Origin of the sequence: Gordonia sp. McavH-238-E (genome assembly GCF_022348225.1) — a bacterium.
Taxonomy (GTDB): Bacteria; Actinomycetota; Actinomycetes; order Mycobacteriales; family Mycobacteriaceae; genus Gordonia; species Gordonia terrae.
Genome location: NZ_JAKRFE010000008.1, coordinates 113,704 through 170,841 on the forward strand (window position 1 = coordinate 113,704; position 57,138 = coordinate 170,841).

Here is a 57,138-nt window from a genome sequence, read left to right on the forward strand (position 1 = left end):
CGACGTCGATGTCGCGCAACTCCAGGACACCGAGAGCGGTGCCGAGATCATGCACATGGCCGAGTGCGGTTTTTGTGAACATGGTGCGCAGGAGCAGTGGATCACCGAGGGGCGCACCGAGATCGGGGGTGCCTTCCCGGTGAACACCGATGGCGGTTGTATCGCCAACGGTGAACCGATCGGCGCGTCGGGATTGCGTCAGATCCACGAGATCGTCACTCAGCTCCGCGGCGACGGCGGCGACCGTCAGGTACCCGGAGCGCCGAAGGTGGGTTTCACCCACGTCTACGGGGCACCGGGCATCAGTGCCTGCACTGTGCTCACCGTCTGAACCACAGCACTCGCGATCGGATCGAGATGACCACCACCCTCCCCGACCTGGCCACCTTCACCGCCGAGGCCCGGACGTGGCTGCGCACCGTCGCCTCGCCGACCACCGACACCGGGTGGGGCGAGGGCAGCGACTCCGTCGCGGTGTTCGAGAACTGGACCACAGCGGAGGAACGAGCGCACACCGACGCGGTCGCGGCCTACGAGAAGGCGAAGTTCGACGCCGGATGGGGCGCGCTGACCTGGCCCGAGACATTCGGCGGCCAGAACCTGCCGGTCGCCCACGAGCTCGCCTTCCGCGCCGTCGAGGAGGAGTTCGATGTCCCGCGTCGTACCGAGATGTTCTCGGTCACCCAACAACTCGTCGCCCCCACGATCGCGCAGTGGGGAACCACCGACCAGCAGGACCGTTTCGTCCGGGCGATGCTCCGCACGGATCTGATAGCGTGCCAGCTCTTCTCCGAGACCGAGGCCGGTTCGGACCTGGCGGCGGTCCGCACCCGGGCGGTCGCACGCGACGGCACCTGGGTTCTGAACGGACACAAGGTCTGGACCTCCGGAGCACGCGTCGCCGATTACGGGGTGGCCGTCTGCCGCACCGATCCGGCCGCCCCCAAGCACAAGGGACTGACCGTCTTTCTCGTTCCGATGGACGCACCCGGGGTCACCGTCCGGCCCATCAGGCAGATGACCGGCGGTACGTCGTTCAACGAGGTCTACCTGGAGGACGTGCGACTCACCGACGAGCACCGACTGGGGCCGATCGGTTCGGGTTGGCCGGTTGCCCTGACCGTCCTGGCCGCCGAGCGACTCGACGGTGCCGGTCTCGGTCTCGCCAACGCCGATCGGGCCGTCGAACTGGCCCGGCAGCTCGGCCGGCCTCTGACCGACTTCGAAGCAGACCGGGTCGCCGACCTCGTCACCCGGGGATTCGTCCAGCGCATCGCCGGCATGCGCGTCGCGCAGACAATGGTGAGTGGGGCCGAACCGGGTCCCGAGGCGTCGATGGGCAAGCTACTCGCGACCGACACCATGGCACGTACCTCCGAGGTGGTCCGGTTACTACTCGGACCCGAACTGGTCGCCGATCACGGCGGATGGGGTCGATATGCATGGACCGAGCACGTACTCGGCGCGCCCGGTTATCGCATCGCCGGCGGTACCGACGAGATCCAGCACAACATCATCGCCGAGCGCGTGCTCGGACTCCCGAAGGAACCGCGACTGTGACCCTCTACTCGACTCCCTCTCTGGAACAGCGCGTCTCGACCCGACTGCGTACGGCACACGGACTGGCCGTGACGTCGTTCGCCACCCTGCCCGGCGGTCACTCCGGCCTCACCTACCGGGTGGAAACCGACGGCGGCAATTTCGTCGTCAAGGCGGTACCCGAGGGACAGCGGTCGGTGGGCCGCCACGACATGATGCGGCAGGCCGCCATCCTGGCCGCGCTCGCCGACACCGACGTACCGGTGCCGAAGGTCCTGCAGATCGACCGCGACGAGCCGGCCTGGTTCGCCATGGAACTCGTGGCCGGCGAGTCATTGGAACCGGTTCTCGACGACCCGCCAGTGCTCCCGGATCTCGCTGCCGCCCGGATGTTGCGGGCTGCGGAGATCCTGCCCCGACTGCACGCCGTGGATCACCGACGCATCCCCGATACCGGTGATGTCCTCTCTCCCGCAGACGAACTCGAGCGCTGGGCTCGCACGCTGCGCGCGGTGCCGGCCGAACTGGTCGACGGCGGCGAGGAACTGCTCGCACTGCTGACTCGGTGCATCCCGAAGGCGATCGATCCGGTTCTGGTCCACGGCGACTACCGCCTGGGCAACATCATCTCGGCCGGCCCCGAACCGGTCGCCCTCATCGACTGGGAGATCTGGAGCATCGGAGATCCCCGCGTCGAACTCGGGTGGTTCCTCGTCTTCGCCGACGGGACCAACTTCCCGGGTGTGGGACGCGAGGTCGCCGGCCTCCCCTCCGCCGGTGACCTCGTGGCCGCCTACACCCGGGACACCGGAATCGAGCTGCCCGAGTTGACCTGGTTCGACGCCCTGGGCCGTCTCAAGATGGCGGCGATCATGGGCCACAACCTCCGTCGACATCGGGAGGGACGCCATCACGATCCGGACCAGGAGAAGCTGCCGGACACCATCTCTCGACTCATCGAGACCGGCACCGAACTGATGGCCCGACAGCGTTGATCCCCAGCCGATGACACCGATCTCCTGACCGGATTCGTCCGGCATCACCGACCACCCAGCCTGGAGGCTTCACCGTGGACTTCTCCTACTCCGAACGGACCCGCGAGCTCGCCGCACAGCTCGAGGAGTTCATGACCGACCACGTCTATCCTGCCGAGCGGGTGTACGACGAGCAGATCGCCGAGAACGACAACCCGCACGAACAGCCACAGATCATGCGCGATCTGCAGAAGCTCGCCCGCGATCGCGGCCTGTGGAACCTCTTCATGACCCACGATGGACTGGGCGCCGGACTGACCAACCTCGAGTACGCACCGCTCGCCGAGATCGTCGGCCGGTCCATCATCGGCAACGAGACGATCAACTGCTCCGCCCCCGACACCGGCAACATGGAGATCCTGGCCATGTACGGCACCGAGGCGCAGAAGCAGCAATGGCTGAAGCCGTTGTTGGATTGCGAGATCCGGTCCGCCTTTGCGATGACCGAACCGGCCGTCGCATCGTCGGACGCGACGAACATCACGTCCACGATCGCGCGCGACGGTGACGACTACGTCCTCAACGGCCGGAAGTGGTACACCTCAGGCGTTCTCGACCCCGACTGCAAGCTCATCATCTTCATGGGCAAGTCCGATCCCACGGGTCCCACTTACCGTCAGCAGAGCATGATCCTGGTCCCGTTCGACACCCCGGGTATCGAGGTGCTCCGCGATCTGCCGATGTTCGGCTTCACCGACCGCCTCGGCCATGGCGAGGTGCAGTTCACCGACGTGCGGGTGCCTGCCGAGAACATGCTCGGCGCGGAGGGCGACGGGTTCGCCATCGCCCAGGGGCGCCTCGGCCCGGGCCGCATGCACTACGCGATGCGAGCGGTCGGCATGGCCGAGCGGGCGCTCGACATGATGTGCAAACGTTCGCTGGAGCGCCACGCGTTCGGCGGGCCGCTCGCCCACCGCGGGGTCGTCCGGGAATGGATCGCGCGCAGCAGGATCGAGATCGATCAGATCCGGCTCCAGGTCCTGTACTCATCGTGGCTGATGGACACCCAGGGCAACGCCGCCGCCCGATCCGAGGTCGCCGCGATCAAGGTCTCCGCCATGGAGGTCGCGCACCGCGTCGTCGACCGCGCCGTGCAGACCTTCGGCGCCGCCGGGGTCAGCAACGACACCGTCCTCGCCCGCCTGCATGCGATCACGCGTGCCCTGCAGATCGCCGACGGCCCCAACGAGGTCCATCTCCGCACCATCGCCCGACTGGAGGTCAAGAAGCACTCATGAGTACCGATCTCACCGGGAAGGTCGCCCTCGTCACCGGCGCGAGTCGCGGGCTCGGGCTCGCGATCGCCCGCGGCCTGAAGGAGGCGGGTGCGACCGTGATCGTGTCCAGCCGCAAGCCCGACGCCTGCGCCGAAGCCGTCGCCGCTCTCGAGGACGTCCCCGGGCACGCGCACCCCCTAGCCCTGCACGTGGGCCGCTGGGACGAGCTCGAGCCCGCAGTCGACGGCATCATCGAACGTCACGGCAGCCTGGACATCCTCGTCAACAACGCCGGGATCGCCCCGCTCGCCGACAACCTGGTGTCGGTTTCGGAATCGCTGTGGGACAAGACCATCGAGGTGAACGTGAAGGGGCCGTTCCGACTGATGGCCGTCGCGGGCGATCGGATGCGCGCCGCGGGAGGCGGTTCGATCATCAACATCTCGAGTATCGGTGCCGTCCGGCCCAGTCCCGCGGAGGCGATGTACGCCGCGGCGAAGAACGGACTGAACGCCCTGACCCAGGCCTTCGCCCAGGAGTACGCGCCGACCGTCCGCGTGAACTGCGTCATGCCGGGCAGTTTCGCGACGGACATGGCCGAGAACTGGGACGACGAGTTCATCGGTCTCGTCACCGACCGCCTGCCCGCCGGCCGGCTGGGACGGCCGGAGGAGATCGCGGGGCTCGTCACGCATCTCGCGAGCGACGCCGCCGGTTACACCACCGGCGCACTGATCCCGGTCGACGGCGGCCGCACCGCGGTCTACTGAGGAGGCCACAGTGACCACCACGACCACCACGACCACCACTGAACACGCTCTGTCGGACCTGTTCGGACTCGCCGGGCGCACCGCGATCGTCACCGGCGCGTCCTCCGGACTGGGCCTGGGCTTCGCCTCGGCGCTGGCGTCCGCCGGCGCAACAGTTTTCGCGGCCGCGCGTCGCCTCGACCGGCTCGAACAACTCGCGGAGAAGTACCCGTCGATCGTGCCCGTCCGGTGTGACGTCACCGATGATGCGAGTCGCCGCAACCTCGTCGACGAGGCCTTCCTCGCCACCGGACGGGTCGACGTGCTGGTGAACAATGCCGGGATGGCCGGTCCGCCCGACGCCGAACAGGAGACGCCGGAGGGGTTCTCGGCGATTCTCGACCTGAATCTGCTGGCCGGTTTCCACCTGTCGACCTATCTTGTCGGTCGGCTCGGCGATGAGGCCACGGCATCGATCATCAACATCGCGTCGGTCATCGGCCTGGTCTCGACCGCCCCGATCGGCGGTGCCTCCTACGCCGCGTCGAAGGCCGGGACCCTGGGCATGACACGCGAGCTGGCGGGGCAGTGGGGCCGGCGCGGCATCCGTGTCAACTCCGTCGTGCCCGGCTGGTTCGACACCGAGATGACCGACGGACTGTTCACCAACGACAAGTCGGCCGGGTGGGTCCGGCGCAACACGATGCTGGGACGCGGTGGTCGCGACGGTGAGGTCGACGGCGCGGTCCTGTTCCTGGCGTCCGACGCCGCCTCGTATGTCACCGGCCAGACCCTCGTGGTCGACGGCGGCTGGACGGCCCGATGACGGCAACCCGGATCGGCTCGGGCCCGAGGAGTCGAAGAGTTACGTTGGAGATGTTCGGAGGTGAGGTGAGATGAAGACACTGGCAACAGAACTGATCGATCGTGCCGCCACGGCGCCGGACCAGGTCGCGGTCATCGACCGGTTCGGGGAGCACCGGCTCGGCGACGTGGTCGACACCGCCCAGGCGATCGCCGATGCGCTCGCCACGCACGACGCGGCCGCACCCACCGTGATCGTCCAGGCCGACAACACCTGGCACACGCTGGCCTGCGCGGTCGGTGTCGGTCTTCGTGGCGGTCTCGTCGCCGTGTTCAGTCCACATGCCACGGCGTCGGAGTTCGACCTCGCGGTGGAGGACATCGCCCCCGACGTCGTCATCGCCGACGACGATGTGCTGGCGCACTGGGGTGCCGACGACGGACGTTTCGGTTCCCGACTCGCCGCTGGGTCGCATCGCACGGTACTGGCTCGACCGGACTTCGGTCCCATCGCTCGCTGGTCGGGCGGCACCGCCATCGCGATGACTTCCGGTTCCACCGGACGGCCGAAATGCGTAGTGCAGTCCGAGGAGGCGATTCGGTACGCGGCCCAGAGCACCATCGACGCAGTCGGTCTCCGTGCCGGCGACGCGATCGGTGCCTTCGTGCCGCTCTCCTCGGTCGCGGCCTTCTGCTTCGGTATGTACCTTCCCGCGTTCCTGGGCGGCACGATGGTCTGTATCGATCGGTGGACACCGGCGGGTGCGCTGACCGCCATGCGCGACCACGAGGTCGCCTGGACCATGCTCGTTCCCACGATGGCACTCCAGTTGTCCATCGCCGATGGTTCCGACACTCCCCTCACGGCGCTGCGGGCCATGACCGTCGGGGGCGGACCCATGAACGTCCGCGCACTGTCCGAGGCCGAGGAGACACTGGGCACGACGTTCCTCCGCGTGTTCGGGATGTCGGAGTGCCTCGGGCACACCACACCACTCCCCTCCGACCCTCGCGAACGCCGGCTCGGCAAGGACGGCAAGCCATTTCCCGGTACCGTGGTCCGCGCCGTCGACGCATCCGGCGCCACCCTGCCCGCCGGGGAGATCGGCGATGCACAGGTTCGCGGACCGTCGTTGTTCGTCGGCTACGCCCGGGACGGGAAGCCGCACCCGCCGGAGCTGACCGCGGACGGATTCCTGCCGACGGGCGACCTCGTGGAGGTCTCCGATGACGGTTTCATCCAGGTCATGGGACGCCAGAAGCAGATCATCATCCGCGGTGGGCGCAACATCGACATCAACGAGGTCGAGAGCGCCATCGCCGGCATCCCGGGTGTCGTACAGGTCTGCGTCGTACCCGTACCCGATGACATGCTCGGTGAACGCGCCGCGGCCCTCGTCGTGGCAGGCGGAGCCGAGATGACCCTGGCGGCGGTCACCGACGAGCTCGACCGATCCGGTTTCCCCAAGTTCAAATGGCCCGAGTACGTGTTCGCCGTCGAGGACCTTCCCCAGAATCGAGTCGGCAAACTCTCGCGGCCCGACGCCATCGCGCTGGCCACCCGGCTCGCCGGCCAGGCCGTGTGAAAATCTTCAAGAGGAGCAACAATGTTCAACCTCATGGTGCTGGCATCGCGCCCCAGCGACTGGACCCACGACCAGTTCATCGAGTGGTGGCGCGGCGAGCACGCCGACGTCACCTACCCGTTGCCGGGTCTGCTCCGATGGCAGCACACGGAGATCGTGGAGGGTATCGACGAGAAGTCGTCGGGATGGGACGGATTGTCGGTGCTGAGCTTCGAGTCGCGAGAAGCACTCGACGCCGCACTCGCGAGCCCTGAGTGGAAGGCGGCCGTCGCCCACGTCGGCAGCATGCGCGGGCGTCGGATGATCTGGTACGGCGACGAGATGACCATGGTGCCGCTGACCGAACCGACGTCGTGACCGTCGGGAGTTCCTCGACGACGTGGCTCGAGGCGGGATGCCACCCCGTTGTCGACGGCGTTCACCGGATCCCGCTGGCTCTACCGCAGGACGGCCTGCGAGCGGTCAACATCTATGTGCTCGAGACAGATTCGGGTATCGCGCTCATCGACGGCGGCTGGCACCGACCGGACACCCACCGCGAACTCACCGAAGCACTTGCTGTCATCGGACGCACCCCCGACGAGATCCACGACGTCTTCGTGACCCACATCCATCGCGACCACTACACCTTCGCGGTGGAGCTACGTCGACGACACGGATGTCGTGTCCACCTCGGGGCGGCCGAGGCCCCGGGCCTGGCCGAGATCGCCCGCGTCGACAGCAACGTCCCGACGTCGTCCCTGCGTGAGGTCCGGCGGGCCGGTGCTCTCGAGCTTGCCGACACCGTCCACGCGATGACGATTGCCGAACCGTTCTCCATCGCGGACTGGGAGCAGCCCGACAGTTGGCTCGAGCCAGGACTCCTCCCTCTTCCCGGCCGACGTGTCGAAGCGGTTCACACGCCCGGCCATACCAAGGGACACATCGTCTTCCACGATCACGATCACCGGCTGTCGTTCACCGGCGATCACATCCTGCCGACCATCACGCCCTCGATCGGTTTCGAGCTCGGCGACTGGGAGATGCCACTCGCGAAGTTCCTCCGGTCTCTCGAACTGCTCGTCGACGATCGCGATCACACCATCGCGCCCGCGCATGGCGCCGTGGGTGGCCAGATCGGCGCTCGCGCAGAGGTTCTCCTCGCACACCATGAGCACCGGTTCACCCAGATCGTCGATCTGCTCGCGGGTCACGGACGACCACTACCGGGACATGCGGTGGCACAGCGTCTGCCGTGGACTCGACACAATCGCCCCTTCGGCGCACTGGACACGTTCAATCAACTGATCGCCGTATGCGAGACGATGGCGCACCTCGATGTACTGGTGGACCGCGAGGTGGTACGCGTCGATGCTCGCGACGGAGTGGAGCACTTCGGCGTCCGCGGCTCCCACCGCAGCGAAACCCCGACCCCGCTCTGACCGGACTCACGTCCGGCCGCCGCAGCTCACCGTAGGAGAACGCAGGAGATCATGGCCAACCGACAGCTGTGTCTGGCACGCCGGCCGGAGGGCGCGCTGCGCGCCGACGACTTCGACATCGTCGAGACACCGGTGCGCACGCTCGCCGACGGCGAGGTCATGGTCCGCAACACCTGGCTGTCGATCGACCCGTCGCTACGCATCCGGCTGGAAGCCCAGACGCCGGACGGATATCTCCCGCCGTTGGCCATCGGTGAGCCGCTGGCGGGTCTCGCCCTCGGCGAGGTCGTCGAGTCCCGGTCCCCCGATTTCACGGTGGGCGATCTGGTCTCGCACACGCAGGGGTACCGCGACCTCGCGATCCTCGGTGGCGACGCCGGCACCCTCGGTGGGTACGGCGCCCCCACCCGGATCGAGCCGAGCGGCTTCCCCGACCACTGGTTCCTCGGTCCCCTCGGTAGTTCCGGCCTCACCGCCTACGTCGGCGTGACCGTGATCCTCGACGTCGAGGCCGACGACACGGTCTGGGTGTCCGCGGCCGCGGGGGCGGTGGGCAGTCTGGTCGCGCAGCTGGCACGGCAGCGCGGTGCCACCGTCATCGGATCGGCGGGCAGCCCGCCGAAGGTGGATCATCTGCTCTCCCAGCTCGGCCTCGACGCGGCGTTCGACCATCGCGCGCGGCCTCTCGCCGAGTCACTCGCCGAGGCTGCTCCCGCGGGCATCACCGCGTACTTCGACAGCGTCGGCGGCGCCCATCTGACCGCCGCGCTCGACGCGATGCGGGCCGGCGGCAGGATCGCCGTGTGCGGCGCCATCTCCGGTTACGACGCCGGGGACCCGGTTCCCGGCCCCCACAACCTGTTCCAGTTGGTGGCCAAGAGCATCCGCATGGAGGGCTACCGGGCCGGCTCGTTCAACCACCTCACCCCGGCGATGCAGGAGGAACTCGGCGATCATCTGTCCGCCGGACGGATACGGTTCGACGAGAAGGTCTTCGACGGCCTGGAGTCCGCACCGGCAGCCATGATCGCGATGCTGCACGGCGATCACCTCGGCAAGACGCTCGTGACGCTCGACGAGAGGAACTGATCATGCGCGCCGTTCAGCTCGTCGAATGGGGAGCCCCACCAGAGGTCCGGGAGATCGACGACCCCGAACCCATCGGCGCCGAATTGGTCCTGAGCGTCGACGCGGCGGGGCTGTGCCTGTCGGACATTCACGTGATGGACTCCGGCGCGGGCATTTTCGACTATCCGCTCCCACTCACCCTCGGCCACGAGACCGCCGGCACGGTCGTCGGGGCTGGGCCGTCCGCGGACTCGTCCTGGCTCGGCAGGCGCGTGGTGGTGCACGGCATCTGGGCCTGCCGGCGATGCCGCAATTGCCGTCGCGGACGGGAGAACTACTGTCTGCACCTGGCGCGGGTCCCGGGCGAGCCCCTACCGCGTATCGGGAATGGCCTGGGCCACCATGGTGGACTCGCCGAGAAGCTGCTCGTGCCGTCGGATGAGGTGCTCGTCCCGACCGGCGACCTCGACCCGGGGCTCGCCGCTCCCCTCGCCGACGCCGGATTGACGGCCTTCCACGCCATTCGGATGAACCTGGACGTCGTGGACGAGTCGACCGTCGCGGTCGTGATCGGCGTCGGCGGGCTCGGCCACATGGCCGTGCAGATCCTCTCGGCATTGGGCGTCTCCGCGGTGATCGCCGTCGATCAGCGTCCGGACGCGCAGGCCCTCGCGTCGACGCTGGGGTGTATCTCCGCCCACGCCTCGGTCGACGAGGCTCGTCCGGCTGTGCGCGGTCTCGGCGGCGCCGACCTCGTTCTCGACTTCGCCGGCGCACCATCGACGGTGGAGACTTCCCTGGAGCTCCTCGGACCCGGTGGGCGGCTCGTGGTGGTCGGCACGGCAGGCGGACGCGTACTCGTGGGCAAAGACCTCGGACTCGCCCAGGGATGGCAGGTGGGTGCACCGTTCTGGGGCACGCGATCGGACCTGTCGGCGGTGGTCGAGCTCGCCGCTGCCGGCCGTTTGTCCGCGGAGACGGTGGAATTCACGCTCGAGGATGCGCCGAGGGCTTACGAGCTGCTTCGGCGTGGGGAGGTCGCCGGGCGGGCCGTGGTGCGTCCGAACGGATGACCCTCTCGGGGCGCCTGCGGCCCGCGACTCCCCGCCCGTGACCGCTAGGCCGAAGCAGCGGTGTCGGCCGCGGCGAGACCAAAGACCAGGGCTGTCGCCAACCCGCCGCCATAGGCGCGGTACCACAGACCGCCGGTGTCCGACCCGGCGGCGAGCAATCCGGGGATCGGATCACCGGACCCATCGGTCACGCGGGCGTTCTCGTCGATCCGGATGCCGACGAACGGGAAGGTGACCGCCGGGACGGTCTCGATGACGTAGTACGGCGGCTCGTCCAGCGGCATCGGGTCCAGCGCACGCGGGACCGATAGCGTGCCGTCGCGCACAGCCGTGTTGTACGACTCGATCTCGGCGGCGATGACCGCGCCGTCATAACCCCATTCCTCCGGGAGATACTGCAGTTCGTCGAGGGATTCCGCGACCCCGACGCGGCCGCCTCGCTTGCTCGCCAGCGCGAACTTGTCCGGTGCGATCGCACCTTCGACGTACGCCGTCGTCATCCAGTCGCGATGGACTCGCGCGTCGCCGATCAGCAGGCCGCGCGCCTCCGGTTGCGCGAGCAACTCCATCGTCGTCAGGTGGTCGGCGAGCGACTCGTCGGTGAACCGCTTGTTGTCGAGGTTGAACAGCAGCGCGTGCTCGCTGTAGTACAACGCCAGTTCGACGTAATCCGCGGCGGTGAACGTGATCTCGCTGGGGATGAGATGGCCGTAGAAGCCCGCGCCGGCGGTGCCGAAAGCCGCCCCGGCCGCGGCCGCGAGACGCAGCCCGCCGCCGCGGCTGTTCGGATTCGATCGAAGTGCGGTGTTTCGCGCCGATGGATGCAGGTGACGCGCACGCAGATCCGGGTCGGCCTGGAACCCGCCGGTGGCGATGAGCGTGTGCCTCGCCTCGATCTCGCGGGTCGACTCCCCGGGGCGCCGGACGACGGCACCGACGACCGCGCCCGCCGACATCAACAGCTCTTCGGTGTCCGTGCCCAGGAGCATCTCGCCACCGTGGTCCGTCACGGTCCTCCGACACAGGTCGACGTAGTGGTTGGTGTCGAACCGATGACCGCGGCCGTAGCTCAGAATCCGCTGCGCGGGACCGACATCGGCGCCGAACTCGCGCAGCCAGTGGACGGCGGGACCGAAGCCGTCGACCAATCGCCGACGCAACACCGGGTCGCCATCCGGGTTCTGCTCGGCCATCACCTCGTGGTCGGGCATCGTCCACGCGTAACCCGCGTACCGGGCGGACCCGCCCACATCGTCGGCGACGTCGACCAGACACACAGACAGGCCCTGGGTCGCAGCCCTGGCCGCCGCGGTGCAACCAGCCATACCCGCGCCGATCACGAGAAGGTCGACGCCGTTGTCTGTCATGTCTTCTCCTCGCTCGGAAACCGTTCGCGGCTTCTGCCCATGTCCGCCCCTTGACTCGGCGCGTACCTGCCACCTTAACTGAGTTCACTTCACTATGTCCCGGAAAGGGGTGGATCGTGTCCGACGGCAAGGTCGCGCCGGAATTCCCCCTCGACGGGGTTCATCACTCTCACCGTCCGACATTCCTCGTTCTCGCGGTGGCTGTTTCGTCGATGGCGATGCTGCAGTCGGTGGTGATCCCGGTGCTACCGGCACTCCAGCGGGAGTTGGGCACCGACTCGGTCGGCATCACGTGGGTCCTCACGTCGTTCCTGCTGTCGGCATCGGTGTGCACCCCGATCATCGGACGGTGCGGGGACCTGTTCGGCCGCAAGAGAGTGTTCGTCTGGTGCCTCGTGGTCCTCGCGATCAGCACTGTGATGGCAGCATTCGCCACCACTCTGGCGGCCATGATCGTCTCGCGCGTGCTGCAGGGAGTCGCCGGCGGTCTGTTGCCCGCCGCGTTCGGCATCGTGCGCGACGTCTTCCCTCCGGCGCGTGTGGCAGGTGCAATCGGGTCCATCGCCGCACTGATCGCGGTCGGTTTCGGGATGGGGATCGTCATCGCGGGACCAATTGAGTCGACGTTCGGCGTCAGGTGGCTGTTCGGCCTGCCGTGTGTGGTGATCGCGCTGGCGGCGGTCTGCGCGGCAATCGTGGTCGCACCGGACAGCACACGCTCGTCGGACGCGCGGGTGAACTGGCCCGCCGCAGTCGTTCTCGCGGGTTGGCTCCTCACGCTGCTGGTCGCCATCAGCCGGGCGCCCACGATCGGGTGGGTGTCGTGGCAGTTCGCCGGGCTGGTCGCCATGGCGATTCTGCTCTTCGGACTGTGGCTCGCCGTCGAACTCCGAAGTGCGGTACCCCTCATCGATGTCCGGATCATGCGGGAGCCGACCGTGTGGGCGGGCAACCTGTCGTCCTTCCTGCTCGGGGTCGGGATGTTCGCCGCGTTCACGGCGTTGCCGCAGTTCCTCCAGGCGTCCCAGACGGACGGGTTCGGGTTCAGTGCGTCGAGCACGATCGCTGGACTGATGATCATGCCCATCTCGGCCGGGATGTTCGTGCTGGGACTGTTCGCCGGTCGCCTGACCCGACGATTCGGCGCCCGACTCCTGCTGATCAGCGGCTCCCTCGTCGCATCTGTCGGCTACCTGGCGCTCGCGGCCGCGCACACCGCTGCCGGCCTGATCTACGTCTGGTGCACAATCGTCGGTGTCGGACTGGGACTGGCGTTCTCCGCGGTCTCCAACCTGGTGATCGCCGCCGTCCCGCCGGACCAGACGGGCGCCGTCAGTGGAATGAATGTCAACATCCGAACAGTCGGCGGCGCGGTGGGTGCCGCACTCATGGCCAGCCTGGTCACCGTCGGTGGCGACGCCCCCGGCGCACCGTCGGACGTCGGATACACGCTCGGGTTCGTCATGATCGGTGTTGCCGTCGCCCTGTCCGCGGCGGCTGCGGCGGCTGCGGCGGCTGCACCTTCTGCGTGACGAGCGGGTCGGGCGCCCCGTCTGCCGCTATGCTGAGCCGACGCCGGAGATGGGACTCGGATCGGATGAACGACGCCTCGGAAGCGCGGGACCGCCCCCGCTACACTCGCGACGAACTGGTCGCCGAACTCGGACTGTCCGCCGATTTCGCCGAGAAGGCCTGGAATGCATTCGGTTTCGTGCGTCAGCCTTCCTCGGACAAGGTCTTCTCCGATCGCGACCTCGCCGCCCTGCGCATGTTCGCGTCCTCCTCGTCGGCGATGCCGGAGACCAGCCAGATCGCGATGGCCCGAGCCATCGGACAGACGATGTCCCGGCTGGCAGAGTGGGAAGCCGACCTGCTGCGTGACATCGTCGACGACCCCGCGGTGCCGTGGGACTTCGACCAGATGAGTCTCGCGCTCGGCCAGATCCAGCAACTCATCTGGCGTCGGCACATGGCGCAGGCGATCGAGCGTCACACCGATCACTCCGACGACGAGGAGATCGATCTGATCGTCGGCTTCGCCGACATCGTCGGTTATACAAGCCTTTCCCGGCGCATCGATCTGAATGACCTGGAGTCCCTGCTCGGCTCGTTCGAGGACGACACCTTCGACGTGGTCGTGGATCATGGTGGGCGCGTCATCAAGACCCTCGGCGACGCGGTCATGTTCACTTTCGACGACGCCCCCGCCGCGGCGAGTGCAGCACTGGAGATCCATCAGCTGTCCACGGACGACAGTCTTCCCCCGTTGCGGGTCGGCATGGCGCGAGGTTCCGTCCTCGCCCGACTCGGAGACGTCTTCGGCGAACCGGTGAACATCGCCTCGCGTCTCGCCGGGTCGGCCCGTCCCGGAACCACACTCATCGACGACGCGATCGCCGACCAGCTCGGTGGTGACGACCGCTTCTACCTCAAATCGATACCGACACTGCGCGTCCGGGGCTACAAACATCTCAAGGCCCGCGTGCTCGAAGCCCACCGCGACGGGCCGCTCGGGGAGTGAGCCACCGGCGTCATCGCACATCTATGGTGGTTCGCGAAGTCAGAGCGGGAGTTTGTCCGACTTGGTTCTCGATCCAGCAGCCGTCGGGGGCGTCCGCGACCTTCTGCCGACACGAGTGCAGGCGCAATTGGAAGTCGAGGCCCCAAAGGCCGGTAACCCTGTCCTGAACTTGACCCGGACGCAGTGGACGGGGATGGCACGTGGACCTGCCGAAACACGTGCCGAGGGCATCAGCCGCTGGATTCGAAGTGTATCCGACGAGTTCGGCGATCGAGAGTCGAACGAGCGTCCAGATCGTGCTGTTTCTGGTCGGCCTGCGTCGTCGGACCTACCTCTCGGATTCGATCTTCGACACACTCGAGTTCGAGCTTGCCTGCGTTCCGTCCGCCGCCGCTTTCGGGCTCGGCCTCGTCGTCGGCGGCGGGTTGTCGTAGCGTCGCTTCGCTTGATCCCCCACCGCCAGATCTCAACTCGACCGGCAGACTTCGATCGAAGTCTGTCGGTCGAGTTGAGGTCTGGCGGTCAGAGCGAGCCCGGGCCCACGGCGCTGATCCGCACTTCACTCGCCTTGACCACCAGGTAGACCGCGAGTCCGGTGACGAGCCCGAGGTCGGCGACCGCCGCCCAGGTGACCTCGGCCGCGACGAGTTGCTTCCCCACCTCGGCGGTCACCACGGCGTGGTCACCCCGGGGCGCGATGTCACGGACGCCGGCGGCCAGCGTGGTACGCGGACTACCGTGGGGCGCTTCGAGGTAGACGGCGACGGCCCGTGGCGAGAACGTGGCAGCGGCGCCCGCACCCGGTTGTGGCCCGTCGTCACCGGCGCTGCCGACGACCCGATTGCCTGACGGGTCGACGACGGCGTCGTCCGCGTCCAGGATGCCCACGAACAGGTTGAGCCCGGACAACGACGCCGCGAAACGACTTGTGGGACGTGTCAGAACATCGCGCGCGGAGCCGGATTCGACGACGCGGCCGCCCTCCAGGACCATGATGTCGTCGCACAGCCCGAGGGCGTCCACCGGGTCGTGGGTGACCATGATCGTCGTGCGGTCCCGGTCGGCGAGAAGAGTACGCAGCAGTGCTCGCAACCGGCTCGCGACGTCGACGTCGAGTGCACGGAAAGGCTCATCCAACAGCAGTATTCGCGGTTGCGCGGCGAGGGCCCGAGCGATCGCGACGCGTTGTGCCTGCCCACCGGAGAGCTGGTGCGGCTTGCGGTCGGCGAGGTCGGCGACCTCGGTTGCCGACAGCCAGCGTTCCACTCGTTCCCGGATCTCCGACCTCGTCAGACGCTGCGCCGCAGGCGCGAACCCCACGTTGTCGGCGACCGTCAGATGCGGGAAAAGGCGAGCATCCTGCGACAGCAGTGCGATTCCGCGCCGGCTCGGCGGCACGAACGTCGTGGTGTCGCTGAACACCCTGTCGCCAAGAGTGATCCGGCACCGGTCATCTCGGCGCAGCAGGCCGGCGACAACGCGCAACATCGTCGATTTGCCCGCACCGTTCGGCCCGACGACCGCGGTGGTCGTGCCGGCGGCGAAACGGTGCTCGACGCGCAACGCGGGCACTGTGAGGTCGATGGACACCTCCAGATCCACTCCGGTCACAAGCCACCCCCGAGACGCGACCGGCGGCTGTGCACTCCCACGACGACGACCAACGACACGGCGACGAGGATGAGCGACAACGGTATCGCGGCCTGTGGGTCGTCGATGGCCGACACATAGATGGCCAGCGGCGCGGTCTGGGTCACCCCGGGCGCATTTCCGGCGAACGTGATGGTCGCACCGAACTCCCCCAGCGCCCGCGCGAAAGCGAGTACCAGGCCCGCGACGAGAGACGGCAGGACCAACGGGAGGGTGACCCGCCACAGGGTCCGGGTCGGACCGGCACCCAGGGTTGCGGCGACCTCCTCGTATCGCGTCCCGACGACGCGCACCGCGCCTTCGACGCTGATCACGAGGAACGGCAGCGCCACGAAGGTCTGTGCGAGCACGACAGCCGCTGTCGTGAACGCGATGTCGAGGCCGGCCGCGTGCAGGTGCTCGCCGACGATCCCGAGCCTGCCGAAGGTGTACAGCAATGCGAGACCGCCGACCACGGGCGGTAACACCAAGGGCAGCAACACCAGTGCGCGGAGCACTCGGATGACCGGACCGTCGTGTCGCGCGAAGATCAGCGCCATCGGCACCCCGACGATCAGGCAGATGACGGTGCTGGCACCGGCGGTGATCAGCGACAATCGCAGTGCGTCGAGCGACGAGGGTGACGAGATCTGCTCGACGAAGGTGGCCCACGGCGAACGGAGTAGGAGCGCCAGTGGAGGGAGGACGATCAGTCCGACACCGATCAGTGCCAGGCCGTACGTCCACCCGGGCAACCCCGCGGGGTCGCGTCGTGAACGGATGAACGAACTGATGGTCAAGGCGCTCCGAAGCCGGCCTCGCGCAGGATGCGTTGACCATCCGCGCCGCGGACGAGGTCGACGAATTGCTCGGCGAGGTCGGCGTTGCGGGCCCCGGTGAGGGTCGCGATCGGATAGGAGTTCACCACGGCCGCGAAGGCCGGATCGGTCACGGTGGCCACCTTGTCACCGACTCCTCGGGCGTCGGTCACGTAGACCACACCCGCGTCCGCCTGGCCGGTCGTCACCTTGGTCAACACCGCGCTCACCGACTGTTCCTCGGAGGCCGCGTCGACGGTGACACCGGTGTTGCGCTCGACGGTCTCGGTCGCGGCACCGCACGGCTGAGCCGACTGGCAGATCACCGCCGTCACGTCGGGCTTGTTCAGGTCGGCGAACGACGCGATACCACGGGGATTGCCCGGCGCCGTGACGATCACGAGTGTGTTCGTGGCGAAGACCGCCGGGCCGACGGCGAGATCGCCGAGTTTGTCCATGTTCTTCTCGTCGGCACTGGCGAACACGTCGGCAGGCGCGCCCTGCTCGATCTGGTTGGCCAGCGTCGACGAACCGTCGAACGAGATGCGCACCGTGACCCCCTCGTGCTGTTCCTCGAACTCGTCGGCGATCGCGGTGAACGTCTTCTTCAGCGAGGCCGCCGCCGACACGTCGAGGGTCGTCGAGGCGGTGGAGTCGGTGGAGTCGGTGTCCGTTCCGCCGGACGACGAGCACCCCGCCACGAGCAGCAGTCCGGTCGTCGCGACCGCGACGGCAAGCCTTCTCATCTGTTCTCCCGGTTGGTCTCGACGATCACGGTCGTCGCCTTGACGACGGCCGTGGCCACGACGCCGGGCCGCAGATCGAGTTCGCGAACGGCGTCCGCACTCATCAGCGACGTCACTTCGAACGGTCCGCACTGCAGGGTCACCTGGGCCATCACCACATCCGTGCGGACGTCGGTGACGAGCCCGGTGAACCGATTGCGAGCCGAGCGTCCGACCGATGCCCCGTCGTCCGGTGCGACCGCGCGCTCGCGGGCGAGGGCGGCGAGCCGCGCCCCGTCGACGGTGGCGACGGGTCCGTCGTCGGAGGCCTCCAGGACGCCGGTCGCGACCCAGCGCCGGACGGTGTCGTCACTGACGCCCAGCAGCGCGGCGGCGTCCCTGATTCGAATTGCGGTCACTGCGACACCGTACCCGCATCAGCGGAGATACGGGCGCGCTATCTCCGCGTACGAGCAAACCACTGCAATTGACCTCAACCGAGCTTGAGGTTCTACGCTCGAATCCGATCCGGCCGTCGGATTCCTGGTGCCGATACCGATGAGTTCGGTGCGGGAGGACGGTCTGACCTCTCGACGATGACCACCACACCCCGAAGGTGCCCTGAATTGTTCCCCGACGTCACCCGGACGCCACGAAATTCGGTCGCGGCTGTCACACCCCATAGATACCGTGGAGAATCATGAGCTCAGTCACAGTTCCCGCCACCGCACCGGGAGAAGTCGCGACGTCCGACGTCGCCATCGAAGCCATCGACCTGGTGAAACGCTTCGGCGATTTCACGGCGGTCGACGGTGTGAGTTTCACCGTGCCGCGAGGCTCCGTGCTCGGCCTGCTCGGCCCCAACGGCGCGGGCAAGACCACCACCGTCCGCATGATGACCACGCTCTCACCACCCACGAGCGGCACGGCGCGCATCGCAGGCTACGACGTCCGCGAGCAACCCGGGATGGTCCGGCAGAACATGGGCCTGACCGGACAGGCCGCCACGGTCGACGAGATCCTGACGGGTCGCGAGAACCTGCGCATGATCGGCGGGCTCTACGGCATCGGACGCAAGACCCTCGCGCAACGTTCCGACGAGCTCCTCGAGCAGTTCTCGCTCGCCGACGCCGGTGACAAACAGGTCAAGTCGTACTCCGGCGGCATGCGTCGTCGGCTCGACCTCGCGGTCAGTCTGCTGGCCACACCGCCGGTGCTCTTCCTCGACGAGCCGACGACCGGCCTCGACCCGCGCAGCCGCTCCGAACTCTGGGAGGTCCTGCGCGAACTCGTCGCCGACGGCACCACGCTGCTGCTCACGACGCAGTATCTCGAGGAAGCAGATCAGCTCGCCGACGACATCGTCGTCATCGACAAGGGCACGATCATCGCGCACGGCACGTCACTGCAACTCAAGGAGCAGGCGGGCTCGGCCAGCCTGGTGCTGACCGTTTCGCACGCCGACGATCTACCCGCCGCGGAGGCCCTGCTGCGCAAGAACGGTGCGGAGGTGTTCGTCGACGTGGCGGCCCGCCGGCTCACGACCGCCGCTGCCGGCCTGGGCGACCTGCCACGTGTTGCGGCCTGGTTCGACGAGAGCGGCATCGCCGTCGACGACTTCGGGCTCTCCCGTCCGAGCCTCGACGACGTCTTCCTCTCGCTCACCGGCCACCGTGCGGAGGAGTCCAGCAACGCCGAGGACACCGACAACACCACCGACGAGGAGCGTTCCTGATGACGACCACGGCACACACCCACGCGGTGGTCGCGGACAAGCCGCGGATCCACCCGACCACGATCTGGCAACAGGCCTGGATCATGGTCAAGCGCAACATGATCCACACCAAGCGGATGCCGGAGATGCTCTCCGATGTCACCATCCAGCCGATCATGTTCGTGCTGCTGTTCGCCTACGTGTTCGGCGCGTCGATCCAGACCGACTCGGCGTCGTACAAAGAGTTCCTGCTCCCGGGCATCATGGGCCAGACGATCGTGTTCACCGCGTTCATCGTGTCCACCGGTATCACCGCCGACCTGGAGAAGGGCATCATCGACCGGTTCCGATCGCTGCCCATCCAACGGTCGTCGGTGCTGATCGGACGCAGTATCGCGAGCCTGCTGCACAGCTCGATCGGCATCGTCGTCATGGCTGTGACCGGCTTGGCCATCGGCTGGCGGATCCGCGGCTCGTTCGGTGAGGCGGTCCTCGCGTTCGCGCTGCTCCTGCTGTTCGGCTTCGCGATGATCTGGTTCGGCATCCTCATCGGATCGTGGCTGCGGACCGTCGAGGCCGTCAACGGCTTCATGTTCTCGGTCCTGTTCCCGATCACGTTCCTGTCGAACGCGTTCGTCCCGACCGAACCGATGCCCACCTGGCTGCGGACGATCGCCGAGTGGAATCCGATGTCGTCACTGGTCCAGTCGTTGCGTGTGCTGTGGGGCAACGGCCCGGCCTTCGGTTCGGACGCGGCGCTCCCCATGCAGTATCCGGTTGTGGCCACCCTGATCTGGACGGTTGCGCTGACGCTGATCTTCGGTCCGTTCGCGCTGCGCGCCTACAACAAACGAACCTCGGACTGACCCACCACCCGACCGGGGTTCGTCGACGCGACCCGCTCAGGCAGTCAACGTGATTGCCTGCAGCGGGTCGCTGTATATCGCGTCGAGCGATACCGCGCCGGCGGCCTGCTGCTGCACGGTCGCCCCCGAATGGGAGACGCGCACATCACGTTTGGACACGATCGAGGTCTCCCGCACGGCACGGGCCACCGTGGGCAGTCCGGCCGCGTAGTCGGTGAAGGCCTGACCGCCCAGGATGATGTGGTCCGGGTTGAAGATGTCGGCGATGAGCCCGACCGTCCGTCCGAGCACCTCCGCGCGCTCTTCGAGCAGACGACGCGCCGTCACGTCACCGTTGCGCGCCAGAGCATGCACGTCCTCGACGTCGACCACCGAGAGACCAAGCGCCCGAGCTGCTTCCACGACACCGGTGTCGCTGACCGCGGGTTCCAGACGACCGGTCCGGTTCGGATCGAGCAGAGTTGTCGAGCCTGTCGGGAAGTGCCCGATCACCGGCGGACCGGCGGTCGGGGTGTGCACGGTCCCGCCGACGCTGAAGGCGATGCCGAGCATCTCGCGCGCGTAGAAGTAGAGGAAGCTCGACTGCTGATCGTCGGGATTGAGTACGAGTTCGGCGGCGGCCATCGCCTCCACGTGGGACGCCACCGACACGGGCAGTCCGACGGCCTCGGCGATCGTCCGGCCGACCTGGGCACCCTCCCAGCCGAGCCGGGGGTGGTCGACGACACCGCCGTCGGCCACGCGTCCACCGAGCGCGACGCCCACCCACAGCACCCGCCGGCCCGTCCAGCGCTCGGCGAAACGCCGGGCGCTGACGCCGATGGCGGTGAGCGCTTCTTCCGGCGAGTCGGCGTGCGGGGTCGGGATCTGGATGGCACCGACGACGCGGTGCAGCAGGTCGTGGGTCGTGATCGCGGTGACCTTGTAGCCGATGTGGATGCCCAGCGTGAGGAACTCGGAGATGTTGACCTCGAAGGGCAACCGCGGCCGTCCGATGGCGCCCGACGGCGCGAGGTCGGCCCGTTCACGGATCAGGCCCGCCTTCAGCAGCGCGCTCACCTGACGATTGACCGTGGAGATGCTGAGCCCGGTGCGCTCGGCCGCGTCGTCGCGGAACAGCGGGCCGGACAGTCGGGCGGCCCGGAGGACGAGTGCCGCGGGTTTGGTCGACAACTCCAGGCGCGGCGTTGCGACGTGCACCCGCTGGTCCCCCTTCACTGGTCCGCGTCGGTCGGCGACCGGACCCGGGGTCCGAGTCGGCGGTACGGAAGTCAACGGTACGGGCTGGCGGGTGCCCAGAGGAGCGCGACGCACCGCGCGGGTGACCGGCTGACGCCGGACAGGAGAGGCGGGGGCGGTGCGCAGGGTGCGGGTGGAGAGTTCGGGCAGTGTGGCGGTCATGATCGTCCTCGTCGAAAGACCCCGCGGGTCGCGGGGCGGAAGCCGGAAGCTGGTGCTCTGAGAAGAGACTCGAGAAACGACGCCCCGGGGAGGAGATTGACTCGGCGGGGGTCGGTCAGCGCATTCGACGGCAACAACAGAGAACGCGTGCAAGCGGCAGACGACAACCCAGCGCGGTGGTCACATAGGTGACCTCCGTGAGGCTGTGGTCGGCACTTGTCATGCGGATCAAGCTAGCAACGCGACCCCGCACCGGCAAGCCCGTCCGGCCCTCGCTCATGGGCGTCGACGACCGGTCGCACACGCGTCCACCGGCGAGAATAGGCCCGTGGCGCGGCACGGACAGGGGTTGCACTCACCCTGATTCGAACCCGTTCGGCGTCCGGTGGTCCGACCTGCGGACCGAGGAGAAGCGGACCGTGGTCGGCTTGGCCACTCGGGTCGAGCCTGTCGGTGCACCCCGGTAGATTGTGAGCATGACCACAACCACTCCCGCGGCTGAGTCCGGCGCCGTGACCGACGCCGAGTTCCTCGAGGTCAGCGAGCCGTTCCGGCGCGAGATCATTGCGCACTGCTACCGGATGACCGGCTCCCATCACGACGCCGAGGACCTCGCCCAGGAGACCTTCCTCCGAGCATGGCGCGGCTACGCGAAGTTCGACCATCGGGCATCCGTGCGCACCTGGCTGCACAAGATCGCGACCAACACGTGCTTGACGGCTCTACAGAGTTCGCAGCGGCGGCCACTTCCCTCCGGCCTCGGCGGCGACGCCTTCGACCCCACGGACGACCTGTTGCAGAACCACGAGGTGCCCTGGCTCGAGCCGTACGCCGGCACCACCGACGAGATCGCGCCCGGCGACGACGCGGACCCCGCATATGTGGTCGGCGCCCGCGAATCGGTCCGACTCGCGTTCATCGCCGCACTGCAGCATCTGCCCGAGCGGCAACGCGCGGTCCTCATCCTGCGCGACGTGCTGCAGTGGCGCGCCGCCGAGGTCGCCGACACCATCGGTGTCACGACCGCCACCGTGAACAGCCTGCTGCAGCGGGCTCGTGAGCAGGTCAAGACCGCACGGCCGCAACAGGATTCGACCGGAAACGGCGCCGCGACGACACTCGACGACGATGCAAAGCGCGAACTCCTGGCCCGCTATGTGTCGGCCTTCGAGCGCTACGACGTCGACGCCATGGTCGAACTGTTCACCGACAAGGCGATCTGGGAGATGCCGCCCTTCACCGGCTGGTACCAGGGCGCGGAGAACATCGGAACCCTCATCCGCCGCAATTGCCCGGCCGAGAAGGCCGGCGATCAGATCCTGTTGCCCACCACCGCCAACGGACAGCCCGCGTACGGGTTGTACATGCGCGAACCCGACGGCGTCCACCGTCCGTTCCAGCTCCAGGTGCTCGAGGTCGACGCCGCCACGCAGAAGGTCAGCCATGTCGTCGCCTTCTTCAGTGCCGACATGGAAGCCGACTTCGCGCGCTTCGGGCTCCCGGCGACTCCGTACGACGCACCGGCACGTTCCACGGCGAGCCCCTGGCACTGACCCCGGCCCGAGGGTCGTGCGGTCAGTCGACGGCGGTCTGCGGGATCTGCGACGGGTCCATCCAGACGACCTCCCAGGCATGACCATCCGGGTCACAGAAGCTACGGCAGTACATGAAGCCCAGATCTTCCGCCGCCCGGAGTGCACTGCCGCCGCACCCGAGCGCCGCATCGGCGAGCCGGTCGGCGTGTGCTCGACTGTCCGCGGAGATCGCCAACAACGACTCGCGACCGGCCGCCGGATCGGCGACGGTCCCCGCCGCGTACCCCGCGAATCGTCGTCGCTGCATGAGCACGACCATCGCCGAGTCGTTGATCATCATGCAGGCACTCCCCGCGTCGCAGAAGATCTCGTCGAAGTGAAACCCGAGCGTGCCGAAGAATCGGCGCGACCGCGCAACGTCCACGACGGGCAGGTTGACGAACAGCATCGGCGTCACAGGCGCACTCCAGACATGTCGGGGGGTCAGGGATACTGACCGGCCCGGCGCCTCGAACTCATCGAAGCCGACATAGGGTGCAGGAATGGGTGTGATCTATCTGGTTCGTCATGGTCAGGCGAACGCATTGGCCTACGGCATCGCCGACGCCACCGATGACCTCAGCAACGGTCCGGGTGGTCTCACCACGGCAGGGGCGACGCAGGCCGCCCTGTCCGGTGGATTCCTCGCCGGACAGATCGACGCCTTCACCGCAGCCGCCAGCGGCGACCTCCCGAGACAGCAACAGACGCTGAGCGGCGTGCTCGGAGCGTTCGACACCGACCGACCCCAGCCACACGTCGACCCCGGCTGGAACGAATACTCGCTGCCCGCGCTGGTCGGTGAGGCCACGCCCGAGATGTACCGCGACGGCCGCAGCTACCAGGAACAGCTCGACAAGGGGCTCGCGGCGTGGATCGCGGCCGGCGAGCACGACGCAGCGCCCGCCCTCGACGGCGGTCCCGCCGAGAGCTACCCCCAGTTCAAGGCCCGGGTCTCCGATGCCGCCGCGCGTGCCACCGAACTCGCCGGATCGGGTCAGACGGTGCTCGTGGTGTCCTCGGCAGGCACCATCACCCAGTGGATCGCCCAACTATGGGGTATCCCCGACGCCACCTGGCCGGCGATGGCCCGCACGATGGTCAACGCCTCGATCAGCAAACTGATCGTCGGCCGCAGCGGCGTCTCGGTGGTGTCGTTCAACGAGCACGGTCACCTGTCGGACCGCGACGGCGGGATCGCGACGTTCCGCTGACCTACGCCCGGTGCAGGTTCTCTCCGGGGCGGGTGATGACGACATTCGGGAGCACCGCGAACCGCGACAGTTGGGTGATCGAGTGGGCGATCACCGCGATGTCACCGGCCGTGATCATCTCCTCGGCGGGAATGCGATCCTTGAGCCAGTCGGTCATGTCGGTGTTGACATAGCCCGGTGCGATCGTCGTGGCGCTGACACCTCGGCGCGACTCTTCCAGGTTGAACGTCTCGCACAACGAGATGAGCGCCGCCTTGGTCGCGCCGTAGGCGGACAGTTCCGGCTCCGGGTAGACGCCCGTGATCGACGCCACCGCAATGACTTTCGCGCTCCCATGAGCCTGTGCGGTCGCACGCAGCGCAGGCAGCGCCGACTGCAGCAGCACATACGGGGCACGGACGTTGACCTCGTAGAGGCGGTCGAACCGCTTGACCGGGAGGTCCGCGATCATGCCTTTCGACCCCATGCCGGCATTGATGATCAACGCGTCGAACCGCCCGAACGCCGTCGCGTGGGCTGCACCCAGTGCGCTGATCGACTCCGCGTCGGTCATGTCCGCGGGCACGACCTCGACCCGCCCGGCGCCGCGTTCGAGAAGCTCGGCAGCCTTCTTCTCCAACGCCTCTCGGCCACGGGCACTGATGGTGAGGTCCCAGCCGTCGGCGGCGAACCGGTCGGCGATGGCCGCACCGATCCCCCTCGACGCCCCGGTCACCAGCGCGGACCGGTTCGTGCTCGACTCGCTCATGCGGTTACCCCCTCGACTGCGCGGACCCGCGCGATGTGTTCTGACGACGTCATGGCTCGATCAGCCGATGTGGCGCAATCCCTCGGCGATGAACGTCGCCGTGGACTCGCCCGCCTTCTCGGCGCCGTCCCCCGACGATGCACCCGAGAGCGCGCGGTAGGTGATGCCCTCGGCGATCACGCCGAGCTTCAGATTGGCCAAACCGAGGTAGAAATCCCAGTCACCGAGATCAGAACCGGTTGCCGTGGAGTATTTCTGAGCGATCTCATCCACCGATGCGTACCGGTCGCTGGTCCAGGCCGCGGAGAACCCGAGGACCTGATCGAAGGCGCCGATTCGGTACGCGCACATCAGCGCGACGTCGGTCAGCGGGTCGCCGAGGGTCGACATCTCCCAGTCGACGACCGCCGCGATGCGGGACGGGTCGTCGGCGTCCACGATCGTGTTGTCGATCCGGAAGTCGCCGTGCACCACGGACTCTCGTGCCTGTTCCGGTACGCGGTCGGTGAGCGCATCAACGAGTCGCTCGACATCGGGGAGCTCACGTGTCTTCACGTGTCCCCACTGGCGGGCCCACAATTTCACCTGACGCGCGGCGAAACCGGCCGGGCGCCCGAACTCTCCGAGACCGACCTCGCGGTAGTCCACGGCGTGCAGGTCGGCGAGGGTCTGCACGAGTGCATCGAGATTGCGGGCGACCTCGTCGTCGGAGTACGCATCCAGATCGTCAGCGGTCCGGACGACACGGCCGTCGACGAATTCCACGACGGTGCACGGCGCGCCGATCGTCGAACCGTCGGCATCGAACGCCACCGTGCGTGCAACCGGCACCGACGTCGACTGCAGCGCGCTGGTGACCGCCCACTCGCGCCCCATGTCGTGCGCAGACGGCGTGAGTCCACCGGTCGGTGGACGGCGAGCCACCCAGGTGGTCACACCGTCGGTGACCGTATACGTGAGATTGGACTTGCCGCCGCTGATGAGGTCGATCGAGAGTTCACCCGCCGGTTCGACCCCGTTGTCGATCAGCAACCGGCGCAGTCGGTCCCGGTCCAGCGCAGCGTCCACGGCGGTCATCGGGCATCCGCCGATGCCTTGGCCTCCAGCGCCTGCTGGGCCTTCTTCGCGCGCCCGACGGCGCGACGGGCGATCGCCCACCGGTGGACCTCGGACGGGCCGTCGTAGATGCGGAACGGCCGGAGCTCCTGCGACAGACGCGCCAGGGGCAGGTCGGCAGAGACACCGAGTCCGCCGCACATCTGGATGCTGCGATCGGCGACTCGCGAATATGCCTCGGCGGCAAAAGTCTTGGCGATGGACGTCTCGTCGGAGGCGTGGTTGCCCAGATCGAGCTCGTGACATGCCTTGAGCAGCAGCGCACGGGTCGCGGCCAGGTCGATCTCGTTGTCGGCGACCAGCTGCTGGATCATGCCCAGGTCTCCCAGACGCCCGCCGAATCCCTCACGGCGCGCCACATAATCGACGGCGACGTCCTGGCAGCGCTTTGCCGAACCGAGCCACCGCATCACGTGGGTCATGCGGGCAGGCCCGAGCCGGACCTGCGCGTACCGGTAACCCTCGTTCACCTCGCCGAGGATGTCCTCGTCGGGCACGAAGACGTCGGTGAAGCTCACCTCACAGTGACCGCCGATCATCGCCTTGTCGATGGTGTTGATGTGCCGGCCGACGGCCAGTCCGGGAGTGTCGGCGGGCGCGAGGAACATTGTCGCCCCGCCGCGGTCGCCGGGCGCACCCGAGGTCCGCGCCATGATGATGAAGAAGCCCGCGCCTTCGGCACCGGTGATGAAGTGCTTCTCGCCGTTGATCTTCCAGCCACCGTCCACCCGCACGGCCTCAGTGCGAAGGGCATTCGGATCAGAGCCGGCACCGGGTGCGGGTTCGGTCATCGCGAAGGCCGAACGCACATCGCCCGCGGCGAGCGGCGCGAGATACTTCTGCCGCTGCTCCTCGCTCGCGATGTGCGCGAGCATGTGCACATTGCCTTCGTCCGGCGCTCCGATGTGCAGGGCGATCGGACCGAAGGTCGAGTACCCTGACGCCTCGAACACCGGGGCGCGGTCGCACATGTTCAGACCCAGGCCGCCGAACTCGACCGGCGCATGCGGCCCGAAGATCCCGGCGTCTTTGGCCTTCGCGTTCATCTCGCGACGGATGTCGTCTCCACCGGCCGCCGTGATGTCACCGGCCGCCTCGTCCTCGATGGGCAGGACGTAGTCGCGGACGAAGGTCTCGGTTTTCGCGACCACATCGAGCACGTCATCGTCGTGACGCAGGTCTATGGGCATGGTGACTCCTTAACGCGTGGGCAGGTGGGGCTCCCCGAACGCCGACCGATCGCTCGCTCGGCGTCCCATACCTTGCCAGGCCATACGCGCCGGGTCAAGCTCGATCGACGACGGTGTCGGCCCAGCGCCCTCAGTCCGGTCGGTAGCCGACCAGCGCCCGGGCCAACTGGAGATTGCGCGCGATCAGTTCGTCCGGACCCAACAGGCCGTCAAGCTTGAACCAGGTGGACACCCCGACGCACATGGTGGCCACGGCACGCGCCGCGTCTTTCGGGTACTCGGTGGTGAATTCGCCCGCCTCGACGCCCGCGAAGACGATCTCGTCGACCATCCGCTGTTGCCGGTCCCGGTGTCCGATGTAGGTCGGCCGGTAGGTGTCGTCGAGACTGCGGATCTCGGTGGAACCGACGAAAGCCTGTTCCCGGCGGTACATGTGGAATCGCAGCAGCGACTCGACGACGGCGTCGAACTGCCGGATCGGCTCGGGACCGGCCTCGAGGATCGCCGCCTCCGACCGCGCGAGCAGGTCGGTCATGGTCCGTTCGAGCAGCCCCTGCAGCAGCGACTGCTTCGACGGGTAGTGGTGATAGAGACCCGGCACCGACAGATTGGCGCGCGCCGCGATCTCCCGGACCGAGGTGCCGTGGTAACCCTGCTCGGCGAAAGCGGACAGCGCTGCCGCCAACGGGACCGGGAGTTCGGGCTCACCGTAGTCGCGCCAGCCGCCCAGTGGTTGCGTTGCCGGACGGAGGTCTGCTTCGCCGGTTCCGCCACTCATGGCATCAAACATATCCCCACACGCAGAACTACTCCGCATCGCCGGTACGGCGCGACAAACTCTTCTCCAGCATCTCGGCGGGCGAGACCAGCAACGCGATGCTCAGATCGACCACGTCGGCCTTGCTCAGTTCGACGTCGCCCTCGAGCCAGGCGGCCAGCAGTCGACTGAGGCCACCGACCTGATAGTGCGCGACACCGACGGCAGCGGACGGGCCGACGTGCACGTCGAGGATCGCCGACGTGCTCTGCAGGGTGAGGCCCGCGAAAAGCGTGGTCGACTCCATCCGCTTGGCCGCGATGACCGGACTCAGCAGCGCCTGCGAGAACAGCAGCCGACCCTTCCGACGGTCCGCGTCGATGACATCGACGATCGCCGCCACCGCTCCGGCGACCTTCGCACGCATGCTCGAGCCCTCGGAGAACGCGGCGAGGCTGGCCTGCGCGATCTCCTCGATGACCTCGTCGTACATGACCCCGACGAGCTGATCGACCGATTCGAAGCTCTCGTAGAAATACCGGGCGGTGAGTCCGGCGCGCCGACACACCCCGCGTACCGTCACCGCGCCCACGTCACCGGCGCCGAGCAGGTCCAGACCGGCATCGATCAGCGCTGTGCGGCGACGCGCGACGCGGGTGTCGCCACCCTCGCCACCGTAGGCCCGCAGCGTGCCGGCCGAGTCCGACGCCGCGGCGGATCGGCCGTCCGGAGTCGATGGTGCTCGTCCCATGGTTCCTATCTTGACACCCCGGTAAGTTAGGTGTGTCATAAAACGGGAAACAGTCGTTTCCAGATTTCGAGCAGGAGGGGTGTTCGATGGCAACGGAGCCTATCACCAGTGGAAGTTCGGCCCTGTCACCACAGGCGTCGACGGACGTGACGGCCGAGGTGCAGGAGTTCCTCACCGCCGAGCGGCCGGACACCGAGTTCCTCCCCTCCACCGCCCGGATGAGCCGGGCCGAGCTCGACGCCCTGCCCACCAGCGACCTCGATCCGCTCGGCATCGGCGTGATCGCGGGCGCGGCGAACGTGATCATGCAGCTCAGCCTCCCCGCGGTCGGTTACGGCGTGTACGAGAGCCGCGTCGACTCGGGCAACCTGTTCAAGCATCCGATGAAGCGCGGTCGCACGACGCTGAGCTACCTCGCCGTCGCCGGACTCGGTAGCGCCAAGGACCGAAAGGCCTACCGCAAGGCCATCGGCAAGGCCCATGCGCAGGTTCGTTCGACCCCCGACAGCCCGGTGAAGTACAACGCCTTCGATCCGAAGCTGCAGCTCTGGGTCGCCGCCTGTCTCTACCGCGGCACCGAGGACGTCCACCGGATCTTCGGCGGGGTCACCGAGGTGACCGACGAGCGATACCAGGCCGGCGCGGTTCTCGGCACGACCCTCCAGGTCCCCCGCGAGATGTGGCCCGCCACGCGCGCGGACTTCGAGACCTACTGGAACGACACGGTCGAGACCCTCGAGATCGACGACACCATCCGCGAATACCTGATGTCGATCGCCCGCGGAGAATTCCTCGGCCCGGTCGTCTCCCGGTTGCTCGGCTGGCACCTCGAGATCATGGCCATCGGCTTCCTGCCGGAGAACTTCCGCCGCAAGATGCGCGTGCAGCTCTCGCCGTGGCAGGAGCTGTACTTCGACAAGCACAACGCGGTCCTGCGAGCCATCATCACGCGGGCCCCGAAGTGGGTCCGTGCGTTCCCGTTCAACGTGCTGCTCGCCGACGTCCGGTGGCGCATGCGCACCGGCCGCCCGCTGGTCTGAGCGCATCCTGCTCCCTGAGGTGGACCTCTTACTGCCCCCTGAGGTGTGAGGAGCGCAAGCGACGAGCCACGAAGGGCCTGGTGAGGTACCTCACGAGACCCTCCGTGGCTCGCTTCGCTCGCACCTCAGGGAGCGTCAAGAAGGCAGCCGTCGTAGCGCCTCGCGGCCGAGGTCGGCGACGTCGGTGTGGCCGGACAACCCGAGGGTGAGGTCCAGTTCGGCGATGATGTCGGCGACCGCGTCCCGGGCACCGTCGGCGCCGGCGAGCGCGAGTCCGTACATGTGCGGTCGGCCGATGCAGGCGGCGTCGGCGCCGAGGGCGAGCGCCTTGAACACATCGGAACCGGTGTAGATCCCGGAGTCGATGAGGACCTTGATCCGGCCGTCGACCACCGGCGCGATGGTGTCGAGGGCGTCGATCGTGCTGATCGCGCCGTCGACCTGCCGACCGCCGTGGTTCGAGACGATGATGCCGTCCACCCCGGCGTCGACCGCGCGGCGCGCGTCGTCGGGATGCAGGACACCTTTCAGCACGATCGGCAGCGCGGTGCGGTCGCGTAGGCCGGCGAGGTCGTCCCAGTTCAGCGACGGTCGCGAGTAGATGTCGAGGAACGTCTGCACCGCGGCCCGCGGCTGCGGCGAGCGCAGGTTCTGCAGGAACCGGCCCGGTGCGTTGCGGGTGATCGAGACGAGGGTCGCGATCGCCCCGAGGGAGATCTCCGGACGTTCGTCGGTCGCGGCGCGTAACCGGTCGGCGACGATGTCGACGAACCTGCGGTCGGCGGTGTACTGGGCGATCCCCTCGCCACGCGCGAAGGGAAGCGAGCCCAGGTTCAGGTCCCGCGGCCGCCATCCCAGCATCGTCGTGTCCAGGGTGACGACGACTGCCTCGGCGCGGATCGCCGCGGCACGGTCCAGCAGACTGTCGACGAGATCGTCGTCGGTGGACCAGTACAGCTGGAACCAGCGTGGCGCGCCGCTGCTCACCTCGTCCATCGCCGCGGCGACGTCCTCCATCGAGACGCTCGCCTGATTCGAAAAGATATACGGAACACCGAGTTCCGCGGCGGCCCGTCCGATGAGGGCGTCGGCGTCGGGCGCGGCCAGCGAACCGGCGCCGACCGGCGCGAACAACACCGGCGCAGGTAACCGCCGGCCGAACAGGTCGATGCTCAGATTCCGCTGGGATACATCCCGCAGGATGCGCGGCACGATCGCCCACCGGTCCAGCGCGGCGCGGTTGGCCGCCATGGTGCGACCCTCGCCGGCGCCCCCGACTATGTAGGCCCGGGCACGCGCCGACATCGCGCGCTTGGCTCGACGCTCCAGTTCGGCGAAATCCGTTGGTATGCGCGGCTTTCGCCGATGCACACCGGCCGTGTAGATCTCGTTCTGCCGTGCACGCCCATATCCCGCGGTCATGGGTGGTGATGGTAGTGCCGACGATGCGCGTCCGGCCGGTATTGCCGGGGCGCGCCACTCAGCGGGTGGCGGCGGCGGTGACCCCTGCCGCGGCAACCGTCACGGCCGCCACCGACGGCCACGCGCCGATCTTCTTCGCCAGGGGGTGCGATCCGCCGAACGCTGCCAGGTAACCGGCCAGCAGGCCGCCCGCGACCGCGGGCCCCTTGTTCAGCGCCCACCGGCGGGTGCACCAGGCACCGGCCGTGCCGAGAACCACGCCGCCGAGTTCGCGCCGGCCGCTGTACCGCGCGACCGCGAAACCACCGACAAGACCGATCGCCACCACGGGCACCGTTGCATCCACAGCCATGCGTCTCAGGCTACCGCGGCGAGCGGCGCCAGCCCCACTGGACCATCTCTGCCGCATCGCATTACGCGTCATGGTCGGCTGAACGAGAGATCGGCAGTCGCCGCTTTCCGTCGTGACTAGCTACACCCCCTCGGGGATCACCGTCGCTCACATCAACTTGCCAGCCGGTTTCCAGGCTGACGGTGGCAGAGGCGTCGACTCTGGGACAGGAACGATCTGAGGAGGATCCATGACCGCAGTACTGGACACACCGTCGGCGCCATCGCCGTCCGATCGCGCCGCCCCGGCGCACCGACGACGCGTCGTCGCTCGGCCACGGTGGGGACGGCTCGGCCTCGTCGGACTCCTGGCCGCCACCGCCGTGCTCTACCTGTGGAACCTGTCTGCGAGCGGGTACGCCAACACCTTCTACGCCGCTGCGGCGCAGGCCGGATCACAGAGTTGGACGGCGTGGTTCTTCGGTGCACTCGACGCATCGAACTTCATCACCGTCGACAAGCCGCCGGCCTCACTGTGGGTGACCGGACTCAGCGTCCGCATCTTCGGGATGAACTCATGGGCCGTTCTCGCGCCCCAGGCGCTGATGGGCGTGGCCGCGGTCGGGCTCCTGTACGCGACGATGCGTCGGACGATCCGCGACCCGCGATCGGGTACCGCGGCCGGCCTGATCGCCGGCGCCGTGCTGGCGTTCACCCCCGCGGCCGCGCTGATGTTCCGTTTCAACAACCCGGACGCATTGCTGGTGTTGCTGATGGTCGCCGCGGCCTATGCGTTGACCCGGGCTGTCGCCGCCAACTCGGGTCGGTGGCTCGCCGTGGTCGGGATCGCCCTGGGATTCGCCTTCCTCACCAAGATGCTGCAGGGCCTGCTGATCCTGCCGTTCTTCGGGCTCGCCTACCTGCGGTTCGCGAAGACCGGATGGCTCAAGCGGATCGCGCACCTCGTCGGTGCGACCGCCGCATTGATCGTCTCTGCGTTGTGGTTCCCGGTGGTCACCATGATCGTGCCCGAATCGGCACGGCCCTACATCGGTGGTTCGACGGACAACACGTTCATGGACCTCGTCTTCGGCTACAACGGCGTGGGCCGCATCAGCGGTGACTCCGGGGGCGGCGGAGGCGGCGGCGGTCAAGCCGGCGGGTCCTTCGGTGGGTCCACCGGGCTGGACCGACTCTTCGGTTCCGAGATGGGCAACGAGATCTCCTGGTTGCTTCCGACCGCACTCGTCGCGCTGTTCTTCGCCGGCTACCTGGTGGTGTGCAGCTTCCCGGTCTTCCGCGTCGACCAGCCCGTGACACGCACCGAATCCGCGGCCGTGCTCTCGTGGGGCGGCTGGCTGCTGGTCACCGGGATGATCTTCTCCTTCATGAGCGGGACGATCCACCCCTACTACACGGTGGCACTGGCGCCGGCAATCGGCGCGGTCATCGGACTCGGCGGCGTGCTCGCGTGGCGTCGACGCACTCGCTGGTCGGCCAGGATCGCCCTGGCGGCGATGGTCGGTGGGGCGGCGGCGTGGTCGATCGTGCTGTTGAACCGCAACGACTTCGGCCCGACCTGGTATCGATGGCTGATCGGCGTGGTCGCCTCGATCTCGGTGCTGACCCTCCTCATCGGTGCAGCACGCGGTTGGCGACGTGCGGTCGCCGTGGCACTCATCGCGGGTTCGCTCGCCGGATTCGGCGGAACGGCAGCGTTCTCGATCGCAACCGCGGCGACCCCGCACAGCGGCTCGATCCCGACCGCGGTGTCGACCTCGATGGACGGCGGCGGCATGGGTGGCCCCGGCGGTGGCATGGGCAGTGCCCCCAGGGGTCGCGCAGACGGCGGACAGCCTGGCGCCCAGCAGGCCGGCGCCCGTCCGGACCAGCAGGGAAACCCGCCCACCGCCACGCAAGGCGGCGGCGGGATGACAGGCGGCCCGGGTGGCGACACCGCGTCGAACGCCGAACTCGTTGCCGCGCTGAAAGCAACCACCACAACATGGGCGGCCGCGACCAACGGGTCGCAATCCGCCGCCGGAATCGAGATCGCCACTGGCACCTCGGTCATGGCGATCGGTGGATGGAGCGGGGATCCGGCCCCCACGCTCGAGCAGTTCATCGCCTACGTCGAGGACGGCGAGATCGCCTACTACCTCGGTGACAGCGGCGGTGGTCCGGGCGGCAACTCGGAGATCTCCGAGTGGGTCGCCGCCAACTACACGGCCACGACCATCGGAGGGACGACGGTCTACCAGCTCTCCTGACGTCTCGGCACAGTCCTGCCCGTTCCCGAGCATCGGGGGCGGGCAGGACCCATGATCGACCGATCGACGGTGGCTCGAGCCTTTCCCGTGCGGCGAACCCACCGCGCGGACCCGCGTCGCGGCCGACGCCCCCACGTCGCCGTCACCCATCCATCCACTGTTGCCGCTCCGAAGACGGGGTAACCGAGCCTCACCCCCGGACTCTCGAAGGGCCCCGTCATGACACCGACCGCCGAGATGACCGACTCGTCGGCGCCGCCTGCACAGTCGATCTCCCCGGCCTGCGACCTGCACTCCATCGACTCCTCGACGACCGATCTCGAACTCGTCGAAGAAGTGCTGGCCGGTCACTTCCGTCGTCACGCCTCGACACTGCAGGAGGTGGGTGCGGAACTGACGCCCGCCATCGACGTCGTGTCGGCGAGGATCGGCGGCGGCAAGCGACTGCGTGCGTCGTTCTGCCTGTGGGGGGCACGTGGCGCAGCCGACGGCCGGACCGTTCCCGGCATCGTCGAGATGGCGGCGGCGATCGAGCTGTTCCATCTCGCCGCGCTGGTGCACGACGACGTGATGGACGACAGCGATGTCCGTCGCGGCCTCCCCACGGTGCACCGCCACTTCGCCGATGACCATGTGCGCGCGCAGCGACGTGGGGACGCCGAGCGCCACGGCACCGCCGTTGCGATCCTCGTCGGTGACATGTGCCTGTCCTGGTCCGACGACCTCGCCGCCGCGGCCGCCGACGACGCGGCCGCCGACATTCGACGAGCCGTACGGGACACCTGGTCGCAGATGCGCGACGAGGCGTATGCGGGTCAGTTCCTGGACATGCTGAGTCAGACCGAGGACACCACCGACGCCGACCGCACGGCGCGCATCCTGCGCTACAAGAGCGCGCGGTACACGATCGGTCAGCCGTTACGACTCGGCGGCACGCTCGCCGGCGCCTCGCCGGTGCTCCTCGAGGCCTACGATCGAATCGGCCTCACCGCCGGCGAGGCCTTTCAACTCCGCGATGACATCCTGGGCGTCTTCGGCGACGAGAAGGTCACCGGCAAGCCCGCCATCGACGACCTGCGGGAGGGCAAGCGCACGATGCTCATCGCGGTGGCCGAGGAGTCGGCGGGGCGGATGGAGCGCCGTGTGATGGCCGATTGTCTCGGCAACCCGGATCTCGACGCGGAGGGCGCAGCGCGGATGCGCGAGGTCCTGACCTCCACCGGCGCCGTCGAGCGCGTCGAGCAGCGCATCGTCGACCTGGCCGAGGAGGCCCTCGGCATCGTCGCCGATGCCCCGATGGATCCACCGAGCCGGAGTGCGCTGACGTCGCTGATCGAGCGCTGCGTGTGGCGGCGCGCATGACAGCACCTGCCGGACCGACGGTCGAACTCCGCGTCTGGGGTGTCGATCGGGTCCTGCCCGCGCTCGGACGGATGTCGTCCGGCCGTCGGACCCTTCGTCGTACGCCCGGCCTGCGGTTCGCCAAACTCCTCGGGACCGGCACTGCGCGCACGTTCACGATGGAGAGCGCCGACCTGAAGCACTGGGCCGCCCTCACGGTGTGGCACGACGACGAGTCGGCGTCGGCAGCACGGGATTCGGTGGTCTTTCGACGCTGGCAGGACTCGAGCACCGAGGAGTTGCGAGTCACGATGCGACCGATCCGATCCAAGGGGCGATGGTCGCGCGTCGACCCGTTCGGGACAGTGAAGCCGGCCGAGCAGCGCGGCTCCGACACCGCATGGGCTGGACCGGTCGCGGCGCTGACCCGAGCTCGACTCCGGCCCACGACCATGGCGTCGTTCTGGCGTGCCGTTCCGCCGGTGGCGACCGAACTCGCCGGCGCACAGGGAAACCGGCTGGCGCTCGGCGTCGGCGAACTCCCGATCGGGGTCCAGGGCACGTTCTCGATCTGGGACTCGGCACAGCATCTGACCGACTTCGCCTACCGCTCCCCCGCACACCTGTCGGCGGTCCGGCGCACCGCACCGTCACGCTGGTACGCCGAAGAGTTGTTCGCCCGGCTCGCCGTCACCGATGTCGTCGGCACGTACGAGGGGAGGTCGGCGTGAGTCTCCTCGACGGCACCGCTTCTCACCATTCCGAACCGTCGTCGCGCCCGGCGCGAGGCGCAGGCACCGTGTCCTGGAACCGAGGGCTGGTGACCCTGGCGTGGATGTTGCTCGCCGCCACGATCGGTGTCCAGATCGCGTTCCCGCTGACCGGTGGCGGCAACCTGCCGCTGACCGTCGCGAGTGTGCTCCTGCTGGCCTCGGCATCACTCGTCCACGTCGCCGCGACCCGCGGCGTCGCAGCCGCGCTCGCCCTCGCAGTGGTGGCCGGTGGTGGCGGCCTCGTCGCCGAATCCGTCGGCGTGAGTACCGGATTCCCCTTCGGCACCTACGAGTACACCGATGGTCTGGGACTCAAGGTCCTCGGCGTCCCGGTGCTCGTCCCGCTGGCCTGGATCATGATGTCCTGGCCCGCGCTGGTCGTGACCCGACGCCTGATCCGGGCGGCGGGCGTGGCCGGGCGCTGGGTGCGGCCTGCGACCGCCGTGGTGGGAGCGTACGCCCTCACGGCGTGGGACGTGTTCCTCGACCCGCAGATGGTCGATCAGGGCAACTGGGCGTGGCGGTACCCGACACCGGCCCTGCCCGGGGTCGCCGGGATCCCGCTGACGAATTTCGCCGGGTGGCTGCTGGTCTCGTTCCTCATCGTCGCGACGCTGGATCTGCTGATCCGCCGTGACGAGAACCCCGACACCGATCGCGCCGGAATGGACGCCGTGCCCGTGACGGCGTACCTGTGGACGTACTTCTCCTCGGTGATGGCTCACGCGGTCTTCTTCGGGCGCCCGTCGGTCGCTCTCACCGGCGGACTCCTGATGGGTGTCATCGCGATCCCGCTTCTGGTCGTCGAGATCCGGAGTCGCCGTGCGGGTTCCTGACCTGCTGCGTCCGTTGGTCGCCGCGGGGACCGCGCTGTCACTCGCGTCGCTGGGCCTGACCCTCGACAACGCGCGCCGCGTTCGTCGACCCGAGCTGACCGACATCCCTGCGCCGGAACCGCTGTCGGTGCTCATCCCGATGCGAAACGAGGCCGAGACCGCCGAACGCTGCCTGCGCGCGGTCCTCGAGGCGGCCGACCGCTGGCCCGGACCGATCCGGATTCTCGTGCTCGACGACGGCTCGGTGGACGGGACGGACGCCGTGCTGGCCCGGCTCGCTTCGCTGGACGACCGGTTGAATGTTCATCGCGGCACGGCACCACCGCGCGGCTGGCTCGGAAAGAACTGGGCCTGCGCCCAACTCGCGGACAAGGCGTTCCCCGACGGGGTCCAGATCTTCCTCGACGCCGACGTGGTGGTCGAGCCACATGCGTTCACCTCGTCGTTTGCCCTCCTCCGCAACACCGGACTCGACCTGGTGAGCCCCTACCCACGGCAGGTCGCGGTCGGCGCCGGCGAGCGACTCGTGCAACCGCTCCTGCAGTGGTCATGGCTGAGCACCTTGCCACTCGGCCTGGCCGAGCGGTCGCCACGCGAATCCCTCACGGCCGCAAACGGTCAGTTCCTGGTCGTCGACGCCGCGGCCTATCGCCGCGCCGGTGGTCACACGGCGGTGCGCGACGTCGTGCTCGAAGACATCGCGCTGTTGCGCGCGATCAAGGCGGCCGGTGGTCGCGGTGTGGTGGCCGAGGGAAGCGCGGTCGCCACCTGCCGGATGTACCACGGCTGGCGAGAGGTCCGGGCGGGCTATCGCAAGTCGCTGTGGTCCGCCTTCGGGTCGCCGGGCGGCACGTTGGGCGTCACCGGGCTGCTCTGCCTGATGTATGTACTCCCCGCGGCCGCAGCGCTGTTCGGCTCGCGGGTGGGGTTCGTCGGATATCTGGCCGGGGTGGCCTCACGGGCGGTCGCGGCCCGTACCACCGACGGCCGCGTGTGGCCCGATGCGTTCGGCCACCCGCTGTCGGTCCTCGTGTTCACCGGCCTCGCAGTCGATTCGACGCTGGCCCGGCACCGCGGAGAGCTGGAGTGGAAGAGTCGACCCATCGAGGTCCGTCGATGACACGGGTCCTGGTGATCGGGGCGGGCGTCGGCGGACTCTCCGTCGCGATGCGCCTTGCCGCGACCGGTCACGACGTCACCGTTCTCGAGCAATTCGACGACGTGGGCGGCAAACTCGGGGTCATCGAACACGACGGGTTCGTGTTCGACACCGGGCCGTCGCTCGTCACGATGCCGCACGTCTTCGAAGAACTCTTCGACGCCACCGGATCGTCGATCCGCAACCACCTGACCCTCGAACGACTCCCCGTCGCCGCTCGCTACCGCTTCCCGGACGGCACCGAACTGGACATGCCGGGAACGCTCGACGACATCCCCGCCGCCCTCGACGCCGCACTGGGGCATGGCCGAGGCGCTCAGTGGTCATCGTTTCTGGAACGCGCACAACGTGTCTGGGACGTCACGCACGAACCCTTCCTGGAATCGCCGATGAGCATCCGCACGATGATCGGCGGCATCGCCACGCCGTCGGACGTGCGGACCGTCGCGCCGTGGCGAACGCTGCGCGGACTCGGTGAGGATTACCTCCACGACCCGCGCCTGCGGATGCTGCTGGACCGCTACGCGACCTACACCGGTTCCGACCCGCGCCGCGCGCCGGCGGCACTCGCGTCCGTGCCGTGGTCCGAGCAGGCGTTCGGATCATGGTATGTACGAGGCGGATTGGGCCGCATCGCCACCGCGATGCACGACCGTCTCGTCGAACTCGGCGGGCGGGTCGAACTCGGTGTCGAGGTCGACCGGATCTCGGTCGACCACACCGGCCGGGCCGATGGCGTGGTACTCACCGACGGAAGCCGACGCCGGGCAGATCTGGTCGTCGCGAACGCCGACGCCCGGCAGGTCTACGACCGCCTCGTACCGCGTCGCGACGCCCGCCGGCCCGCGGCGCTGCTGCGACGGACGACGCCGTCACTGTCTGGATTCGTGCTCCTCCTCGCCCTCGACGATCCGCCCGCTGCGCCGCACCACCAGGTGCTGTTCGCCGAGGACTACGACGAGGAGTTCGACGCGGTCTTCGGATTCCGCGGCCCACCGCGTCCGGTCGCGCGACCGACCGTGTACATCTCGGCCCCAGCCGATCCCGAGATCTCCCCCGGCCCGGGAACGGGTGCATGGTTCGTGCTGGTGAACGCACCGCGCCACGACCCCGGGCACGGCGTCGACTGGGACGCAGAGGGATTGGCCGACTCCTACGCAGACCAGATCCTCGAGGTCATGGCCGATCGCGGACTCGACCTGGCCGGGCGGGTGCGACACCGTCTGATCGTCTCGCCCGCTGACCTCGAGCGCAGGACCAGGACACCCGGCGGCTCGATCTACGGTTCGTCGTCGAACGGACCCCGCTCGGCATTCCTCCGGCCGTCGAACACCTCCCCGGTACCTGGCCTCTACCTCGTCGGCGGATCATCACATCCCGGCGGCGGCCTCCCCCTCGTCGTCATGTCGGCGAAGATCGTCGCGGAGTTGATCGGGCCGGCGTCGGAGCGTCGCTGACCGAGGGCTCCTTGTCGTCGGAGCCGTCAGCGCGGATCGATGCGAAACACGGCGCATCGTCCCGCCACGGCGGCAAAGGCATCCGGGGTCACGTCGTCGACCACTCCCGCGTTCTTCATCATCTTCGGTCCGTCGGTACCCGCCAGCTCCGGCCAGGCGCGAAGCACCGGAACGGCCTGCTCGGCGGAGAGTTCGACAAGGCGGACATCGCGCAGCTCGTCCCCGTCGGACAGCTGCGCGACCCCGTCGGCCGCGCGAACATTGCATGCCCAGTCCGCACCGGGAAACCCTTCGAGCAGGTAGCGCTCGCCATTCAGGTCGATCACGGTCAACGGTGTCCGTCTCGGCTTGCCGGTGCGTCGTCCGGCGACGACGAGGACCGGCAACTCCTTCATCCCGCCGAATCTTTGCAGCAGCAAGAAGATCTTGTTCATTGGCTTGAGCCACCGTGGCGCGGGGGTGTGGTGGGGGTTCGGCATCGTCAGCCCGCTTCGGCGGTCACATCGTGCACAGCAGTCTACTTCGTACACTGTACGGCGATGTAGCGAGCATCGTCACCCCGATCCGGACGTCTGCTCAGGTCACCTATCGCGATAGGTGTACGCATGTCCGCCCAGGGAGGCGGTCACAACAGCCACCGGCACACGACAGGCCTGCAGATTCCGTCGTTCTTCAGGGGTGAGGTCCCGGCGCGACCACGTCCACCGCGGGGCGCGCCACCAGGAACCCGTACGTGTCTTCTCCATGTCACCCGAACCTCTCGCGCTGTGAGCACTGTCACGCGCCAGTACCCGGGTGACCGGGATATCAAACCCCCAGAAACGCTACCCGTTCTCGCAGGTCAGCGCTTCACGACCGGCATCGGCCCGACCGACCGGTCGCCGCGGAGCTTCTTGCGGATGAGTTCGGCGCTGATCAGACACATCGGCAGACCGATGCCGGGACGCGTGCTCGACCCCGCGTAGAAAAGCCCGTCGACCTTGCGTGACCGGTTCGTCGAACGCAGGAACGCGCTCTGGCGCAGCGTGTGTGCCGGACCGAGAGCGCCGCCGCACCACGAGTTGACCGAATCCACGAAGTCGGCGGGGCCGATGGTGCGTCGGACGACGACACGCTCGGCGAGGTCGGGGACGCCCGCCCACTGTCCGATCATCGCGATGGCGCGGTCGGTCACCTTCTCGATGTCGGGGTCGCCGCCGCCGTCCACACCGCCGTGACCGAGTCCCGGATCGGGCGGGACCGGCACCAGGATGAAGAGATTCTCCGAATCCGACGGCGCGACCGAGGAATCGGTGGCCGACGGCTTGCACACGTACAGCGATGCCGGATCCGGGACGCGCGTGGGGCTCTCGAAGATGGCGTCGAAGTTGGTCTTCCAGTCATCGGTGAAGAACAGCGAATGATGCGCCAACTCGGGCACCTCACCGCGGACGCCGAGCAGTGCGAGCACCGCTCCCGGACCGGAAGTGGCTCGATCCCAGTAGCGTTCGGGGAAGGTCTGCAACTCGCGAGGCAGCAGCCGCGTCTCGAGGTGATGGAGATCGGTGGCACCGATCACGATGTCAGCGACCAGATCTCGCGAAGCACCGGCAGCGTCCTCGACGTGAACCCCGGCCACCTCGGCGCGACGGCGCCATCGGGCGAATCGCGTTCCCTGGCGCTGACGCGTCAGGACAGCAGTCGCAGCCGTTCCCGTCGAGATCCGAACGCCGCGTTCACGGGCGACTCGCTCCAGCGCGTCGACCAGGGTGGTGAAACCGCCGTTGGGGTATCGCACGCCGTCGGCCAGATCGAGCCAGCTCATCAGGTGGTACATCGCGGGGGTGCGCTCGGGCGAAGAGCCGAGGAACACCGCCGGGTAGCCGAGAACCTGCTGCAATCTGCGATCGGTGAACCGCGCGGCGATGTAGGACTGCAACGACGTCGTCAGCAGGGTGACGAGGGTCTTCGCGTGTCGCAACACAGGCAGGCCGAGAAAGGCGCGGGGAGAATCGAAGCTGGTGTACAGAAAACGTTCCACGGCAAGGTCATACGCCTGCCGGCCGGTCTGCAGGTAACTGTCGAGCGCGGCTCCCGCACCCGGTTCGATCTCCTCGAACAGTGCGCGGTTGCGTTCGCGGTCGCCGAAGACGTCGATCGGCTTCTCGTCGGAATCCGCACTGTCCCCGAAGAACACCCGGTATCCGGGGTCGAGGCGGACGAGATCGAGTTGCTCGGCAGTCGACGTCCCGAGCATCTCGAAGAAGTGATCGAAGACCTCGGGCATCAACCACCACGACGGCCCGGTGTCGAAGCGGAACCCGTCGCGATCCCAGGAGCCCGCGCGACCACCGAGTTCGTCGTTCTTCTCGACGAGTTCGACGTCGTGCCCGTCATGGGCGAGAAGGGCGGCGGTGGCCAATCCGGCGACTCCGCCACCGATGACGACGACGCGTCGGGACTCGCTCATACGTTGGTCTTTCTTCTGTACAGGCCGACGGCGTCGGCACGTGGGGTTCGCGGCATGCCGCGTCGGGCGACGGCGGCCGCCGCGATCTTCGCCTTGCCCGCGTTCGGGACCCGGACGCGGGTGCGGCGGGCCTCGGTGGCCGACGACTCGCGAAGACGAGCGGTCAGTTCGGCGAACAGGTCGTGCGCGGTACACACCGCGACGCGGCTACCCGCGGGCAGGTGTGGAATGGCGGCCGCGGCGGCGGTGAGGTCGAGGTCGATGTCGTCCAGCCAGAGCGCCCAGGCGGCGTCCGCCGGATCGTCGGGATCGAGGCCCACCAGATAGCGCCGGCCCAGTCCGTCGCTGTCCTCGCCGAAGTCGCGCAGGAAGTTGATCTTCTGGAAGGCCGCACCCAGTCGCTGGGCGCCGGGTGCCAGATGGTCGTACTGCGCAGCGGACTTGGGCTCGTCGGCGAGGAACGCCCGCAGGCACATCAGACCGACCACCTCGGCGGAGCCGTAGATGTAGGTGGCCAGTGAGTCGAAGTCGTGCTGGACCTGGGTCAGGTCGCTGCGCATCGAATCGAAGAACGGGCCCACCAGGTCGAGGTCGATGCCGACGCGGCGGGCCGTCTGGGCGAAGGCGTGCACGACGAGATTGCTGCTCGACCCGGTGACCAGCGCGACGCTGGTCTGCTCCTCGAGCTGGTCGAGCTCGTTGCTGCGGTCGACGAGACCCTGCTCGGGGCGCGGGGCGTCCACGATCTCGTCGGCGACGCGGACCAGCGCGTAGATGTTCTGGATGTCACGGCGTATCCGCGGCGGGAGCAATCGCGACGCCAGACCGAACGAACTGGAGTACGACCTGATCACCATCGCCGCGCAGGCCTCCGCGACCTCGTCGTATCGCCGGTGTGGTGGGACCACCTGCGTGTGACCGGGAAGGTGCATCATCCGACCGCTCCTCGACCTGGTGACTGGACTGGTTTGCCTGACGTCATGAATTCGACGCCCGGGACATCACCGGATGGGTCTCGTAGACCGAACCGTGGTCGCGCGCCGGCAACTGTCGCACCTGTTCGACGAACCACGGGCTGACCGCCCACGGCGTGCGCTCGACGAGCGCCCACACATCGGCGATCTCGGCCCAGACGTGTTCGGCGACCTCGTCCGGATCCGGTCGCAGCTCCCCCAGCGGTCGCGCGACGAACACCGGGCAGATCTCGTTCTCGACGATGCCGCTCGCGTCGACCGCCCGGTACCGGAAGTCGGGCAGGATGCAACGGACATCGGCGACGTCGATACCGAGTTCGCGCCGGGCGTAGCGATGCACCGCGTCGACGACGTCCTCATCGGGACGAGGATGACCGCAGAACGAGTTGGTCCAGACCCCGGGCCAGCTGCGCTTGGACAGCGCCCGCCGCGTCATGAGGATCCGACCGTCGACGACCAGGTGGCAGGAGAAGGCGAAGTGCAACGGGGTGTCGAACCCGTGCACCCCCTCGCGGTCGGCGGTGCCGCACGGGCGGCCGTCGGCGTCGGCGAGAACCACCGAGTCGTTGGTCATCGAAGATTTCCTCATCGCATCGAGATCGGGCGGGGGGAGTTACTCGTCCCATTGTTCGTCACCGTGGCCCGATCCGGATGGGGAGCCGCGCGTCACCGGCGACTCACCCGAGACGTCGGGTCTGCCTCCGGACCGCGATTCCCAATTGGATCGTCCCCACCACCGCCAGCACTGCGCCGACGGCGGCGATGACGGCGGCCAGCGTCGCCGTGGTGTCGGATGCCAGAGCGGCCGCCCACCACCAGGTCGAACACAGCGCGGCGATGACCGCCAGTATCACCCGGGACGGCCGCTCCCACACGGTGACGGCACCCGGCCCGGTCATCCCGACCGCCTGTGCCGTGGCACGTGTCGTCTCGAGGATGAGGGTCAGCACGACGATCGAGATGCCGAGCCACGACGGCGCTCCCACCACGACGAGGATGCCGATCAGCATGACGTCGGAGCATCGGTCGGCGACGGCGTCGTTGATCCGACCCCACCTCGACGCGGTGCGGGTCTGCGCCGCGATCGCGCCGTCGATCCCGTCGAGCAGTGCGGCGACGAGAATGACCAGCGCGGCCACGGCGGGCCACCATCCGCCGAGCATCGTCACGCACAGTGCGACCGCGGTGGCGACCACGCCGAGGACAGTGACCGTGTTGGCGGTGACGCCGAGGCGCACGAGCGGGCGGGCGCACCCGTGACTGATCAGCACCCAGCCGCGCACCCACGGGATCTGACGCGGATCCATACCGCCGTGGAGTCTCGACCAGGAGTCGAGCGCCTCGTCCCGGGCACTCGCCCGGTCCGTTTGCTCCGCTGCCCGCGCCGACGTTGACGCGAGGTGCTCAGGCTCCGCGGACACGGTCCCTCCTCTGCTTCGAGATCGCCTGTCCGACCGCCCATCCGACGATGACGATGACATGCGCGACGTAGAGCCACAGCCCGACCGCCACCACCCCGCCGATCACGCGGAGCCCCCCGTACGGGATCCCGACATCGATCGGCAGCGACAGGAACAGCAGAAAGCCCTGGAAGAAGCCGGCGATGAACGACGCGGTCCCGAGCGCGGTCGCCGCCGCGACCCCCAACGTCGGCTCACCGGGCGTCACCCGCCAGTACACCCAGGTCAGTGCGACCGTGACCGTCAGCCAGACGACGATGAACTCCACCACGATCCGGACCACCAGATCGCCGAAGCCGCCCGTTCCGCCACCGTCGGGCGCCAGCGTGGTGAGCGTGCCCGCTACACCGATGACGATGTAGGTCAGCGGCGGCACGACGACCACGAGTCCCAGCACCCAGATCCGCGAGCGCCATCCCGTGAACCGGTCATCGCGCGGATACAGCATCATGCACGCGCGACGGAGACCCTCGCCGTAGAACGACGCCGGGAACAGGAGGACGACGGCGCTCATCAGCGACAGCCCGGAGCCGATCACGACGGCTTCGTCGAAGACACCGCGCCCGCCCATCGCCGGCGGGATGAGCACGCGCAGCTCCGACAGCGACTCGGCGGTGGGGCTGCCCAGCCAGGTCGTCGACCAGATCCCGAGCAGCGCCCAGGGGACGACCGCGATCGCGGCGAAGTAGGTCAGCGTCGCGGCGGCCGCGGCGAGATCCCCGCGACCCAGCGTCTGCCGCACATCCGACAGCAGTGCGCGCACGTCGAACGTCTTCGTGGGCTCGCGGAGCGTGGTCTCACGAGTCACAGTCGGGGCCGATCGGCGCGCTGTCACCCTTCCGGGATACCCGAAAACACCCCGCGTGCGCTGCAGCGGGGTGCCGTCGGAGTCCTCGGGACGGGTCCGGACGACCCCGATCCGTCTCAGATCGACGCGAAAAGGGCCACCGCCATCCCCAGCATGATGACCGCGACGACCGCGTCGAGCACCTTCCACGCCCGCGGGCTTGCGAAGAACCCCGACAGCCTGCGCGCCCCGCCGCCGAGCGCGGTGAACCACAGGACGCTCGCGATGCAGGCTCCGAAAGCGAACGCCCACCTGCCGTTTCCGTGTCCGTTGGCGATGGCGCCCATGGTGATGACGGTGTCGAGGTAGACGTGCGGGTTCAGCCAGGTCAGGGCCAGGGCCGTGCCCACCGCGACCCAGCGCCCGGTGGATTCGCCACTCCCGTCGTCGGCCCGGGTGCCGTCCGCCGCGATGACCTCGTTGCTGCGCAGACAGCGCCTGGCGGCCAGCACACCCAGCGCCCCGACATAGATTCCGCCGGCGACCTTGGCGAACGTGACCACGTCCGGATGCGAGGCGACCACCGCGCCGAGCCCGGCGACGCCCGCGACGATGAGGACGATGTCGGAGACGGCGCAGACCGCCACGATCGGCGCGGTGTGCCGCCGCGCGACGCCCTGGCGGAGCACGAAGACGTTCTGAGGTCCGATGGCGATGATCAGGCCGGCGCCGGTGAGCAATCCGGCCAGTGCGGGGACGAGATAGGCGGTCACCGGGACGACGTTAAGAGCGACTCGGGAATCAGTCCAACGAAAGAATTTGACGAATCATCAATCGAACTTCAGATTATGATCCGAGTCGCCCAGTCCGAGGCCACGGAGCACCGAGCAGAACGCCGCGATGTAGTCCTCGACGTCGAGGTCACCGACAAGACCCTGCTGCACGACCACCCCCTGCATGACAGAGACCATGACCTGCGCGAGCACCACCGGTTCGGCGGGGAGTTCGTGCCCCGCGCCCTGCCACTCGGTCAGGACACGTTCGAAGACCCCGCGCAGACCGCGGACGATGTCGCCCACCGTCTCGCGCAGGGCCGGATTGTTCGCCGCCTCGCCCCAGACCGTGAGGACCATCCGGAAACCGTCGGTCAGCGGGGCGATCTCGAGCAGGATGCGTTCGGCCAGCGTCCGGACCGCCGCCTCGGGCGACGCGGGATGGACCCCCGGTTCGTCGAAGCTGCTGATCCCCGCCTCGTAGGCCACGAACATCGACCGCGCCACTGCGGCGATCAGTTCTTCTTTCGACGAGTAGTACGAGTACACGGCCCCCGCGCTGAGCCCGGACTCCCGGATGACATCGGACATCGACGCGCGATGGAACCCCTTCTCCGCGAAGCAGCGGCGCGCGGCGTCGAGAATCTGCCGACTTCGTTCGAGCTTGCGGTCGTCGCTGATCTTCGGCATGCGAACAGTCTAAAACGAATACTCGTTCTTGATTCTGCGGTCCCCGCGGCGCATACTTTCTTAAAACGAAGGCTCGTTCTTTTTGGGAGGACCGATGAGTACCGATCTCACCACGACAGACACACGACCCGGGCCGGCCGCGACGCCCGCCGGCCCGTCCCGTGCCGGCCACGCACCGGGCTGGCGGCTCGTGGCCGCGATGATCGTCGGAATCCCGACCCTCGTGGTCGCGATCGCCGCGATGTTCGTGTCGCTGGCCGTCGATCCCGAACCGCACCAGGCTCCGCTGGGTCTCGTCGCACCACCGCCCGCCGCGACGGCGATCGAGTCGGCACTCGCCGAACGGGCCGGCGCCGACGCCTTCGTCGTCGAACGGTTCACCGACGCCGACGACGCCCGAGCGGCGATCGAACGACGCGACCTCGTGGGCGCGATCGCGGCGGGACCCGACGGGGTCACGGTCCTGACCGCCGAGGCGGGGTCGCCCGTGCTTGCCCAGGTCGTCGCCGGGGTCGGGAACGGCATCGCCACCGCCCAGGGCCTGCCGGTCACCGTCGATTCGGTGGTCCCCACTCCCGAGACCGACGACCGCGGAACGGGTTTCGCCGCCGGCCTGCTGCCATTGCTGATCGCCGGCATGGCGCTGGGCGGAGCGGCTGCGGTCGGGTTGCGGGGACGGGTCGCGATGCAGGTGACGTTGGCCGTCCTGGGCCCGCTCGTGGCCGGGCTCGGTTTCGCGGCGACGTGGTCGTGGCTGGGTGTCATCGACGGCGGAATCGGCACCGTCGGTCTCGCCGCGGCCCTGATGATCGGGGCGATCACGTGGTTCACCGTCGGCGCGGGGAGTCTGCTCGGCACCGCGGGGGTCGGGGTGTCCGCGCTGGTGATGGTGCTGATCTCGAACCCGTTGTCGGGGCTGGCGTCGTCTCCGTACCTGCTGCCCGCCCCGTGGGGGACGATCGGCCAGTGGTTGCCGCCCGGCGCCGGTGGCACGCTGCTCCGTTCGGTCGCGTACTTCCCGGCGGCCGGCATCGCCGGGACGGTCGCCGTCCTCGCCGGCTGGGTTGCCGTCGGCGCCGGGCTGCTCGCACTCGGTACGGTTCGGGCCCGGCGCGCCGACGCCCCGGGTGCCGCGGTAGCCGCCTGATCCGGTGGCCGGTGGTGTGTCTCGCCTGTTCGGCGAGACACACCACTACCCTCGGCTCGTGGACATCAGCCAGGAGGGCCTGCGCACGCTGGCCGCGGTGCTCCGCGAGGGCACGTTCGACGCGGCCGCCACCGCCCTGCACATCACCCCGTCTGCGGTGAGTCAGCGGATCAAGGCGCTCGAGTCCGCCGTCGGCCGGGTCCTGCTCCGGCGGACCAAGCCGGCAACGGCCACACCGGACGGCGAGGTCCTGGTCCGCCTCGCCAAGCAGTGGGAACTGCTGCTCGCCGAGACGCGGGCCGAGTTCGTCGGCGCCCCTGACGACGACCTGCCGCTGATCGAACGCCCGCGCATCCACCTGCCCATCGCCACCAACGCCGACTCGCTCGCCACCTGGCTGCTGCCGGTCCTGGCGCACTTCCACCGCGAGCACGCGGTGGCGGTCGAGGTCTTCCGCGACGACGAGACCCGCAGCAGCACCCTGCTCCGCACCGGCGATGTACTCGCCGCCGTGACCTCGGAACCCCTCGCGATCCGTGGGTGCGCACTGCAGTCTCTCGGCACGATGCGCTATCTGCCGGTGGCCACTCCGGAGTTCATCGACCTCTGGCTGCCCGACGGGCCCGACGCCGACGCGCTGGCCCGCGCCCCGATGGTCCAGTTCGACCGCAATGACCACATCCAGCGGAACATCTCGGCGGCCCTCGCCGGCCGGCCCGTCGACCCGCCCGCGGTCTACATTCCGGCGTCGACCGAGTACCACCGGGCCGTCGCCCTCGGGATCGGATGGGGCGCGGTCCCGGTCGTCCAGATCGCCGACGCCCTCGACAGCGGCCGTGTCCGCCTCATCGCCGACCACCACATCGACGTCCCGCTGTACTGGCAGTACTGGAAGCTGAGCTCCCCGCTGCTGCAAGCACTGACGGCGAGTGTCGTCGAGGGCGCGGCGCGCGTCCTCTAGGTCGGTCCGGTGCCGATGCTCGTTTGACACCTCGGCCGTCTGGCCCTTGACTGTAAACGGACCGCGGTACGATTTCGCCGCATCCGACGACGAGAGGACCCCCCGATGACACGACGACGGACTTCCGGCAAGGCGCTCGATGCCGGGTTGCTGACCCTACGCGTGGCGGTCGGTGCCACGCTGTTCGCCCATGGCGCCCAGAAACTGACGGGATGGTTCGGCGGACCGGGCCTCGAGCAGACCGCAGCCGGGATGCAGCAGATGGGCTTCACGCCCGCGAAGCTGTCCGCGGTCACCGCCGGCGTCAGTGAGGCTGCCGGTGGGCTGATCGCCGTCGGCGCCGGCACGCGCGTCGCGTCGGCCGCCGGTGCGGCGGCCATGCTGGCCGCGTCCGACGTCCACCGTCCCAATGGTTTTTTCGCGCAGAACGGCGGACTCGAACTCCCCGCGGTGCTCGGAGTCGCATCGGCCGCGCTGACGCTGACCGGCCCCGGCCGCTATTCGATCGACGAAGCGATCGGCCACCGCTACGACCACGAGCGATACGGTGTCGCGGCACTCGCTGCGGCGCTGGTGACCGCCGCCGTCGTTCTCGGGCGCAGGCGCGCGGCGACGCAGGCAGCGGGCGACACGGCGCAGGAGTAGTCAGAGACCTATCGGTCACACCGGCACACTCCACTACGAGTGTGCCGGTGTGACCAGCTTCGGATGCGCGTCGTCGACGAGCGGGTTCTCGATCTCGTCGCGCCACATGCGGGCCGCAACGTAGAACGCCCACGCGATCGGGACCGGGAGCAACCCGGCCAGCACGAATGTCGCGGTCAGGCCGATCGCCGACGAGACCGGCGCGGCGATCGCCATCGACACCGGCATCAGCGCGACCGACACGAAGAAGTCGAGACTGGCGATGCGGCCCAACAGCGCCGGCGGCACCCGACGCTGTAACAGCGTCCCCCACAGCACCATCGGGCCGTCGAACAGGATGCCCATGGTCACACCGGCGGCGATGAACATCCACGTCGAATCGGCGAGACCCATCAGAACGAGCGGCAGGCTGGAGAACGCCCAGAGCGAGAACATGACGGTCAGGTACCGCCGCGGCATCGGGATCGAGGCGAAGACGAGTGACGCCGCGGCCGCGCCGAGCCCGAATCCGGCGAGTACCCAGGCGTGCTGGGTGGCGCCGCCGTCGACGCGCTCACGCAAGGCGAACGGGACGAGCACCTCGATCGGACCGAGCGTCGCCAGCACCAGAACACATGCGAAGAGCAGCGTGCCCCACAGCCACGGTGTCCGGGCCATGTAGACGAACCCCTCGGCCAGATCGCCGACGATCCGTCGGGCACCCGCACCTTCGATCACCTCCGGTTCGTCCTCGGCCGTCTCGCCGAAGCGGCGCGCGGTGACCGGAGCCATCGCCAGATAGCAGACACTCGACAGGATCGCGGCGACCGCCGCCATCAGCACCGCGGGTCCCGGCGCCCACGCGCCGATGACCGCGCCGGCGACCATGGGCCCGACCGCCTGGAAGACGACCGGGCGGAAGAAGCCCTCGATCCCGTTGGCGGCCTGCAGCTCCGCCGGCGCCACGATCCCGGGGAGCAGCGCCGAATAGGCGGGGTAATACATCCCGGTGGTGATGCCGCCCAGCAGCGAGGCCAGCACCACGTGCCAGAGCTGCAGCACGCCCGCAATCGACGCCAGCCCGATCGCGCCGAACGCGACCATCTTCGCGACCTCGAGTCCGATCATGATGTGGCGCTGCGAGATCCGATCGGCGAGCACCCCACCGGCCAGCGTGGAGAACAGCATTCCCACCGCGGCCACGCCGGTGGCGAGCGAGACCTGCCCCGGCCCGCCGCCGAGCGCGATGACCTGCCAGATCACCGCGATCGTCCACACGCCGTCGGCGAACATGGCGAGGATCAGTCCGGACGCGAGCAACCGATACTGCCGGCGCGCGAACGGCAGCAGCGCGCGGGGCAGACGGGAGTCAGCGGCGGATTTCACCCTTCGAGCTTGCCCGAACCCGGCGTCGAGACGCCACCGATTTCTCCGGCGCCGGAGGTCAGCTCGCCTTGCGCGACGACTTCTTGGCGGGCGCCTTCTTGGCAGTCGACTTGGTTGCCGTTTTCTTGGCCGCCGCCTTCTTCGCCGGCGCCTTCTTGGCAGCGGCCTTCTTGGCCGGGGCCTTCTTCGCCGTCGTCTTCTCGGCCGGCTTGTCCTCGGAGTCCGAGTCCCCGCGGTCCTTCACCGACGCCCGCAGCGCGGCGAGGAGATCGGCGACGTCGGAGTCCTCGGTGTCGTTGTCTTCGTCGTCGGTCTCGGGGAACGCCTCGCCGCCCTCGGACTTCGCCTCGATGAGCTTGGTCAGCTCGTTCTGATAGGTGTCCTCGAATTCCGACGGGTCGTAGTCCGAGGCCATCGACTCGATCAGAGACGCTGCCATCTGCAGCTCCTGGTCGCGGATCTCGGTGTCGTCGTCCAGAAACCCGAAGTCGGGTTTGCGGACCTCGTCGGGCCACAGCAGCGTCTGCAACGTCATCACACCGTCGACCACCCGCAGCGCGGCCACGCGTGTCCGGTTGCGCAGGGTGAACGAGGCGATCGCGAGCCGATCCGTCTCCTCCAGCGCCTTGGCCAGCAGGACGTACGCCTTCGGCGACTTCGACGACGGCTCGAGGTAGTAGGGCTTGTCGAAGTAGATCGGGTCGACCTGCTCGGCGGGTACGAACTCCAGGATCGAGATCTCCGGGCTCTTCTGCACCGGCAGCGAGGCGAGGTCGTCCTTGGTCAAAATCACCGTCTCGCCGGATTCGGATTCGTAGGCGTTGGCGATGTCGCCGTAGTCGACCTCGGTGTCGGTGCCCTCGCGCACACGGCGGTACCGGATGCGGGTGCCGTCCGACGAATCGACCTGGTAGGACTTGCGGTCGTGACTCTCGGTCGCGGAATAGACCTTGACCGGCACGTTGACCAGGCCAAAGCTGAGGTCGCCCTTCCAGATCGAGCGCATGGGGGCCATTCTGCCAGGGATTCGGGTCAGATGGCGGCAAGCAGCGAGACGTTCTCGGCCGACCTTGTGGACAATGGACGGCATGGCAGGCGGCGAGACACTGGAGGTCGACGGTCGGCGGATCTCGATCACCAATCTCTCGAAGGTGCTCTATCCGGCGGCGGGGACCCGAAAGTTCGAGGTCATCGACTACTACTCGCGCATCGCCGACGTCCTCCTTCCCCACGTGCGAGGCCGCCTCATCACCCGCAAACGGTGGCCCAACGGCGTCGAGTCGACCCCGTTCTTCGAGAAGAACGTGCCCGACAGCGCACCGGACTGGATTCGACGCCACGGCATCCAGCACAGCGAGCGGGTCATCTCCTATGCGATGGCCGACGATCGCGCCACGCTCGTCTGGCTCGCTCAGATGGCGGTGCTGGAGATCCACACTCCGCAGTGGCGGCTTCCGATGGGACCCGACGGCGCTCCCATGGCGAACCGCATCGTCTTCGACCTCGACCCCGGCCCGCGGGTGCCGCTGCACCGGACCGCGGAGGTGGCGTGCGAGATCCGCAACTGGCTCGGCGGGGCGACGACGTACCCGGTGACCAGCGGCGGCAAGGGTATCCACCTCTACGCGCGGCTCCCGAAACCCGTGACGTCGGACGCGGCGCGCAAGGTGGCACAGGAGGTTGCCAACGAGTTCGCGCGTCAGCACGGTGATTTCATCACCGCCAAGATGTCGAAATCGCTGCGCGACGACAAGGTCTTCATCGATTGGAGCCAGAACACCGCCGCCAAGACCACCCTCGCTCCGTACTCGATGCGCGGACGCGAGCAGCCCTGGGTGGCCGCGCCGCGCACCTGGGAGGAGATGGAGGATCCCGGGCTCTCCCAACTGCTCTACACCGAGGTGCTGGAGCGCGTGGAAGAATTCGGTGATCTCCTCGACGGCCTCGACGACCCCTACGGTGGCACCGACGGGGATGAGCCGGAATCCGCCGTCGAGCCGGCAGCGGGTCAGGTCATCAACCTGAAGGAGTACCGGCGCAAGCGCGACCAGTCGAAGACGCCCGAGCCCTTCGGGGACGACGTGCATCGGCAGCGCATCGAATCCGAGAATGCATCGGAGGAGCCGGAATCCGCCGGCACCGCAACGGACCGGGCACCGATCTTCGTGATCCAGGAACACCATGCCCGGCGGTTGCACTACGACTTCCGGCTCGAACACGACGGGGTCCTGGTGTCGTGGGCCGTGCCCAAGAACCTGCCCACCGACCCCGACCAGAACCGGCTCGCGGTGCAGACCGAGGACCACCCGATGGACTACGCCGACTTCGAAGGCGACATCCCGGCGGGCGAGTACGGCGGTGGTCACGTATCGATCTGGGACAAGGGCACATTCGAGCTCGAGAAGTGGCGCGACAAAGAGGTCATCGTCCGCCTCCATGGCGAGCGCGTCCAGGGTCGCTACGCCCTGATCCGGACCGGCGAGAAGAACTGGCTCGCCCATCTCATGAGCGACGAGCCCCGGCCGATCGTCCCCGACAGCCTCACCGATCCCCGCCCGATGCTGGCGACCGACGAGTCCATCGACGGGCTCAACGGCCGCGACTGGGCCTTCGAGGGCAAGTGGGACGGCTACCGCCTCCTCATCCGTTCCGTCGGCGGCGAGTTCCGGCTCACCTCGCGATCGGGTATCGACATGACCGCCGACTTTCCCGAACTCGCCGGCCTCGCCGACGATCTCGGCCTCATGGACGTCGTGCTCGACGGGGAGGTCGTCGCCATCGACTCCTCCGGGCGCACCAACTTCACCTTGCTGACCTCGCGCCGGCACACCGACGAGCCGTACTCGCTCCGGTTGCACCTGTTCGACATCCTGTTCCTCAACGGCTCGTCGTTACTGCGCAAACCGTGGTCGGTCCGCCGTGAACTGCTCGAGGAACTGGCACCCGCGTTCCGCAACTCAGCCTTCGTCGAGGTTCCGCCGCTGCTTCCCGGTCCGGGTTCGGCCGCCGTCGAGTACAGCCGCGAACACAATCTGGAAGGCGTTGTCGCCAAACGTCGCAACTCCGTGTACCAGCAGGGGCGACGGTCGACGACGTGGCTGAAACACAAGAACTGGAGCGACATCGAGGTCGTCGTCGGCGGGTACCGACCGGGGCGCGGCAACCGCTCCCACACCATCGGCTCGTTGCTGATCGGTCTGCCCGAGGAGACCGGATTACGCTACGTCGGCCGCGTCGGCACCGGCTTCACCGACGCGCAGCTGCGTTCGCTCGCCGAGGAACTCGGCCCGCTGGAGATCTCGCGGTCCCCGTTCCTCGACAAGCTCGACCGGCCCGTCGAATCGAGCGCGGTATGGGTGCTGCCCAAGATCGTCGGCGAGGTCCGGTTCATGGACTGGACGACGGCCGGGCATCTGCGGCATCCCAGCTGGCGGGGGATCCGGCGGGACAAGTTGCCCGGCGATCTCTGAGCGCCGACGAGCGGCCGCAACCGAATCGAGAACAGGAGCGACACCCATGACCGGTGAGACGATCACCATCGCCGCCGCCGAGGGCGACACCGAAGCCTATGTGACACGGCCGGATTCGCGGCCATCTAACTCTCCACTGCCGGGTGTCCTGTTCTTCACCGACATGATCGGGCTGCGGCCACGGATCGAGGCCATGGCCGACCGCATCGCGTCGTGGGGATACGTCGTCCTGGTTCCGCACCTGTTCCATCGGTACGGTTCCGCCACGGAATGGGCACCGACCGAAGATCTCCTGCTGCCCGAAGCGCGGGCCGCGTTCTTTCGATCCGCGATGCCGCGGGCCAGGACACTCACGCCTGACGCGGTACGCCCCGATCTCGTCGCCTATCTCGATGCGCTACAGGCCCTGCCGAATGTCGCGCCCGGCCCGGTGGGTGTCACCGGGTACTGCATGGGCGGTCGGTTCGCGCTCACCATCGCCGCCGCCCGGCCCGACGACGTGGCCGCGGTCGGCATGTTCCACACCGGCGGGCTCGTCACCGACGACCACGACAGCCCGCATCTGCATCTCCTCGGCATCGATGCCTTCGTCCTCGCGATCCACGCCGACAAGGACCGATCGCTACCCGCCACGGCGGTGGCCCAGTTCGAGCACGCGCTGACCGCCGGGGGTATTGCCCACTCGGCGACCGTCTATCCCGATGCACCACACGGTTATACGATGTCCGACCTGGCGGCGTATCACCACGAGGCCGCCGAACATCACTTCGCCGAACTCGAAGGCCTGTTCCGGCGGACGCTGTCGGGGTGAGTCGGTCCCGCTCCGGGTGGTGGCGGTCCGACCGTGTCCTCGTGGGAATCGTCGCGATCCCGCAAGGCGACTACAAGTCGCATGTAAGTCGGGCGGCGCACAGTGGCCGTAGTCAGCCACCGCGAGCCTTCAGGAGCCACCCGTGACCAGCCGCCCCACCTCCCGCACCGACACCACCGCGTCCAGCACACCCGATCTCACCGGCATGAAGATCGCCCACCGGGGCATGCTCCACGACACACGCCGCTTCGCCGAGATCCTCGGCCGGATCGGCGGTGGTGAGCCGTGTGATGGTCGTCGTCGCGACGCCATCGCGGGCTATCTCGATCAGCTGTGCGCGTCCATCCATCATCACCACACCATCGAGGACGAGGTGGTGTGGCCCATCCTCACCGCATCCGCCGGTGCCGCCGTCGACGTCCATGACCTGGAAGACGATCACACCCAACTCGAGGCGTTTCTCGCGACACTGCAGGCGCGCATCGCCGCGTTCTCAGCCGCGAAACCCGACCGCCTCGGCGTGGCTGCGACCGACCTGGCGGCGACACTCGACGACGTTCACCAGCTGCTCGGCGAGCACATCGCCGACGAGGAGCGAGTCGTGTTCCCGATCGTCGATCGCTATGTGAGCGTGGCCGATTGGGATCGGGTGGAGAAAGCGGCCCGGGCCGGCGCGAGCATGAGATTCGAGGTCCCGAGGATGATGCGGCATGCAGATGAGCGGGAGCTGGCGAAGATGAAGAGCGAGGCGGGTCCGGTCATCCGGGCCATGCTCGCCCTGCTCGTTCGCAGCTTCGACAAGCGGGAGGCCCTCATCGCCGGCCCAGCTCGATGAGGCCGGCTCGTACGGTGGCCTGCACCTCCTCGGCCGTACGACGGTGGGCAGCCGCCGCGTCCGTGTCGCCGAGGAGATCGGCGAGTTCGGCGAGCACCACGTCCATGGGGCCGAATGCGACAGATCCCGAGTTCAGGCCGGCAACGGTCCCCGACCACGGCCGCAGTTCGGTGTACAACACGCGAGCGGCTTCGGTCATCTCGAGCCGGACGAGGGCGCGCGCGTGGAAGACCGACATCGCGGTCCAGTAGAAATCGCGGCTGATCGGCGGCGCGGCGCGAGCGACGCGACGCGCCTGATCGGGCTGACCGGCGTCCAGCAGTGCGACGACGTACACCCAGGAGATCATCTTCGGAGCCACCTCGTCGATCGCGGCGAGAGGTCCGGTGAGATGAGCGAGCGAGCCGCGGAACCAGCCGATCACCATCTCGCCGACCAGACCGATCTCTGCCGAGTTCACCGCGCCGGCGGCCTGTAGCCGGGCGGTGAGGTCGCGGTACTCACGCTCCGCCTGGTCGATGTCGCCGCCCAGCACCTCCAGTACCGCCGAGAACGCCGACAAGACGACGACGAGTTCACCGGCACGCCCACTCGAGGCCGACCGCAGGCCCTGTTGTACCTGCGCGACGGCGCCGGGGAGATCCACCCGCGCCGCACGCGCGAGAAATGAGAAGAAGTGCGCGGCAGCCTGATAGGCGAGCACTCCGGATTCACCTGCCACACGGTCGAACTCGTCGGCGAATTCCGGGAGCTGCGCGCTGAGGTCAGGACCCAGCGCGGTGTACACACGCGCATTCCAGGCCGCGCAACGGACCTCGGGGTCCTCGTGGTCGGCTGCGGCTGCCACGGCCTGCGCGGCGAGTTCGATGGCGCGACGGTCATCGATGCCTTCGATTTCGAAGACCAGTGACACCAACAGGTACACGCGGTCCGCACCCGTGGCGCGACCCAGCGCGACCGTCATCGCCGCGATCAAGTCCGTGTCGGCGATCCGTTGGCGGCGCGTCGTCCAGATGACCGGCGCCCGCCAGCACGTGAGCGCGGACATCACCAGGTCGTCGTCATTCAGCTCTCGCGCGACCGCGAGGGCCTGACCGCGGCGTGCACGGGCCTCAGCGGTGTCGTCGCCGCGGAACGCCAGTGCCGTCACCAGGTGCGTCAACGCGAGGACGAACGCAGACCGGCCGGCCTCGTCGGCGGCCGACGCGGCGTGTCCGGCCATCTCGTGCAGACGTACTGCGGAGCGCCACAGGTCTGCCGA

56 protein-coding genes (2 of these 56 cut by a window edge) are annotated in these 57,138 nt (G+C 68.4%); 31 read left to right on the forward strand and 25 right to left on the reverse strand.

The window, feature by feature from the left end; all coding sequences use genetic code 11:
• The 11 genes from MHN80_RS13820 to MHN80_RS13870 all read left to right on the forward strand — a co-directional run.
• A protein-coding gene (locus MHN80_RS13820) for a thiolase family protein (protein ID WP_239402317.1) crosses the window boundary here: on the forward strand, positions 1–331 show its 3' end. The gene continues 818 nt to the left of window position 1, outside the view; only the last 331 of its 1,149 coding nucleotides appear in the window; its start codon lies beyond the left edge, outside the window; the stop codon is at positions 329–331.
• Between the two features lie 26 nt (positions 332–357).
• Positions 358–1,560 (forward strand): acyl-CoA dehydrogenase family protein, encoded by a 1,203-nt coding sequence (locus MHN80_RS13825; RefSeq protein WP_239402318.1) that lies wholly within the window; start codon positions 358–360, stop codon positions 1,558–1,560.
• Positions 1,557–2,534 carry a phosphotransferase family protein gene (locus MHN80_RS13830; RefSeq protein WP_239402320.1) on the forward strand — a complete coding sequence of 326 codons (978 nt, stop codon included), beginning with the start codon at positions 1,557–1,559 and terminating at the stop codon, positions 2,532–2,534. The genes MHN80_RS13825 and MHN80_RS13830 overlap by 4 nt, the downstream gene beginning before the upstream one ends.
• Before the next feature lie 74 nt (positions 2,535–2,608).
• Positions 2,609–3,811 (forward strand): acyl-CoA dehydrogenase family protein, encoded by a 1,203-nt coding sequence (locus tag MHN80_RS13835; RefSeq protein WP_239402321.1) that lies wholly within the window; start codon positions 2,609–2,611, stop codon positions 3,809–3,811.
• Complete coding sequence (locus tag MHN80_RS13840) at positions 3,808–4,560, forward strand: SDR family NAD(P)-dependent oxidoreductase (protein WP_239402322.1); 753 nt, start codon at positions 3,808–3,810, stop codon at positions 4,558–4,560. Before MHN80_RS13835 ends, MHN80_RS13840 begins: the two co-directional genes overlap by 4 nt.
• 10 nt (positions 4,561–4,570) lie before the next feature.
• Positions 4,571–5,365 carry an SDR family NAD(P)-dependent oxidoreductase gene (locus MHN80_RS13845; RefSeq protein ID WP_239402323.1) on the forward strand — a complete coding sequence of 265 codons (795 nt, stop codon included), beginning with the start codon at positions 4,571–4,573 and terminating at the stop codon, positions 5,363–5,365.
• Between the two features lie 70 nt (positions 5,366–5,435).
• Positions 5,436–6,929, forward strand: a complete 1,494-nt coding sequence (locus MHN80_RS13850) for a class I adenylate-forming enzyme family protein (protein ID WP_239402324.1) — start codon at positions 5,436–5,438, stop codon at positions 6,927–6,929.
• A gap of 21 nt (positions 6,930–6,950) precedes the next feature.
• Complete coding sequence (locus tag MHN80_RS13855) at positions 6,951–7,286, forward strand: EthD family reductase (RefSeq protein ID WP_239402325.1); 336 nt, start codon at positions 6,951–6,953, stop codon at positions 7,284–7,286.
• On the forward strand, positions 7,283–8,350 hold the full coding sequence (locus MHN80_RS13860; protein WP_239402326.1) for an MBL fold metallo-hydrolase: 1,068 nt from the start codon (positions 7,283–7,285) through the stop codon (positions 8,348–8,350). The genes MHN80_RS13855 and MHN80_RS13860 overlap by 4 nt, the downstream gene beginning before the upstream one ends.
• Positions 8,351–8,401: 51 nt before the next feature.
• Positions 8,402–9,439 (forward strand): NADP-dependent oxidoreductase, encoded by a 1,038-nt coding sequence (locus MHN80_RS13865; RefSeq protein WP_239402327.1) that lies wholly within the window; start codon positions 8,402–8,404, stop codon positions 9,437–9,439.
• A 2-nt stretch (positions 9,440–9,441) separates the two neighbouring features.
• Positions 9,442–10,491: an alcohol dehydrogenase catalytic domain-containing protein gene (locus MHN80_RS13870; RefSeq protein WP_239402328.1), complete on the forward strand. Its 1,050-nt coding sequence runs from the start codon at positions 9,442–9,444 to the stop codon at positions 10,489–10,491.
• Positions 10,492–10,535: 44 nt separating this feature from the next.
• Here the strand turns inward: MHN80_RS13870 and MHN80_RS13875 are convergent, their stop codons facing one another.
• A complete protein-coding gene (locus MHN80_RS13875; protein ID WP_239402329.1) occupies positions 10,536–11,858 on the reverse strand; it encodes an FAD-dependent oxidoreductase in 1,323 nt (440 codons plus the stop codon).
• Positions 11,859–11,974: 116 nt separating this feature from the next.
• Between MHN80_RS13875 and MHN80_RS13880 the strand changes: the two genes are divergently transcribed.
• The 3 genes from MHN80_RS13880 (at position 11,975) to MHN80_RS13890 (ending at position 14,813) form a co-directional block, all read left to right on the forward strand.
• A complete protein-coding gene (locus MHN80_RS13880; protein WP_239402330.1) occupies positions 11,975–13,390 on the forward strand; it encodes an MFS transporter in 1,416 nt (471 codons plus the stop codon).
• A 65-nt stretch (positions 13,391–13,455) separates the two neighbouring features.
• Entirely contained in the window at positions 13,456–14,379 is a 924-nt protein-coding gene (locus MHN80_RS13885) for an adenylate/guanylate cyclase domain-containing protein (protein WP_239402331.1), read from the forward strand.
• Positions 14,380–14,675: 296 nt separating this feature from the next.
• A complete protein-coding gene (locus MHN80_RS13890; RefSeq protein ID WP_239402332.1) occupies positions 14,676–14,813 on the forward strand; it encodes a hypothetical protein in 138 nt (45 codons plus the stop codon).
• 88 nt (positions 14,814–14,901) lie between these two features.
• Here the strand turns inward: MHN80_RS13890 and MHN80_RS13895 are convergent, their stop codons facing one another.
• From MHN80_RS13895 to MHN80_RS13910, 4 genes are read right to left on the reverse strand one after another with little or no spacing between them, the layout of a single operon-like run.
• The gene (locus MHN80_RS13895; RefSeq protein WP_239402333.1) at positions 14,902–15,990 is read right to left on the reverse strand and encodes a sulfate/molybdate ABC transporter ATP-binding protein; all 1,089 of its coding nucleotides are present in this window, start codon (positions 15,988–15,990) and stop codon (positions 14,902–14,904) included.
• A complete protein-coding gene (locus MHN80_RS13900; protein ID WP_064570485.1) occupies positions 15,987–16,808 on the reverse strand; it encodes an ABC transporter permease in 822 nt (273 codons plus the stop codon). Before MHN80_RS13900 ends, MHN80_RS13895 begins: the two co-directional genes overlap by 4 nt.
• The gene (gene modA / locus MHN80_RS13905; RefSeq protein ID WP_239402334.1) at positions 16,805–17,572 is read right to left on the reverse strand and encodes a molybdate ABC transporter substrate-binding protein; all 768 of its coding nucleotides are present in this window, start codon (positions 17,570–17,572) and stop codon (positions 16,805–16,807) included. Before modA ends, MHN80_RS13900 begins: the two co-directional genes overlap by 4 nt.
• Positions 17,569–17,970, reverse strand: coding sequence for a molybdopterin-binding protein (locus MHN80_RS13910; RefSeq protein WP_004018975.1), 402 nt, complete (start codon positions 17,968–17,970; stop codon positions 17,569–17,571). The genes modA and MHN80_RS13910 overlap by 4 nt, the downstream gene beginning before the upstream one ends.
• Before the next feature lie 281 nt (positions 17,971–18,251).
• Between MHN80_RS13910 and MHN80_RS13915 the strand changes: the two genes are divergently transcribed.
• Positions 18,252–19,286 carry an ATP-binding cassette domain-containing protein gene (locus tag MHN80_RS13915; protein WP_239402335.1) on the forward strand — a complete coding sequence of 345 codons (1,035 nt, stop codon included), beginning with the start codon at positions 18,252–18,254 and terminating at the stop codon, positions 19,284–19,286.
• The gene (locus MHN80_RS13920; protein WP_004018977.1) at positions 19,286–20,131 is read left to right on the forward strand and encodes an ABC transporter permease; all 846 of its coding nucleotides are present in this window, start codon (positions 19,286–19,288) and stop codon (positions 20,129–20,131) included. The genes MHN80_RS13915 and MHN80_RS13920 overlap by 1 nt, the downstream gene beginning before the upstream one ends.
• A 36-nt stretch (positions 20,132–20,167) precedes the next feature.
• On the opposite strand, the gene MHN80_RS13925 is transcribed toward MHN80_RS13920, so the two are convergent.
• Positions 20,168–21,331 carry an ROK family protein gene (locus MHN80_RS13925; protein ID WP_033206251.1) on the reverse strand — a complete coding sequence of 388 codons (1,164 nt, stop codon included), beginning with the start codon at positions 21,329–21,331 and terminating at the stop codon, positions 20,168–20,170.
• Between the two features lie 677 nt (positions 21,332–22,008).
• On the opposite strand from MHN80_RS13925, the gene MHN80_RS13930 reads away from it, so the two are divergent.
• Entirely contained in the window at positions 22,009–23,085 is a 1,077-nt protein-coding gene (locus MHN80_RS13930; protein WP_239402336.1) for a sigma-70 family RNA polymerase sigma factor, read from the forward strand.
• 22 nt (positions 23,086–23,107) lie between these two features.
• Here the strand turns inward: MHN80_RS13930 and MHN80_RS13935 are convergent, their stop codons facing one another.
• Positions 23,108–23,524 carry a VOC family protein gene (locus MHN80_RS13935; protein ID WP_064570487.1) on the reverse strand — a complete coding sequence of 139 codons (417 nt, stop codon included), beginning with the start codon at positions 23,522–23,524 and terminating at the stop codon, positions 23,108–23,110.
• A gap of 85 nt (positions 23,525–23,609) precedes the next feature.
• Between MHN80_RS13935 and MHN80_RS13940 the strand changes: the two genes are divergently transcribed.
• Positions 23,610–24,320: a histidine phosphatase family protein gene (locus MHN80_RS13940; protein ID WP_239402337.1), complete on the forward strand. Its 711-nt coding sequence runs from the start codon at positions 23,610–23,612 to the stop codon at positions 24,318–24,320.
• 1 nt (position 24,321) lies between these two features.
• On the opposite strand, the gene MHN80_RS13945 is transcribed toward MHN80_RS13940, so the two are convergent.
• The 5 genes from MHN80_RS13945 to MHN80_RS13965 form a co-directional block, all read right to left on the reverse strand.
• Positions 24,322–25,068, reverse strand: a complete 747-nt coding sequence (locus tag MHN80_RS13945; protein ID WP_239402338.1) for an SDR family oxidoreductase — start codon at positions 25,066–25,068, stop codon at positions 24,322–24,324.
• Between the two features lie 60 nt (positions 25,069–25,128).
• Positions 25,129–26,145: a phosphotransferase family protein gene (locus tag MHN80_RS13950; RefSeq protein WP_239402339.1), complete on the reverse strand. Its 1,017-nt coding sequence runs from the start codon at positions 26,143–26,145 to the stop codon at positions 25,129–25,131.
• Positions 26,142–27,374, reverse strand: coding sequence for an acyl-CoA dehydrogenase family protein (locus MHN80_RS13955; RefSeq protein ID WP_239402340.1), 1,233 nt, complete (start codon positions 27,372–27,374; stop codon positions 26,142–26,144). The genes MHN80_RS13950 and MHN80_RS13955 overlap by 4 nt, the downstream gene beginning before the upstream one ends.
• A 130-nt stretch (positions 27,375–27,504) precedes the next feature.
• A complete protein-coding gene (locus tag MHN80_RS13960) occupies positions 27,505–28,152 on the reverse strand; it encodes a TetR/AcrR family transcriptional regulator (protein ID WP_004018986.1) in 648 nt (215 codons plus the stop codon).
• Positions 28,153–28,180: 28 nt separating this feature from the next.
• Positions 28,181–28,882, reverse strand: coding sequence for a TetR/AcrR family transcriptional regulator (locus MHN80_RS13965; RefSeq protein ID WP_004018987.1), 702 nt, complete (start codon positions 28,880–28,882; stop codon positions 28,181–28,183).
• 86 nt (positions 28,883–28,968) lie between these two features.
• Between MHN80_RS13965 and MHN80_RS13970 the strand changes: the two genes are divergently transcribed.
• Entirely contained in the window at positions 28,969–29,922 is a 954-nt protein-coding gene (locus MHN80_RS13970; RefSeq protein WP_004018988.1) for an oxygenase MpaB family protein, read from the forward strand.
• 135 nt (positions 29,923–30,057) lie between these two features.
• On the opposite strand, the gene MHN80_RS13975 is transcribed toward MHN80_RS13970, so the two are convergent.
• Positions 30,058–31,344 (reverse strand): alpha-hydroxy-acid oxidizing protein, encoded by a 1,287-nt coding sequence (locus tag MHN80_RS13975; RefSeq protein WP_239402341.1) that lies wholly within the window; start codon positions 31,342–31,344, stop codon positions 30,058–30,060.
• Positions 31,345–31,402: 58 nt separating this feature from the next.
• A complete protein-coding gene (locus tag MHN80_RS13980; protein ID WP_180819344.1) occupies positions 31,403–31,696 on the reverse strand; it encodes a hypothetical protein in 294 nt (97 codons plus the stop codon).
• Between the two features lie 229 nt (positions 31,697–31,925).
• Here MHN80_RS13980 and MHN80_RS13985 point away from each other — a divergent pair, with 229 nt between their 5' ends.
• The 6 genes from MHN80_RS13985 to MHN80_RS14010 all read left to right on the forward strand — a co-directional run bounded on the left by MHN80_RS13985 (position 31,926) and on the right by MHN80_RS14010 (position 39,510).
• Positions 31,926–33,944 carry a glycosyltransferase family 39 protein gene (locus MHN80_RS13985; RefSeq protein ID WP_239402342.1) on the forward strand — a complete coding sequence of 673 codons (2,019 nt, stop codon included), beginning with the start codon at positions 31,926–31,928 and terminating at the stop codon, positions 33,942–33,944.
• A gap of 219 nt (positions 33,945–34,163) precedes the next feature.
• Positions 34,164–35,306 (forward strand): polyprenyl synthetase family protein, encoded by a 1,143-nt coding sequence (locus MHN80_RS13990; RefSeq protein ID WP_239402343.1) that lies wholly within the window; start codon positions 34,164–34,166, stop codon positions 35,304–35,306.
• A complete protein-coding gene (locus MHN80_RS13995; RefSeq protein WP_239402344.1) occupies positions 35,303–36,016 on the forward strand; it encodes a monooxygenase in 714 nt (237 codons plus the stop codon). Before MHN80_RS13990 ends, MHN80_RS13995 begins: the two co-directional genes overlap by 4 nt.
• Entirely contained in the window at positions 36,013–36,894 is an 882-nt protein-coding gene (locus tag MHN80_RS14000; RefSeq protein WP_239402345.1) for a carotenoid biosynthesis protein, read from the forward strand. Before MHN80_RS13995 ends, MHN80_RS14000 begins: the two co-directional genes overlap by 4 nt.
• A complete protein-coding gene (locus MHN80_RS14005) occupies positions 36,881–38,014 on the forward strand; it encodes a glycosyltransferase family 2 protein (protein ID WP_239402346.1) in 1,134 nt (377 codons plus the stop codon). The genes MHN80_RS14000 and MHN80_RS14005 overlap by 14 nt, the downstream gene beginning before the upstream one ends.
• On the forward strand, positions 38,011–39,510 hold the full coding sequence (locus tag MHN80_RS14010; RefSeq protein ID WP_239402347.1) for an NAD(P)/FAD-dependent oxidoreductase: 1,500 nt from the start codon (positions 38,011–38,013) through the stop codon (positions 39,508–39,510). The genes MHN80_RS14005 and MHN80_RS14010 overlap by 4 nt, the downstream gene beginning before the upstream one ends.
• Before the next feature lie 26 nt (positions 39,511–39,536).
• Here MHN80_RS14010 and MHN80_RS14015 read toward each other — a convergent pair whose 3' ends face one another.
• The 8 genes from MHN80_RS14015 to MHN80_RS14050 all read right to left on the reverse strand — a co-directional run bounded on the left by MHN80_RS14015 (position 39,537) and on the right by MHN80_RS14050 (position 46,643).
• Positions 39,537–39,989: a nitroreductase/quinone reductase family protein gene (locus tag MHN80_RS14015; protein WP_239402348.1), complete on the reverse strand. Its 453-nt coding sequence runs from the start codon at positions 39,987–39,989 to the stop codon at positions 39,537–39,539.
• Positions 39,990–40,351: 362 nt separating this feature from the next.
• Positions 40,352–41,959 carry a phytoene desaturase family protein gene (crtI, locus tag MHN80_RS14020; protein ID WP_239402349.1) on the reverse strand — a complete coding sequence of 536 codons (1,608 nt, stop codon included), beginning with the start codon at positions 41,957–41,959 and terminating at the stop codon, positions 40,352–40,354.
• On the reverse strand, positions 41,956–42,894 hold the full coding sequence (locus tag MHN80_RS14025) for a squalene/phytoene synthase family protein (protein ID WP_004020351.1): 939 nt from the start codon (positions 42,892–42,894) through the stop codon (positions 41,956–41,958). Before MHN80_RS14025 ends, crtI begins: the two co-directional genes overlap by 4 nt.
• Positions 42,895–42,937: 43 nt before the next feature.
• Positions 42,938–43,507, reverse strand: coding sequence for an isopentenyl-diphosphate Delta-isomerase (gene idi, locus MHN80_RS14030; RefSeq protein ID WP_064570498.1), 570 nt, complete (start codon positions 43,505–43,507; stop codon positions 42,938–42,940).
• A gap of 103 nt (positions 43,508–43,610) precedes the next feature.
• Positions 43,611–44,354, reverse strand: a complete 744-nt coding sequence (locus MHN80_RS14035) for a CDP-alcohol phosphatidyltransferase family protein (protein ID WP_239402350.1) — start codon at positions 44,352–44,354, stop codon at positions 43,611–43,613.
• Complete coding sequence (locus MHN80_RS14040; RefSeq protein WP_004020354.1) at positions 44,338–45,201, reverse strand: YhjD/YihY/BrkB family envelope integrity protein; 864 nt, start codon at positions 45,199–45,201, stop codon at positions 44,338–44,340. The genes MHN80_RS14035 and MHN80_RS14040 overlap by 17 nt, the downstream gene beginning before the upstream one ends.
• A 116-nt stretch (positions 45,202–45,317) precedes the next feature.
• Positions 45,318–45,953, reverse strand: a complete 636-nt coding sequence (locus MHN80_RS14045; RefSeq protein ID WP_239402351.1) for a LysE/ArgO family amino acid transporter — start codon at positions 45,951–45,953, stop codon at positions 45,318–45,320.
• Positions 45,954–46,010: 57 nt separating this feature from the next.
• Entirely contained in the window at positions 46,011–46,643 is a 633-nt protein-coding gene (locus MHN80_RS14050; protein ID WP_239402352.1) for a TetR/AcrR family transcriptional regulator, read from the reverse strand.
• A gap of 94 nt (positions 46,644–46,737) precedes the next feature.
• Here MHN80_RS14050 and MHN80_RS14055 point away from each other — a divergent pair, with 94 nt between their 5' ends.
• From MHN80_RS14055 to MHN80_RS14065, 3 genes are all read left to right on the forward strand, one after another.
• Positions 46,738–47,790, forward strand: a complete 1,053-nt coding sequence (locus MHN80_RS14055) for an ABC transporter permease (RefSeq protein ID WP_239402353.1) — start codon at positions 46,738–46,740, stop codon at positions 47,788–47,790.
• A gap of 58 nt (positions 47,791–47,848) precedes the next feature.
• Positions 47,849–48,751: a LysR family transcriptional regulator ArgP gene (locus MHN80_RS14060; RefSeq protein ID WP_239402354.1), complete on the forward strand. Its 903-nt coding sequence runs from the start codon at positions 47,849–47,851 to the stop codon at positions 48,749–48,751.
• Between the two features lie 105 nt (positions 48,752–48,856).
• Positions 48,857–49,396 carry a DoxX family protein gene (locus MHN80_RS14065; RefSeq protein ID WP_239402355.1) on the forward strand — a complete coding sequence of 180 codons (540 nt, stop codon included), beginning with the start codon at positions 48,857–48,859 and terminating at the stop codon, positions 49,394–49,396.
• Between the two features lie 33 nt (positions 49,397–49,429).
• On the opposite strand, the gene MHN80_RS14070 is transcribed toward MHN80_RS14065, so the two are convergent.
• Both MHN80_RS14070 and MHN80_RS14075 read right to left on the reverse strand, forming a co-directional pair.
• Positions 49,430–50,761, reverse strand: a complete 1,332-nt coding sequence (locus tag MHN80_RS14070; RefSeq protein WP_239402356.1) for an MFS transporter — start codon at positions 50,759–50,761, stop codon at positions 49,430–49,432.
• Between the two features lie 58 nt (positions 50,762–50,819).
• Positions 50,820–51,776, reverse strand: a complete 957-nt coding sequence (locus tag MHN80_RS14075; RefSeq protein ID WP_239402357.1) for a Ku protein — start codon at positions 51,774–51,776, stop codon at positions 50,820–50,822.
• A gap of 73 nt (positions 51,777–51,849) precedes the next feature.
• Here MHN80_RS14075 and MHN80_RS14080 point away from each other — a divergent pair, with 73 nt between their 5' ends.
• The 3 genes from MHN80_RS14080 (at position 51,850) to MHN80_RS14090 (ending at position 55,877) form a co-directional block, all read left to right on the forward strand.
• Positions 51,850–54,231: an ATP-dependent DNA ligase gene (locus tag MHN80_RS14080; protein WP_239402358.1), complete on the forward strand. Its 2,382-nt coding sequence runs from the start codon at positions 51,850–51,852 to the stop codon at positions 54,229–54,231.
• Between the two features lie 46 nt (positions 54,232–54,277).
• Positions 54,278–55,042, forward strand: a complete 765-nt coding sequence (locus MHN80_RS14085) for a dienelactone hydrolase family protein (RefSeq protein WP_239402359.1) — start codon at positions 54,278–54,280, stop codon at positions 55,040–55,042.
• A 142-nt stretch (positions 55,043–55,184) separates the two neighbouring features.
• A complete protein-coding gene (locus MHN80_RS14090) occupies positions 55,185–55,877 on the forward strand; it encodes a hemerythrin domain-containing protein (RefSeq protein WP_239402360.1) in 693 nt (230 codons plus the stop codon).
• Here MHN80_RS14090 and MHN80_RS14095 read toward each other — a convergent pair.
• Positions 55,855–57,138: the final stretch of a BTAD domain-containing putative transcriptional regulator gene (locus tag MHN80_RS14095; protein ID WP_239402361.1), read on the reverse strand. The gene runs 2,031 nt beyond the window's last position; only the last 1,284 of its 3,315 coding nucleotides appear in the window; its start codon lies off the right edge, out of view; its stop codon occupies positions 55,855–55,857. The genes MHN80_RS14090 and MHN80_RS14095 overlap by 23 nt on opposite strands.

Excerpts from the sequence above, each read along its gene's own strand:
- MHN80_RS13825 (WP_239402318.1), top strand. The coding sequence starts at position 358 with ATGACCACCACCCTCCCCGACCTGGCCACCTTCACCGCCGAGGCCCGG.
- MHN80_RS13840 (WP_239402322.1), top strand. The coding sequence starts at position 3,808 with ATGAGTACCGATCTCACCGGGAAGGTCGCCCTCGTCACCGGCGCGAGT.
- MHN80_RS13850 (WP_239402324.1), top strand. The coding sequence starts at position 5,436 with ATGAAGACACTGGCAACAGAACTGATCGATCGTGCCGCCACGGCGCCG.
- MHN80_RS13855 (WP_239402325.1), top strand. The coding sequence starts at position 6,951 with ATGTTCAACCTCATGGTGCTGGCATCGCGCCCCAGCGACTGGACCCAC.
- MHN80_RS13865 (WP_239402327.1), top strand. The coding sequence starts at position 8,402 with ATGGCCAACCGACAGCTGTGTCTGGCACGCCGGCCGGAGGGCGCGCTG.
- MHN80_RS13870 (WP_239402328.1), top strand. The coding sequence starts at position 9,442 with ATGCGCGCCGTTCAGCTCGTCGAATGGGGAGCCCCACCAGAGGTCCGG.
- MHN80_RS13875 (WP_239402329.1), bottom strand. The coding sequence starts at position 11,858 with ATGACAGACAACGGCGTCGACCTTCTCGTGATCGGCGCGGGTATGGCT.
- MHN80_RS13885 (WP_239402331.1), top strand. The coding sequence starts at position 13,456 with ATGAACGACGCCTCGGAAGCGCGGGACCGCCCCCGCTACACTCGCGAC.
- modA (WP_239402334.1), bottom strand. The coding sequence starts at position 17,572 with ATGAGAAGGCTTGCCGTCGCGGTCGCGACGACCGGACTGCTGCTCGTG.
- MHN80_RS13915 (WP_239402335.1), top strand. The coding sequence starts at position 18,252 with ATGAGCTCAGTCACAGTTCCCGCCACCGCACCGGGAGAAGTCGCGACG.
- MHN80_RS13920 (WP_004018977.1), top strand. The coding sequence starts at position 19,286 with ATGACGACCACGGCACACACCCACGCGGTGGTCGCGGACAAGCCGCGG.
- MHN80_RS13930 (WP_239402336.1), top strand. The coding sequence starts at position 22,009 with ATGACCACAACCACTCCCGCGGCTGAGTCCGGCGCCGTGACCGACGCC.
- MHN80_RS13940 (WP_239402337.1), top strand. The coding sequence starts at position 23,610 with ATGGGTGTGATCTATCTGGTTCGTCATGGTCAGGCGAACGCATTGGCC.
- MHN80_RS13945 (WP_239402338.1), bottom strand. The coding sequence starts at position 25,068 with ATGAGCGAGTCGAGCACGAACCGGTCCGCGCTGGTGACCGGGGCGTCG.
- MHN80_RS13950 (WP_239402339.1), bottom strand. The coding sequence starts at position 26,145 with ATGACCGCCGTGGACGCTGCGCTGGACCGGGACCGACTGCGCCGGTTG.
- MHN80_RS13955 (WP_239402340.1), bottom strand. The coding sequence starts at position 27,374 with ATGCCCATAGACCTGCGTCACGACGATGACGTGCTCGATGTGGTCGCG.
- MHN80_RS13960 (WP_004018986.1), bottom strand. The coding sequence starts at position 28,152 with ATGAGTGGCGGAACCGGCGAAGCAGACCTCCGTCCGGCAACGCAACCA.
- MHN80_RS13965 (WP_004018987.1), bottom strand. The coding sequence starts at position 28,882 with ATGGGACGAGCACCATCGACTCCGGACGGCCGATCCGCCGCGGCGTCG.
- MHN80_RS13970 (WP_004018988.1), top strand. The coding sequence starts at position 28,969 with ATGGCAACGGAGCCTATCACCAGTGGAAGTTCGGCCCTGTCACCACAG.
- MHN80_RS13975 (WP_239402341.1), bottom strand. The coding sequence starts at position 31,344 with ATGACCGCGGGATATGGGCGTGCACGGCAGAACGAGATCTACACGGCC.
- MHN80_RS13980 (WP_180819344.1), bottom strand. The coding sequence starts at position 31,696 with ATGGCTGTGGATGCAACGGTGCCCGTGGTGGCGATCGGTCTTGTCGGT.
- MHN80_RS13985 (WP_239402342.1), top strand. The coding sequence starts at position 31,926 with ATGACCGCAGTACTGGACACACCGTCGGCGCCATCGCCGTCCGATCGC.
- MHN80_RS13990 (WP_239402343.1), top strand. The coding sequence starts at position 34,164 with ATGACACCGACCGCCGAGATGACCGACTCGTCGGCGCCGCCTGCACAG.
- MHN80_RS13995 (WP_239402344.1), top strand. The coding sequence starts at position 35,303 with ATGACAGCACCTGCCGGACCGACGGTCGAACTCCGCGTCTGGGGTGTC.
- MHN80_RS14010 (WP_239402347.1), top strand. The coding sequence starts at position 38,011 with ATGACACGGGTCCTGGTGATCGGGGCGGGCGTCGGCGGACTCTCCGTC.
- MHN80_RS14015 (WP_239402348.1), bottom strand. The coding sequence starts at position 39,989 with ATGCCGAACCCCCACCACACCCCCGCGCCACGGTGGCTCAAGCCAATG.
- crtI (WP_239402349.1), bottom strand. The coding sequence starts at position 41,959 with ATGAGCGAGTCCCGACGCGTCGTCGTCATCGGTGGCGGAGTCGCCGGA.
- MHN80_RS14025 (WP_004020351.1), bottom strand. The coding sequence starts at position 42,894 with ATGATGCACCTTCCCGGTCACACGCAGGTGGTCCCACCACACCGGCGA.
- idi (WP_064570498.1), bottom strand. The coding sequence starts at position 43,507 with ATGACCAACGACTCGGTGGTTCTCGCCGACGCCGACGGCCGCCCGTGC.
- MHN80_RS14050 (WP_239402352.1), bottom strand. The coding sequence starts at position 46,643 with ATGCCGAAGATCAGCGACGACCGCAAGCTCGAACGAAGTCGGCAGATT.
- MHN80_RS14055 (WP_239402353.1), top strand. The coding sequence starts at position 46,738 with ATGAGTACCGATCTCACCACGACAGACACACGACCCGGGCCGGCCGCG.
- MHN80_RS14065 (WP_239402355.1), top strand. The coding sequence starts at position 48,857 with ATGACACGACGACGGACTTCCGGCAAGGCGCTCGATGCCGGGTTGCTG.
- MHN80_RS14075 (WP_239402357.1), bottom strand. The coding sequence starts at position 51,776 with ATGGCCCCCATGCGCTCGATCTGGAAGGGCGACCTCAGCTTTGGCCTG.
- MHN80_RS14080 (WP_239402358.1), top strand. The coding sequence starts at position 51,850 with ATGGCAGGCGGCGAGACACTGGAGGTCGACGGTCGGCGGATCTCGATC.
- MHN80_RS14085 (WP_239402359.1), top strand. The coding sequence starts at position 54,278 with ATGACCGGTGAGACGATCACCATCGCCGCCGCCGAGGGCGACACCGAA.